General features: G+C 49.9%; 51 protein-coding genes (2 of these 51 cut by a window edge). 8 read left to right on the forward strand and 43 right to left on the reverse strand.

The annotated features are described in order from the left end of the window. The 3 genes in view from HMPREF0980_RS05905 to HMPREF0980_RS05915 are tightly spaced (at most 12 nt apart) and all read right to left on the reverse strand, a layout consistent with a single transcriptional unit that may run on beyond the window. Positions 1-1,173: the 5' portion of a [FeFe] hydrogenase, group A gene (locus tag HMPREF0980_RS05905; RefSeq protein WP_049728158.1), read on the reverse strand. It extends 510 nt beyond the left edge of the window; the window shows 1,173 of its 1,683 coding nt (coding positions 1-1,173); its start codon is at positions 1,171-1,173; its stop codon lies off the left edge, out of view. Between the two features lie 12 nt (positions 1,174-1,185). Further along, positions 1,186-3,072 carry an NADH-quinone oxidoreductase subunit NuoF gene (gene nuoF, locus HMPREF0980_RS05910; protein WP_049728159.1) on the reverse strand — a complete coding sequence of 629 codons (1,887 nt, stop codon included), beginning with the start codon at positions 3,070-3,072 and terminating at the stop codon, positions 1,186-1,188. A 2-nt stretch (positions 3,073-3,074) separates the two neighbouring features. Beyond that, on the reverse strand, positions 3,075-3,548 hold the full coding sequence (locus HMPREF0980_RS05915; protein WP_049728160.1) for a complex I 24 kDa subunit family protein: 474 nt from the start codon (positions 3,546-3,548) through the stop codon (positions 3,075-3,077). A gap of 183 nt (positions 3,549-3,731) precedes the next feature. On the opposite strand from HMPREF0980_RS05915, the gene HMPREF0980_RS05920 reads away from it, so the two are divergent. Both HMPREF0980_RS05920 and HMPREF0980_RS05925 read left to right on the forward strand, forming a co-directional pair. Further along, entirely contained in the window at positions 3,732-4,349 is a 618-nt protein-coding gene (locus HMPREF0980_RS05920; RefSeq protein ID WP_049728161.1) for a helix-turn-helix domain-containing protein, read from the forward strand. Positions 4,350-4,484: 135 nt separating this feature from the next. Further along, on the forward strand, positions 4,485-5,153 hold the full coding sequence (locus tag HMPREF0980_RS05925; RefSeq protein ID WP_049728162.1) for a phosphatase PAP2 family protein: 669 nt from the start codon (positions 4,485-4,487) through the stop codon (positions 5,151-5,153). A 64-nt stretch (positions 5,154-5,217) separates the two neighbouring features. Here the strand turns inward: HMPREF0980_RS05925 and rpsO are convergent, their stop codons facing one another. The 18 genes from rpsO to HMPREF0980_RS06015 all read right to left on the reverse strand — a co-directional run bounded on the left by rpsO (position 5,218) and on the right by HMPREF0980_RS06015 (position 25,965). Beyond that, on the reverse strand, positions 5,218-5,484 hold the full coding sequence (rpsO, locus tag HMPREF0980_RS05930; protein ID WP_006444064.1) for a 30S ribosomal protein S15: 267 nt from the start codon (positions 5,482-5,484) through the stop codon (positions 5,218-5,220). Positions 5,485-5,627: 143 nt separating this feature from the next. Beyond that, complete coding sequence (locus HMPREF0980_RS05935) at positions 5,628-7,280, reverse strand: Na/Pi cotransporter family protein (protein ID WP_049728163.1); 1,653 nt, start codon at positions 7,278-7,280, stop codon at positions 5,628-5,630. A gap of 16 nt (positions 7,281-7,296) precedes the next feature. Next, on the reverse strand, positions 7,297-8,229 hold the full coding sequence (locus HMPREF0980_RS05940) for a bifunctional riboflavin kinase/FAD synthetase (RefSeq protein WP_049728164.1): 933 nt from the start codon (positions 8,227-8,229) through the stop codon (positions 7,297-7,299). A 10-nt stretch (positions 8,230-8,239) separates the two neighbouring features. Further along, positions 8,240-9,157, reverse strand: a complete 918-nt coding sequence (gene truB / locus HMPREF0980_RS05945; protein WP_049728165.1) for a tRNA pseudouridine(55) synthase TruB — start codon at positions 9,155-9,157, stop codon at positions 8,240-8,242. A 30-nt stretch (positions 9,158-9,187) separates the two neighbouring features. Further along, positions 9,188-10,129 (reverse strand): DHH family phosphoesterase, encoded by a 942-nt coding sequence (locus HMPREF0980_RS05950; protein WP_198146173.1) that lies wholly within the window; start codon positions 10,127-10,129, stop codon positions 9,188-9,190. Next, positions 10,119-10,499 (reverse strand): 30S ribosome-binding factor RbfA, encoded by a 381-nt coding sequence (rbfA, locus tag HMPREF0980_RS05955; protein ID WP_049728167.1) that lies wholly within the window; start codon positions 10,497-10,499, stop codon positions 10,119-10,121. The genes HMPREF0980_RS05950 and rbfA overlap by 11 nt, the downstream gene beginning before the upstream one ends. Positions 10,500-10,533: 34 nt before the next feature. Further along, a complete protein-coding gene (gene infB, locus HMPREF0980_RS18520; RefSeq protein ID WP_084002659.1) occupies positions 10,534-13,347 on the reverse strand; it encodes a translation initiation factor IF-2 in 2,814 nt (937 codons plus the stop codon). Between the two features lie 14 nt (positions 13,348-13,361). Beyond that, positions 13,362-13,685 (reverse strand): L7Ae/L30e/S12e/Gadd45 family ribosomal protein, encoded by a 324-nt coding sequence (locus tag HMPREF0980_RS05965; protein ID WP_049728168.1) that lies wholly within the window; start codon positions 13,683-13,685, stop codon positions 13,362-13,364. Further along, positions 13,672-13,926: an RNase P modulator RnpM gene (gene rnpM / locus HMPREF0980_RS05970; RefSeq protein ID WP_049728169.1), complete on the reverse strand. Its 255-nt coding sequence runs from the start codon at positions 13,924-13,926 to the stop codon at positions 13,672-13,674. The genes HMPREF0980_RS05965 and rnpM overlap by 14 nt, the downstream gene beginning before the upstream one ends. A gap of 33 nt (positions 13,927-13,959) precedes the next feature. Then, on the reverse strand, positions 13,960-15,150 hold the full coding sequence (gene nusA / locus HMPREF0980_RS05975) for a transcription termination factor NusA (protein WP_049728170.1): 1,191 nt from the start codon (positions 15,148-15,150) through the stop codon (positions 13,960-13,962). A gap of 21 nt (positions 15,151-15,171) precedes the next feature. Then, the gene (gene rimP, locus HMPREF0980_RS05980; RefSeq protein ID WP_049728171.1) at positions 15,172-15,639 is read right to left on the reverse strand and encodes a ribosome maturation factor RimP; all 468 of its coding nucleotides are present in this window, start codon (positions 15,637-15,639) and stop codon (positions 15,172-15,174) included. Positions 15,640-15,779: 140 nt separating this feature from the next. Beyond that, positions 15,780-17,618 (reverse strand): amylosucrase, encoded by a 1,839-nt coding sequence (locus tag HMPREF0980_RS05985; protein WP_049728172.1) that lies wholly within the window; start codon positions 17,616-17,618, stop codon positions 15,780-15,782. Continuing rightward, positions 17,566-19,803, reverse strand: coding sequence for an alpha-galactosidase (locus HMPREF0980_RS05990; protein WP_049728173.1), 2,238 nt, complete (start codon positions 19,801-19,803; stop codon positions 17,566-17,568). The genes HMPREF0980_RS05985 and HMPREF0980_RS05990 overlap by 53 nt, the downstream gene beginning before the upstream one ends. Next, on the reverse strand, positions 19,761-21,107 hold the full coding sequence (locus tag HMPREF0980_RS05995; protein WP_049728174.1) for a glycoside hydrolase family 32 protein: 1,347 nt from the start codon (positions 21,105-21,107) through the stop codon (positions 19,761-19,763). Before HMPREF0980_RS05995 ends, HMPREF0980_RS05990 begins: the two co-directional genes overlap by 43 nt. 23 nt (positions 21,108-21,130) lie before the next feature. After that, the gene (locus HMPREF0980_RS06000; protein WP_084002675.1) at positions 21,131-21,991 is read right to left on the reverse strand and encodes a carbohydrate ABC transporter permease; all 861 of its coding nucleotides are present in this window, start codon (positions 21,989-21,991) and stop codon (positions 21,131-21,133) included. Continuing rightward, positions 21,991-22,863 carry a carbohydrate ABC transporter permease gene (locus tag HMPREF0980_RS06005; protein ID WP_049728176.1) on the reverse strand — a complete coding sequence of 291 codons (873 nt, stop codon included), beginning with the start codon at positions 22,861-22,863 and terminating at the stop codon, positions 21,991-21,993. The genes HMPREF0980_RS06000 and HMPREF0980_RS06005 overlap by 1 nt, the downstream gene beginning before the upstream one ends. Positions 22,864-22,879: 16 nt before the next feature. Further along, a complete protein-coding gene (locus HMPREF0980_RS06010) occupies positions 22,880-24,256 on the reverse strand; it encodes an ABC transporter substrate-binding protein (protein WP_049728177.1) in 1,377 nt (458 codons plus the stop codon). A gap of 47 nt (positions 24,257-24,303) precedes the next feature. Further along, a complete protein-coding gene (locus tag HMPREF0980_RS06015) occupies positions 24,304-25,965 on the reverse strand; it encodes a glycoside hydrolase family 13 protein (RefSeq protein ID WP_049728178.1) in 1,662 nt (553 codons plus the stop codon). 251 nt (positions 25,966-26,216) lie between these two features. Here HMPREF0980_RS06015 and HMPREF0980_RS06020 point away from each other — a divergent pair, with 251 nt between their 5' ends. Continuing rightward, positions 26,217-27,266 carry a LacI family DNA-binding transcriptional regulator gene (locus tag HMPREF0980_RS06020; protein ID WP_049728179.1) on the forward strand — a complete coding sequence of 350 codons (1,050 nt, stop codon included), beginning with the start codon at positions 26,217-26,219 and terminating at the stop codon, positions 27,264-27,266. Positions 27,267-27,295: 29 nt separating this feature from the next. Here HMPREF0980_RS06020 and HMPREF0980_RS06025 read toward each other — a convergent pair whose 3' ends face one another. The 4 genes from HMPREF0980_RS06025 to gpr form a co-directional block, all read right to left on the reverse strand. Beyond that, positions 27,296-29,536 (reverse strand): DNA gyrase/topoisomerase IV subunit A, encoded by a 2,241-nt coding sequence (locus HMPREF0980_RS06025; RefSeq protein ID WP_049728180.1) that lies wholly within the window; start codon positions 29,534-29,536, stop codon positions 27,296-27,298. 14 nt (positions 29,537-29,550) lie between these two features. Further along, entirely contained in the window at positions 29,551-31,473 is a 1,923-nt protein-coding gene (locus HMPREF0980_RS06030) for a DNA gyrase/topoisomerase IV subunit B (RefSeq protein ID WP_049728181.1), read from the reverse strand. Positions 31,474-31,583: 110 nt separating this feature from the next. After that, positions 31,584-32,771, reverse strand: a complete 1,188-nt coding sequence (gene spoIIP, locus HMPREF0980_RS06035) for a stage II sporulation protein P (RefSeq protein ID WP_242847346.1) — start codon at positions 32,769-32,771, stop codon at positions 31,584-31,586. Between the two features lie 151 nt (positions 32,772-32,922). Then, positions 32,923-33,876, reverse strand: coding sequence for a GPR endopeptidase (gpr, locus tag HMPREF0980_RS06040; protein WP_049728182.1), 954 nt, complete (start codon positions 33,874-33,876; stop codon positions 32,923-32,925). A gap of 183 nt (positions 33,877-34,059) precedes the next feature. Here gpr and rpsT point away from each other — a divergent pair, with 183 nt between their 5' ends. Next, positions 34,060-34,323 (forward strand): 30S ribosomal protein S20, encoded by a 264-nt coding sequence (gene rpsT / locus HMPREF0980_RS06045; protein WP_049728183.1) that lies wholly within the window; start codon positions 34,060-34,062, stop codon positions 34,321-34,323. A gap of 152 nt (positions 34,324-34,475) precedes the next feature. Here the strand turns inward: rpsT and HMPREF0980_RS06050 are convergent, their stop codons facing one another. The 4 genes from HMPREF0980_RS06050 to ilvN form a co-directional block, all read right to left on the reverse strand. After that, positions 34,476-35,117 carry a type I phosphoribosyltransferase gene (locus tag HMPREF0980_RS06050; RefSeq protein WP_049728184.1) on the reverse strand — a complete coding sequence of 214 codons (642 nt, stop codon included), beginning with the start codon at positions 35,115-35,117 and terminating at the stop codon, positions 34,476-34,478. Positions 35,118-35,157: 40 nt separating this feature from the next. After that, a complete protein-coding gene (locus HMPREF0980_RS06055) occupies positions 35,158-35,799 on the reverse strand; it encodes a phosphoribosyltransferase (RefSeq protein WP_049728185.1) in 642 nt (213 codons plus the stop codon). Positions 35,800-35,960: 161 nt separating this feature from the next. Then, positions 35,961-36,974, reverse strand: coding sequence for a ketol-acid reductoisomerase (ilvC, locus tag HMPREF0980_RS06060; RefSeq protein ID WP_049728186.1), 1,014 nt, complete (start codon positions 36,972-36,974; stop codon positions 35,961-35,963). Between the two features lie 70 nt (positions 36,975-37,044). Further along, the gene (gene ilvN / locus HMPREF0980_RS06065; protein ID WP_049728187.1) at positions 37,045-37,542 is read right to left on the reverse strand and encodes an acetolactate synthase small subunit; all 498 of its coding nucleotides are present in this window, start codon (positions 37,540-37,542) and stop codon (positions 37,045-37,047) included. Positions 37,543-37,766: 224 nt separating this feature from the next. Between ilvN and HMPREF0980_RS06070 the strand changes: the two genes are divergently transcribed. The 4 genes from HMPREF0980_RS06070 (at position 37,767) to HMPREF0980_RS06085 (ending at position 41,177) form a co-directional block, all read left to right on the forward strand. After that, complete coding sequence (locus HMPREF0980_RS06070; RefSeq protein WP_049728188.1) at positions 37,767-38,432, forward strand: response regulator transcription factor; 666 nt, start codon at positions 37,767-37,769, stop codon at positions 38,430-38,432. 91 nt (positions 38,433-38,523) lie between these two features. Continuing rightward, positions 38,524-39,438, forward strand: coding sequence for an ABC transporter ATP-binding protein (locus HMPREF0980_RS06075; RefSeq protein WP_049728189.1), 915 nt, complete (start codon positions 38,524-38,526; stop codon positions 39,436-39,438). Beyond that, positions 39,431-40,264 carry an ABC transporter permease gene (locus HMPREF0980_RS06080; protein ID WP_049728190.1) on the forward strand — a complete coding sequence of 278 codons (834 nt, stop codon included), beginning with the start codon at positions 39,431-39,433 and terminating at the stop codon, positions 40,262-40,264. The genes HMPREF0980_RS06075 and HMPREF0980_RS06080 overlap by 8 nt, the downstream gene beginning before the upstream one ends. A 10-nt stretch (positions 40,265-40,274) precedes the next feature. Then, positions 40,275-41,177, forward strand: coding sequence for a sensor histidine kinase (locus HMPREF0980_RS06085; protein ID WP_049728191.1), 903 nt, complete (start codon positions 40,275-40,277; stop codon positions 41,175-41,177). Positions 41,178-41,238: 61 nt separating this feature from the next. Here the strand turns inward: HMPREF0980_RS06085 and HMPREF0980_RS06090 are convergent, their stop codons facing one another. From HMPREF0980_RS06090 to HMPREF0980_RS06160, 14 genes are all read right to left on the reverse strand, one after another. Continuing rightward, positions 41,239-41,760, reverse strand: a complete 522-nt coding sequence (locus HMPREF0980_RS06090; RefSeq protein WP_049728192.1) for a nitroreductase family protein — start codon at positions 41,758-41,760, stop codon at positions 41,239-41,241. A 130-nt stretch (positions 41,761-41,890) separates the two neighbouring features. Beyond that, positions 41,891-42,874: an electron transfer flavoprotein subunit alpha/FixB family protein gene (locus tag HMPREF0980_RS06095; protein WP_049728193.1), complete on the reverse strand. Its 984-nt coding sequence runs from the start codon at positions 42,872-42,874 to the stop codon at positions 41,891-41,893. Continuing rightward, a complete protein-coding gene (locus tag HMPREF0980_RS06100; protein ID WP_049728194.1) occupies positions 42,875-43,669 on the reverse strand; it encodes an electron transfer flavoprotein subunit beta/FixA family protein in 795 nt (264 codons plus the stop codon). A gap of 57 nt (positions 43,670-43,726) precedes the next feature. Next, positions 43,727-44,887, reverse strand: coding sequence for an NAD(P)/FAD-dependent oxidoreductase (locus HMPREF0980_RS06105; RefSeq protein ID WP_049728355.1), 1,161 nt, complete (start codon positions 44,885-44,887; stop codon positions 43,727-43,729). 38 nt (positions 44,888-44,925) lie between these two features. After that, positions 44,926-46,173 (reverse strand): Zn-dependent hydrolase, encoded by a 1,248-nt coding sequence (locus HMPREF0980_RS06110; RefSeq protein ID WP_049728195.1) that lies wholly within the window; start codon positions 46,171-46,173, stop codon positions 44,926-44,928. Positions 46,174-46,399: 226 nt separating this feature from the next. After that, positions 46,400-48,088 (reverse strand): PucR family transcriptional regulator, encoded by a 1,689-nt coding sequence (locus HMPREF0980_RS06115; protein WP_084002676.1) that lies wholly within the window; start codon positions 48,086-48,088, stop codon positions 46,400-46,402. Between the two features lie 119 nt (positions 48,089-48,207). Beyond that, positions 48,208-49,212 (reverse strand): FadR/GntR family transcriptional regulator, encoded by a 1,005-nt coding sequence (locus HMPREF0980_RS06120; RefSeq protein WP_049728196.1) that lies wholly within the window; start codon positions 49,210-49,212, stop codon positions 48,208-48,210. A 26-nt stretch (positions 49,213-49,238) separates the two neighbouring features. Next, complete coding sequence (locus HMPREF0980_RS06125; RefSeq protein ID WP_049728197.1) at positions 49,239-50,480, reverse strand: M20 family metallo-hydrolase; 1,242 nt, start codon at positions 50,478-50,480, stop codon at positions 49,239-49,241. Positions 50,481-50,517: 37 nt separating this feature from the next. Further along, the gene (locus HMPREF0980_RS06130; protein ID WP_049728198.1) at positions 50,518-50,724 is read right to left on the reverse strand and encodes a hypothetical protein; all 207 of its coding nucleotides are present in this window, start codon (positions 50,722-50,724) and stop codon (positions 50,518-50,520) included. A gap of 19 nt (positions 50,725-50,743) precedes the next feature. Continuing rightward, on the reverse strand, positions 50,744-52,357 hold the full coding sequence (locus HMPREF0980_RS06135) for an L-lactate permease (RefSeq protein WP_049728199.1): 1,614 nt from the start codon (positions 52,355-52,357) through the stop codon (positions 50,744-50,746). 14 nt (positions 52,358-52,371) lie between these two features. Beyond that, positions 52,372-53,307: a carbamate kinase gene (gene arcC, locus HMPREF0980_RS06140; RefSeq protein ID WP_049728200.1), complete on the reverse strand. Its 936-nt coding sequence runs from the start codon at positions 53,305-53,307 to the stop codon at positions 52,372-52,374. 33 nt (positions 53,308-53,340) lie between these two features. Continuing rightward, positions 53,341-56,355, reverse strand: a complete 3,015-nt coding sequence (fdrA, locus tag HMPREF0980_RS18525; protein WP_084002661.1) for a bifunctional FdrA/YlbE family protein — start codon at positions 56,353-56,355, stop codon at positions 53,341-53,343. A gap of 14 nt (positions 56,356-56,369) precedes the next feature. After that, a complete protein-coding gene (gene allD / locus HMPREF0980_RS06155; protein WP_049728201.1) occupies positions 56,370-57,422 on the reverse strand; it encodes an ureidoglycolate dehydrogenase in 1,053 nt (350 codons plus the stop codon). A 39-nt stretch (positions 57,423-57,461) separates the two neighbouring features. After that, positions 57,462-57,671 carry the 3' portion of a Rid family detoxifying hydrolase gene (locus HMPREF0980_RS06160; protein ID WP_049728202.1) on the reverse strand. Its footprint extends 174 nt past the window's final position, so the window shows 210 of its 384 coding nt (coding positions 175-384); its start codon lies beyond the right edge, outside the window — the gene reads right to left on this strand; it ends in the stop codon at positions 57,462-57,464.

Genomic DNA, 57,671 nt, shown 5'->3' on the forward strand with positions numbered 1-57,671 from the left:
GTCGATTCCCGCTTCCTTTATCATACGTGTCACTTCCGTCGTCGTGAGGACATAATCCACATCCTGCTCTCCGTCCGTGTTATGTTCCGGGCGCCTTATCTCCGCCTTCTTCGCGGTACACGGCATGATAGATACGACTATGGTCTTCCTCCTCTCCTCTGTGTCCATACGCGCCTCCTCTTTCAGCACGGCGCCGAACATCTGCTGCGGCGACCGGCATGTGGATATATGCTCCCTCAGGCCGGGATACTTGTTCTCGCAGAATTTCACCCATCCGGGACAGCAGGAGGTGAACAGAGGCAGGTTATCTCCTGACTCGATTCGTTCCAGTAATTCCTTTGCTTCTTCCATTACCGTCAAATCGGCTCCGAAGTTCGTGTCATATATCTCGTCAAATCCCATCCTCCTAAGGGCTGCCGCCAGCTTGCCAAGCGAATTCTCACCCTTCGGTATGCCGAATTTGTCACCGACCGCCACGCGGACGGCAGGTGCAATCTGCACGACGACACGGGTATCCTTGTCGGCGACCGCTTCCCATACCGGACGTATGTTCTGCTTAATCGTGATAGCGCCGGTCGGGCAGACGGCCCTGCACTGTCCACAGCCTACACAGTCTGTCTTAGCAAGGTCTTTGTTAAAGGCAGGCATCACCTGCATCCTGGCGCCCCGGAATGCGAAGTCCAGCACGCCAAGGCCCTGTATCTCATCACACGTACGGACACAGTCGCCGCAGAGGATACATTTGTTCGGATCACGCACGATACAGTCCGAACTTTCATCAAGCGGAAGCTGCGGCTTGTTGTTCTCAAACCTGACATAGCTTACGCCAAGCTGCTGCGCCAGCTTCTGCAACGTACAGACGCCGTTCTTACGGCATGTCGTACAGTCTCTGCAGTGGGATGCGAGCAGCAGTTCCAGAATCATCTTCCGGTGGTGCTGGAGCCTTGGCGTATTCGTGTATATCACCATCCCCTCTCTCGGTGTCTCGGAGCAGGAGGCGAACACCTTCCCTCTGTCATCTTCCACTACGCACATCCTGCACGCGCCGTAAGTTGACAGTTCAGAATGATAGCAGAACGTAGGAAGATCGATTCCGGACTTCCGGATGACAGATAGTACATTCTTTTCATCGTCGAACGCCACCTTCCGGTTGTTGATTGTCATATATTTCATGTCTCTTTCCTCCTATGCTTCTATATGGATTGCACCGAATGCACACGCGCTTTCGCATGCGCCGCACTTGATACATCTCGAATCGTCGATGGCATACGGTTCTTTGATCTTGCCGCTGATTGCCCCTGCAGGACAGTTTCTGGCACATTTGGAACATCCCTTGCACCGCTCCGGGCTGATGACAAATCTGCGAAGAGCCGTACATGTGTGGGATACGCACTTTTTCTCTGCCACATGTTCCATATATTCATCACGGAACAGCTTAAGCGTACTCATGACAGGAAGCGCTGCGCTCTTCCCAAGACCGCAGAGCGCCGTCTCGGTAATCGTCCTCGCCAGTTCATCCAGCGTATCCAGATCCTCTTCCCTTCCATTGCCCTGCACGATGCGTTCCAGTATTTCCAGCATCCGCTTCGTGCCCTCGCGGCACGGAACACATTTGCCGCAGCTTTCGTTCTGGGTGAAGTTCATGAAGAAGCGTGCGACCTCTACCATACATGTATGGTCATCCATGACGACAAGCCCTCCGGAACCTATCATCGCCCCCATCTTCTTCAGCGAGTCAAAATCCAGATTGACATCAAGGTGCTGGGTAATCAGGCAGCCGCCGGAAGGCCCCCCTATCTGCACTGCCTTAAAGCCGCCGTCTCCTTTGATGCCGCCACCGATATCAAAGATGACCTCACGCAGCGTCGTCCCCATCGGTACTTCGATAAGGCCCGTATTCTTTACACTCCCCGTCAGGGCAAATGCCTTCGTTCCCGGACTGTTCTCCGGTCCGATCGTCTTGTACCAGTCCGCCCCTCTGCTTATGATCATAGGTACATTGGCAAAGGTCTCCACATTGTTCAGTACGGTCGGCTTGGCAAACAGCCCCTGTTCCACCGTGCGGGGAGGCTTCACCCTCGGCATGCCCCGGCTTCCTTCGATAGAGGCTGTAAGGGCGCTTCCCTCGCCGCACACGAATGCACCCGCCCCACGGTTGATATGGAGCCGGAAAGAGAAGCCGGAGCCAAGGATGTCATCCCCGAGCAGCCCCCGCTCTTCCGCCTGTCTGATGGCGAGCTTCAGGCGGCTGATGGCAAGCGGGTATTCCGCCCGCACATAGATATATCCTTCCTGTGCCCCTACCGCGTATGCCGCGATCATCATCCCCTCGATCATCTTGTGAGGATCTCCCTCCATGATGCTTCTGTCCATGAACGCGCCCGGATCTCCCTCATCGCCGTTACAGACGACATATCTCGTCTTTTCCTTCTGTCTGGCCACCTGGCTCCACTTATATCCGGTCTGGAAGCCGCCTCCTCCCCTCCCTCTTAGGTTAGAATCAAGTATCTCCTGCACCACTTCTTCCGGCTTCATGTCAAAGAGAACCTTTCCGAGCGCTTCATATCCTCCATGCGCTATGTATTCTTCGATGTGTTCCGCGTCGATATGTCCGCAGTGCTCCAGGACGAGCCTGGTCTGCCTCTTGTAGAACGGTATCTCTTCCTGCCGCTGGTACTCTATGCCGTCCTGCTTATAGAGCAGATGCCGGATGACATCACCGTTCCTTATGGTCCTCTCAAAGATTGCCTCACAGTCGTCCACAGACACTTTCGTATACAGGATACCCATCGGCTCGATCCGCATGAGCGGCCCCATCTCACAGAACCCGTGGCAGCCGCTTTTTTTGATGCCTATGCCGTTATCTCCATGGGCGATTTCAGGCCCGAACTCGACTTCTACATCCGGGCATTCCTGCGCAAGGCTGCACATCTTGTCATATATTTCTCCGGAACCGCCGGCCAGGCACCCGGTACCTGCACAGATCAGTATTCTGCACTTGCTCTGTGCGATGGCCGTCTTGGCATTCTCCCTGACTTGTTGCAGCTTCTCTACATTTTCTATCTTCTGCATCTTTACGCTCCTCTCAATTCATGAATCAATTCTGCGGCCGCATCCGGCGTCATGGCCGGATACACCTTGTCATTTACCGTCAGTACCGGCGCAAGCCCGCAGGCCCCAAGACAGGATACGGTCTCCAGCGTAAACAGCATGTCGTCCGTTGTCACTTTCTCTTTGGACAGCCCAAGTTCACTGTAGAGCCTCTCAAGAATCGGGATAGATTTCCTGACGTGACATGCCGTACCGTCACACACTTTAATGACATATTTTCCCTTCGGCTCAAATGAGAAATTTTCGTAGAATGTCGCCACGCTGTAGGCTTTCGCTTCTGTAATGCCGAGCTTCCCCGCCACATAGCTTAATAGCTCCGGAGGCAGATAGCGGTATTCGCTCTGTATGTCCTGGATAATAGGAATGAGCGACGCATGGCCCGCGCCATGTGAGGCAATCACTTCATCCGCCTTGTCATAATAATGTTGTTCTAACATGTCATCCTCCTCTGTTGGTTAATTTTTTATCAATCTGAGCTTATTATATTGAATATTTGTATAAATTGCAATAGAATTTTGTTATTTATTTAACAAAATATGTAGTTGATATTCTCTGCCCAGACAGGCATAATAGATGAAGTAAATCTGAATATCTGTCAGGCAAGTCTATGGAGGTCGCGAATGGAATTTAACGAAAAGCTGCAGCAGCTCAGAAAACAGAATAATATGACACAGGAACAGCTTGCAATAAAGCTGTATGTATCAAGGACGGCAGTGTCAAAATGGGAAAGCGGGAAAGGCTGGCCGAATATCGAATCTCTGAAATGTATTTCCCGGGTCTTTTCCGTCTCTATCGATGAGCTTCTTTCGAGTGATGAGCTCATAACGATTGCCGAGACGGAAAACCGTTCCGGCTTCCGAAAAATGTACCGGTGCCTCTTTGGAATCATTGACGCCGCGGCGGTATCTTTTATCTTTCTACCTCTGTATGGGCAGCCACGTGGTTCCCATATCTACGCAGTGGACCTGATGTCTTACACTGGTCAGACGAAGTATAATCTCCTGATATACTGGTCTGTATTTCTGGCCTTTATCATACTGGGGAGTGCTGAGCTTCTGCTCACCCGCATGGAGAAAGAGGCTGCGGCCGATATCGTATGCCGATGTTCTGCCGTGTTGGGCGGACTGGCCGTCTGCCTTTTTGCTGCGGCTAGGGAACCCTATGTGACGGTACTCTTGTTTTTCTTCTTTACTTCAAAGGTCTTCCTGTTGGTAAGGCAGGTACCGGAAAAGCCCTGACACGGAACGTGTCGCGGCCCTTCTTTGATGTGACGGCCCGTTTCTTGTCCGTCACGGCATGTGTGTCCATAATGAAGATACAGCCGCTTCGGCAGCTGCAATACTACAAAAGCATGCAAAGGAGACAAGTCTATCATGAAAAGAAAAAAGACAAAGATTCATCTTACCGTGACATCCATCCTCTTCCTGACGTTCGCAATCTTCACTGTCCTCGTGAGAGTAGTGGATGTCATGCCTGTGGGCCCGCAGCACACCCGGGTGGGCTTTTCGACCGTCAACCAATATGTGTCAGAGCTTACAGGCATCAATATGCTCTGGTATGACATCACCGACTGGCTCGGTGTCGCCGTAATCGCTGCTGCCCTTGGATTTTCGTTCCTTGGTCTGTACCAGCTCATCAAAAGAAGAAGCATCAAAAAGGTAGACCCAGGGCTTTTGCTTCTCGGCGTATTTTACATTCTGGTCATCACTATCTATATATTGTTCGAGTTCGTAGTTGTCAATTACAGGCCTGTCATTCTGTCTCAAAATCTGGAGCCGTCTTACCCGTCCTCCCATACGATGGCAGCCGTCTGCATCATGGCGACGGCGATGGTGCAGTACCGGCATCTGCTGCGTGGAAAAAGGCTGCTGCTCATCCTGCTGGATATATGGTCTGTCCTCATTATCGTGGTGACTGTAGTCGGACGGCTCTTATCCGGCGTCCACTGGCTTACAGATATCGCGGGCGGCCTTCTGCTCTCTTCTGCTCTCGTCATGCTGTATATCTCCGTGCTGGAATCTGTCAGCTCCGGCGGCGAATAAGAATCAAATAAGGGCGCCCTCCTCACGGAGAGCGCCCTGTTAACAGCACTTCATTGAAACCTGTTTATTTTCTCAATCCAAGTCTCTCAATCAAAGAACGGTATCTTGTGATATCTTTGTTCTTCAAGTAAGCAAGCAGACCTCTTCTCTGCCCTACCATCTTAAGAAGGCCCCTTCTTGAGTGGTGGTCCTTAGGATTTGCTTTAAAATGATCTGTAAGATCATTGATTCTTGCTGTCAGGATGGCAATCTGTACTTCCGGAGAACCTGTATCTCCCTCTCCCCTGCCATATTCAGCGATAATCTGTTCTTTCTGCTCTTTTGAAACCATCTGTTCTTCCTCCTATATTCTATATTGCACCGCCTGGCATTAAGCAATGGCTGGAGTCGTCCAATTACCGAACACCGGCTGTTCATACCTATGTAGTATACCATAGAGGACCATGGAAGTAAAGCAGTATTTTCTGCCATCCTTTAATCTTCCTCTTCGTCGTCTTCCTCATTGTCCTCTGGTTCCAGAATCGCAAACGCAATATTCGTTGCATGATCGGCCACACGTTCCAGACCGGATATCGTATCTGAAAATATCATGCCCGCCTCCGGCGTACATTTATTCTTCGTGAGACGCTTTACATGGGAACGCTGCAGCTTCTTCTCCCTGTCGTCAATCTCATCTTCCAGATCCAGTATCTCCTGCATGTGCTCCTGATTACGGTTCGTAAACATGTCGAGGGAATACTCCAGTATCTCTACAACCATGGCAGTCATATCATGGAGCTGCTTCTTCGCCTTGTCGCTGAATTCCACCCCGTCGGCGATTCGCATCCTTGCAGAATCGACGAAGTTCTCCGCATGGTCCCCGATACGCTCGATATCGTTCACCACATGGAACAGGCCTCCGATGAGCTTGGCGTCAGCCAGGGGCAGTTCTATCTCATTGACACGCACAAGGTAGTCTGTAATCTTCTTGTTCAGGAAATCTATATATTTTTCTCTGCCGTACACCGTATTGATTTCTTCCTCGTCCAGGGAACACAGGGCATCCATACCTGTCTTCAGGTTAGCGATTGCAATTCTGCCCATATGCTCAATCTCCCGTATCCCGTCCACTACGGCAGTCGCAGGTGACACGATAGACCCTTCGCCGATAAACTGCAGTTCAAATCCGTCTTCTGATGACACGTCCGTACCCGGCACAATCTTATATGTCGCCTTGACTACCCAGTTCATGAACGGGAACAGCAAGACTACCTCACAGATCTTGATCAGCGTATGTGCATTGGCAACGGCACGGGCCGCGTTGCCTCCGGAGAGCCTCAGGAGCGCCTCTGTAATCGGCGTGACACCAATGAGCAGCACGATAAGTATAAAAGCCGAGCCGATGACGTTGAACAGGAAGTGAATCATAGCAGCGCGCTTGGCATCTTTCTTTCCTCCAAGGCTGGCTATAAGCGCAGACACGCAGGAGCCTATATTGCATCCGAGAATCAGGAACGGACAGATAGCAAAGGCCAGCAATCCCTGGGATGCCATCAGGATGACGATACCAACCGTGGCAGAAGAGCTCTGCAGGATTGCCGTTATGACAAAACCGGTCAGTATCGCGGCGAACGGATTCCTCAGTGATTTTAACAGCTCTACGATGTGAGGCGACTCCCGCAGGGAAGACATTGCATCTCCCATGATGCTCAACCCCATAAACAGGATACCGAACCCCAGTATCACTTCCCCTGTCCGCTTTATATTCAGCTTCTTGCAGAACATGACCATTATGACGCCGATGATGACGAACAGCGGAGCGATATCAGACAGGTTGAACGCAATCAGCTGCCCCGTAACGGTCGTACCGATGTTGGCGCCAAGAATTACCCCGGAAGCCTGCAGCAGGTTCATAAGTCCGGAATTGACGAAGCTTACTACCATGACGGTCGTCGCGCTCGACGACTGTACGACCGCCGTAAACAGGATACCGACCAGCATCCCGACAAACCTGTTCTTCGTAAAGAATTCCAGGATTCCTCTCATCTTGGCTCCCGCTGCTTTCTCAAGCCCCTCGCTCATGAGCTTCATTCCGAAAAGGAACAGTCCCAGTCCCCCAAGCAGTAAGAAAAACGTTGTTATACTCATTTGTATTCTCCTCTATCTAATCCGCGGCTGCTATCCCGAAATACCGTCTTCCAAAGGCAATATCCCCGGCCACGCATTTCTTCATCTCTTCTACGTCTGCAAATTTCTGTTCCGGCCTACAGAACTCCAGCAGTTCTATCTTCACTTCTTTGCCGTACGCGTTACCGGAATAGTCAAAGAGATAGCTTTCCACGAGCAGTCGGTTCTCATCTGAAACGGTCGGCTTTACACCGATATTGGCGATGCCTTCATACCAGGTCCCGTCGACCCGTACCCGGTCCAGATATACGCCGTTGGGCGGCATAGCCTTTTCTTCAGCGGGAGCGACATTGAACGTAGGAAATCCGAGCGTCCTGCCAAGCTTCCGGCCATGTTCCACGACCCCCTGCAGGCCGTAAGGATATCCGAGCATTTCCCGGACGATTGGCATATTCCCTTCTTTTAACAGTTGTTTTATATATGTGCTGCTTATGACGTGTCCTTCCCGCCGTTCCTTCTCAACGACGACGAGCTCATAGTCGTATTTCCGGGCATATGCCTGGAGCATGTGGATATCTCCACGCTTTTTGTGTCCGAAATGAAAATCTGTTCCCACGACCACATATGCGGCATGAAATCTCTTCTGAATCACCTCTTCTATGAATGCCTCCGCCTCCATCTGGCTGAACGCTTCTGTAAATGGACAGTCCACAAGAGCGTCTACTTCACCATCCAGGCGGCTTCTTCTCTCATCCTTCGTCATCAGGACTTCCAGTGCGATTCCCTTCTTCTTATATAAAACACTCATGTCGAAGGCACATACGATGCTTTTTATATCGTCCTGCCTTCCATATTCTTTCACCATATCTATCAGCTTCTTATGCCCCAGGTGCAGCCCGTCGAACTTTCCAAGCGTCACCGCACTGCGGCCGTCCCCATGATATGCTTCCAGACCTTCTATATACTGCATAGCTTTTCCTCTATCTACTGCTTCTGTCAAAAAACATCTTTTTTACTTTGAACTTCTCTTCTGCCATCCGGTATTCATAGACGGCAATAAAATGTCCCTCCCTGTCATAGACCCTGACATTCTCGCCGTCCTCAAAACTATCCGCCTTCTTTGGTACCTGTCTGCCCGGAAATGCATTTCCATTGTATGCAAGAGGTTCCTGTTCCTGGTCTGCCACGACCTTCCTGTAATCCGGAAACATCTCGTCCACCGGCACGACGGCGGTGGAAAGTGTTCCGTCATCCCTCATCTTCTCTACTTCGGACAGGCGGATGCTGCCATCTATCTGGAAACGTCCCACCTGCGTACGTATCAGCTGCTCCATGCAGCCCCCGCAGCCAAGGCTCTGTCCGATATCATGGCAGAGGGTACGGATGTACGTTCCCTTTGAACAGCATATCTCCATCTTTACCCTCGGTAGCTGCATATCAAGAATGTTGATATGATGGATACGGACCTTCCTCGCCTTCCGTTCTACAACTTTCCCTTCTCTTGCCAGTTCGTACAGCTTCCTTCCGTCTATTTTCACTGCTGAATACATAGGTGGTATCTGCGCATATTCACCGGTTAATCTAAGAACAGCCTCCTGAACCGCTTCCTCTGTCAATTGTGACGTGCTCCGCTCCCTTACGATACTGCCGGAAGTGTCCTGCGTGTCCGTTTCCGTCCCAAACAGCAGCACCGCTTCATATGTCTTGTCATTATCCGTGAGCATATCGCAGAGGCGGGTTGCCTTGCCAAGGCACACGGGAAGAACGCCCTCCGCATCCGGATCAAGCGTTCCTGTATGTCCTATCTTCTTTTGTTTTAGAATCCCTCTGAGCCTGGCTACTACGTCGTGTGAAGTGAAACCTTTCTCTTTATACACATTGATTACTCCGTGTATCATATATTTTCTGACCCCTCCATTGCTGTTCCTCTACAGTTGCAGCGCAATCTGTCTTATCACGTTGTTCATCACGTCATGGGGTGTACCTGCCATGCTGAAGCCGGCTGCCTTCTTATGGCCGCCCCCGCCAAAATACTGGGCGATCCTGCTCACATCGACCGTGTCCTTGGAGCGGAGGCTGACCTTGCAGAGATTCGGCTCCAGCTCATACATGAACAGAGCCGTCTCTACCCCTTTCGTAACCCTCAGCTGGCTCACGATGCCGTCCAGGTCTTTTGCATCCACGCCATAGAACTCCATCTGCTGTTTCGTAATATATGACGCGATACACCGGCCTTCTAGGAGCAGGATGCTCTCAAGGAGTGCACGGCCAAGCACCTGGTTCTGGGCATACGTCTTTTCATAAAACGTATCTTCAATAATCTTCGGGCCGTCAATCCCTTTCCTCAGAAGATCCGCGGCAGCCTCGAAGGTGGCCGGCGATGCGCAGGAATACTGGAACACTCCCGTATCATGCACGATGCCAAGGTAGAGCGCCTCCGCTATCTGTTCTGATATCCTGTCTTTGTCGATAAGGTCATATATCAGCTCTGAAGTGGAGCTGGCATCGGGGAATATATAATTTACATCTGCAAATTCACGGTTGCTCACATGATGGTCTACGCAGAACGTCCTTTTGGCGGATTGGAACAGGGGCAGCGAAAAGCCAAGCCTGTCCTCATCCCCGCAGTCGAGGCAGATGAAAAGGTCATATGTCTTTTTGCCCACAATCTCATGCCGGATATCCTTTGTCGCCTCTATAAACTTGTGTACATCGGGAATGTCCTCCAGATATACATCCACCTCTTTATCCACATATGTTTCCCGGATATACTGGTAAAGCCCCATACAGGAGCCTACACAGTCTCCGTCAGGTCGTACGTGTCCGCCGATTGCGATAGAATCTGCCTGAGCCAATAACTTATTCAGCATCTGTCTCATCCTTTACTGTTGTTTTTGTCACTTCATCAATCTTCTTCGACATGTTTACTCCATACTCTATCGACTGATCAAGGATAAATCTTATCTCAGGAGTATTGCGCATGTTGAGGGTCCTCGCCAGTTCCCTGCGTATATATCCCTCTGCGCTCTGCAGCCCTTTTATCGTCTCCTTCTGAGCCTCTTCATCTCCAAGTACGCTTATATATGCCTTGCACGTCTTCAGGTCAGGAGCGACTTCGACCGCTACCACAGAGGTCCAGGGCGCCACTCTTGGATCTTTGATGCCGCCCCTTATGATACTGCTCAGTTCCCTCTGCACTTCTGTATTTACCCTTGTATTCTTGATACTTCTTTTTTTCATTATTTACTCCTCTTTTCCAGAGCAGTCCCATGCATTATCTCGGTATTTCAACCATCTTGAAGGATTCTACCAGATCCCCTTCTTTAATATCATTGAAATTCTGGAATACAAATCCGCATTCATATCCTGCTCTTACTTCTTTCACATCATCTTTAAAACGTTTCAGAGATGCAAGAGGCCCGTCAAAGATGACGATTCCGTCTCTGGTAATCCTTACGGAACAGTCGCGCTCGAAAGTACCGTCCAGGACATAGGAACCGGCAATGGTACCGACGCCGGACGCCTTGAATGTCTGCCGTACTTCGGCATGGCCGAGAACCTTTTCTTCAAATACCGGATCCAGCATTCCCTTCATCGCTGCCTCTACATCTTCTATCGCATTGTAAATGACACGGTAGAGCCTAAGGTCTACGCCTTCTCGTTCTGCCGTCTCTTTGGCTGTCGCGTCCGGACGTACGTTGAACCCGATGATGATGGCATTCGATGCAGACGCAAGGCTGACATCGGATTCATTGATTGCCCCTACGCCGCCATGGATGATCTTCACGACCACTTCATCATTTGACAGCTTCAGAAGGCTCTGCTTCAACGCTTCGACAGAACCTTGCACGTCCGCTTTTACTACGATGCCAAGTTCCTTCAGGTTGCCTTCCTTGATCTGCGTGAACAGGTCATCCAGCGACAGCTTTGCTTTTGTCTCATCAAGCAGCTTCACCTTGCCCTGTGAGATGAATGTCTCTGCAAAGCCTCTAGCCTCTTTATCATTCGCGCAGCCTACGAATACTTCTCCTGCATTCGGTACGTCGTTCAGTCCGAGAATTTCTACCGGCACGGACGGGCCTGCCTCTTTGACACGTCTGCCCTTGTCGTCCATCATAGCCCTCACTTTGCCATATGCACAGCCGGCTGCGATGGAATCACCTACGTGAAGCGTTCCCTTCTGTACAAGCACCGTTGCTACCGGACCTTTGCCTTTGTCGAGTTCGGCCTCGATGATGAGTCCTCTCGCACGTCTGTTTGCATTGGCTTTCAGTTCCATAACTTCTGCGGTGAGGATAAGCATCTCCATCAGATCTGCAATTCCTTCGCCCGATTTCGCGGATACCGGCACGAAGACCGTACTTCCGCCCCAGTCCTCCGGAATCAGCTCGTATTCGGCCAGTTCCTGCTTTACCCTGTCTATATTGGCGCTCGGCTTATCTATCTTGTTGACTGCAACTACAATCTCGATTCCGGCAGCTTTGGCATGGTTGATGGCCTCCACTGTCTGTGGCATTACGCCGTCATCGGCCGCAACCACGAGTATCGCGATATCCGTAGAGCTGGCACCGCGCATACGCATGGCCGTAAATGCCTCATGGCCCGGTGTGTCAAGGAATGTAATACGTTCTCCGTTCACCTCTACGACATAGGCTCCGATATGCTGCGTGATTCCCCCGGCTTCGCGGTCTATCACATTTGTGTGCCGTATGGCGTCCAGAAGGGACGTCTTGCCATGATCGACATGACCCATGACACATACGACCGGCGGACGTTTCTTCATCTTCTTCTCATCTTCGTCTTCCTCTTTCAGAAGCTCTTCGATTACATCAATCTGCTCTTCTTTTTCACAGAGTACATCAAACTCCAGCGCAATCTCTTCCGCAGTAGCGTAATCTATCTCCTGGTTCACCGTGACTATCTTTCCCTGGAGGAACAGCTTTTTCACGATGACAGAAGGAACAATCTTCATCTTATCAGCAAGCTCTTTGATCGTAAGCACTTCAGGAATGATGATTGCCTTGATCTCTTCTTCTACCTTCACTACCTTCTGCTGTGGCTTCTGGATATCTTTTTTGATGTCAGCCTTCTGCTTCTTGCCTTTATTCCTGTCATCCTCGCCGCGGCGGTAGTCTTTCTTCTTATAGTCATCTTTACCCTTGCCCTTGCTGCGCTGCGGCTTCTGGCCTTCCAGTGCCGGGGAAGGACTAGTAGTATTCTTCTTATCGCCAGGACGGTCGTATCTCTCACCCGGTCTTCTGCTCTGGTTTCTGTCGTTCTGATACGACGGCCTGTCACCGCCCTGGGGACGTCCTGTGCGGCTTCCCTGTGGCCTGTCACCCTGTGGGCGTCCGCTCTGCGGCCTGCCATTCTGCGGGCGGCCGTTCTGCGGCCTGCTGCCCTGGCGTTCTCCGCGGCCATTATTCCTGTCTGATCCCTGTGCCGGGCGTCCCCCCTGCGGCCTGTCGTAATTCTGTGGCGGGCGGCTGCCCTGTGGTCTGTCCTGTCCCTGCTGCGGACGGGAACCCTGCGGCCTGTCGTGTGACTGCTGCGGACGGGAACCCTGCGGCCTGTCTTGCGGCTGTGACGGACGCGCGTTCTGCGGCCTGTCGTGAGACGGTGCCGGACGGGAGCCCTGTGGTCTGTCCTGGTTCTGTACCGGACGCGCACCCTGCGGTCTGTCCTGGTTCTGTACCGGACGCGCACCCTGCGGTCTGTCCTGGTTCTGTGCCGGACGCGCACCCTGCGGCTGCTTCGCAGGGCGGCCATTATTCACCTGCATAGGCCTGCCCTGGGACTGCTGCCCCTGCTGCCCTTGTCTTCCGCCCTGCCGGTTCCCGTGCCTGCCGGCATTCTGTGTGTTCTGCGGACGGAATACATGCACGATATTTTTCTTTTTCGGTGCTGCTGCCTCTTTATCCTGTGGCTCCGCTTTACCCATGCCCTTCTTTACCATATCCGCGTCTGTATCCTCCAGCGTGCTCATATGGCTCTTAACTTCTATATTTTTCTTGCCCAGGAACTCGATGATATCCTTACTGTGGACATCAAGCTCCTTTGCTAATTCATATACTTTGATTTTTGACATACTAACTACCTCCTTTATGCAATCGTATTATCTTCTGTATCCATATGTTTCCTGATTCCTTTTGCAAATCCCTCGTCAAGTACCGCAAGAGACGCCCGGAATTCTTTTCCCATTGCATGCCCCAAGGTATCTTTATCTTTATAAAAATAGATTGGCACTTCATAGAAGTCACACATGTTCTGAAATTTTTTCTTCGTGTTAGCAGATGCATCCCCTGCCACAATCACCAGCGCGGCTCTCCCCGACTTTACTTCTTTCTCCGTACAGAATTCACCGCTTGCCGTCTTGCCGGCTTTCGTGGCGATTCCTATCAGAGACAATATCCTATTCTGGCCCAAGCGATTCCATCTCCTTTTCCAGTTTATCGTATACTTCTCTTGGAATAGACTGTTTAAACGAACGCTCCAGGCCTTTATTTTTAACCGCTTTTTCAAGACACTCTCTCGCCTTGCATACATAAGCGCCCCGTCCGTTCTTCTTACCGGTCGCGTCCAGAAGAAAGTCCCCTTCTTCCGTACGGATAACCCGAATCATTTCCTTTTTCCCCTTCATTTCCTGACAGCCTACGCATTTGCGCATAGGCACCTTCCTGCTGCTGCTCAAACAATCACCCTAATCCTCTGCTTCTGTAAATTCTATCTCTTCGGTGCCATCCGCATAATCCTCCGGATACTCCTCGGCGTATTCGCCGTCAAAGCCGTCCTCATACATCTCTTCTTCATAGACACCTTCACTTAGTTCCATATAATTCTCAGGCAGTTCTCCAGACTCGATTGCCTGAGTCTCGCTCTTGATATCAATCTTATAACCCGTAAGCCTGGCCGCGAGCCTCGCGTTCTGTCCTTCTTTACCGATTGCCAGAGACAGCTGGTAATCAGGGACGATGACGCTTGCCGCTTTTTCGTCCGGATCTGCCATAACGGAGATGACTTTAGCGGGGCTTAAGGCATTCTCTATCAGTATCGCCGGATTGTCGCTCCAGTTGATGATGTCTATCTTCTCACCCCGGAGCTCATTGACGATCGTATTCACTCTTGCCCCGTTCATTCCGACGCAGGCCCCTACCGGATCCACATCCGGGTCATTGGACCACACTGCTATCTTCGTCCTGCTGCCGGCTTCTCTTGCAATGCTCTTGATCTCGACCGTGCCGTCCTTCACCTCTGTCACCTCGGACTCGAAAAGGCGCTTCACAAGCTCGGGGTGTGTACGGGAGACGAGAATCTTCGGCCCCTTGGTCGTATTCTTCACTTCTACGACATACAGCTTGATGCGTTCTGTCGGCTTGAACACTTCACCTTTGACCTGCTCGTTTTCCGTAAGCATGGCATCCGCCTTGCCGAGGTTAATGCTGATATTTTTGCCTACATAGCGCTGGACGATACCTGTCACGATATCTTTTTCCTTCTCAAAGTACTGGTCATATACAACTTTTCTCTCTTCTTCCCGGATTTTCTGCAGAATCAGGTTCTTTGCATTCTGCGTGGCAATCCGCCCGAAAGACTTGGATTCGATTGGAATCTGTACGATATCGCCAAGTTCGAAGGTGCTGTCGATTTCTCTTGCCTTCTCAAGGCTTATCTGCTCCAGGTCATCCTCTACCTCTTCCACTACAGTCTTCTCAGCAAATAGTTTATAATCACATGTCTCCCTGTCCATGATGACTTTTATATTGTCCGCTTTTCCAAAATGGTTCTTACAAGCATTCAGCAATGAATTTTCAATTGCATCCAACAGTGTCTCTTTGCTGATATCCTTTTCTTTTTCCAAAATATTTAACGCTTCTAATAACTCTGTGTTCATTACTTTTTCTCCTCCTAAAATCTAAAAATCGAACGCTAAGCGAATAAGCGCGATGTCGCTTTTGGCAAATGTTTTTAAGGTCTCATCTTCCTGCAATATCGTAACTGTACTGTCGTCATAATCTTTCAGTATCCCGTAAAATTCTTTCTGCTTATCCATCATGCGGTAGGTTCTTATCTCGACTTCTTCTCCAAGGCTCCTCCTGAAATCTTTTTCTTTCTTCAGCGGACGCCCGAGCCCCGGGGAACTTACTTCCATAATATAAGCGTCATCCATATAATCCTTCTCATCCAGTATATCGGACAGCCTCCGGCTGACCTTCTCGCAGTCATCGATATTGATGCCGCCCGGCTTGTCGATGTACGCACGCAGATACCATGTACTGCCTTCCTTCACATACTCGACATCCACAAGCTCAAACCCGTATTCTTCCACGATGGGGAGAAGAATCTCTTCCGTCTTCTGTTCGTATATTTCTCTCTTTGACAAATCCCAACTTCCTTTCCTACCAACAAAGAAGAGTGAACTTCCGTTCACTCTTCTGCCGTTTTCATTATGTAACTGTTATCCAGTATAGCACCGTTTCAGCGGAAATGCAAGGAAATACCGGAAAAACTTTACCTTCTGGACTATTTCAAACATTTCGCCCAGACAAAGGAATGCCCCTCCAGTTCCAAAGCCGTCAAATCAACCTGCTCACCTGACAGCATATCCATGTAGCTTCCAGGCTCGTTCAGCCATGCGGTCCTCTTACCGTCATGGAAGTTGAACACGCCGAGCATCCTGTCCTCATCAGTCTCTCTTATCATGCACAGTATTGAGATATCCCCCGCATCCCGCGTACAGATGCAGGCAGCTTCACCAAATACCGGTTCTGTCTTTCTGAGCTCCTCTAGCTGCTTAAGCCCCTGAAATAATTTCCCTTCCACACTCGAACCGTCTGCGCGCCTCGCCGCAAGTTCCCAATGGAATTTCCCACGGTGGATATAGCGGGAATCCAGCCGCTTCATCGCGTCTTCTTTATAAGAATAATCATTGACCTGTCCAATCTCATCTCCACTGTAGAGCATCGGTATGCCAGCCTGCATCAGCATGTAAGCATGGAGCATGATATCGAAGCGGACCGCGTGCCAGAGCTTCTGCTTATCGTTTTCAAATCCTGCGCTCTCGATGCCGCACATGGAAGCAGTCGTCCCACAGAATCTCGCGTCCCGCGTAACCGGATCATCGTTGTATAGCTCGCCCCTGCTCACGCTGCCTGGGACATTTCCTGTGAAATAATCGTTCAGATACCGTTTGTGGGGTATCTCCTTCATGCCCATATATGCAAGCGAGCCATAGTCCAGCCCCCATCCGATATCGTCATGGCATCGGAGGTAATTCAGGAATGTGTACTCCTTCGGAAGAGCATTCACGATATCGAGCTGTTGCTTCAACAGCCTGATATCTCTTGTCGCCACACTGTTCCATGTCGTTGCCATCGTTGTCACATTATATAACATATGGCATTCCGGTTTGTCCACCGTCCCAAAGTATGGAACGACCTTTTCCGGCTCCATGACGACTTCTCCCAGAAGCAGCACGCCCGGACAGACGATTTCGGCTATCATGCGCATCATGCGTACAATGGTATGGACCTGGGGCAGATTCCGGCAAGCCGTTCCCAGTTCTTTCCATATGTAGGGAACCGCGTCTAACCGGAAGATATCGATTCCCTGATTCGCAAGATAGAGAAAATGATACATCATCTCATTGAATACTCTTGGATTCTTATAATTCAAATCCCACTGATAGGAATAGAATGTTGTCATGACGAAGTGATCCATCTCAGGAAAGTAGGTGAAATTCCCCGGCGCAGTAGTCGGAAACACCTGCGGCATTGCCGCCTCATATGTGCACGGGATGTCAGAATCATGAAAGAAAAAGTAACGGCTCATATATTCTCCGTCCCCTTCCCTTGCCTTTATCGCCCATTCATGCTCACTTGACGTGTGGTTCATGACAAAGTCCATGCAAAGGTCCATCCCCCTTTTGTGACATTCATCGGCCAGAACCCCTAGCTCCTCCATCGTCCCAAGATCCGGCCTTACTTTGCGGAAGTCCTGTACCGCATAGCCGCCATCGGATCTGCCCTCCGGTGTCTCAAGGAATGGCATGAGATGGATGAAACTGGCCCCGCATTCCTTCAAATATCCGATTTTCCCCCTCATATCTTTCAAGTCTTCTGCAAAATTGTCAATGTAGAGCATCATCCCCAGCATATCCTGCTTCTTGAACCAGCCGGAATCCTTTTCCCTCCTTTCATCCCGGTTCCTGAGCTTTACCCTTCTGATTTTATAATAGCGGTAGAGCTGGCCGCACAGTTCGGCAAACATATCATCATTATGGTAGAGCTCCATATAGAGCCATCTCAGCTCATCGTGATGCCTCTCCATCCTTTTCTGAAAAATATCGTCCATCTTCGCCATTTCCTTCTCTCCTTCTTAAATGAACTCTGTATGATTCGTATTCCTCAATCTTGGGAGCCAGCACAAGCCCTGCCTCCATCAATGCACTGCCAAAATACTGCTTTTTCGTCTCCATGTCCTCATAGACTCCTTCTGGACATAGCCCTCTGAGCCTTACATAAGATACTGTCATATTGCCATGGTTATTCTGGCGGACCGCGAACAGCAAGGCCTCCTCCCCATCGTCGGAAACAAACTCCCACGCACACAGCTCATCTTCAAACGGGTTCGTCAGCCTGTAATAAAGTCCTTGCCGTATCAATGCGGCATCCGCTTTATACGTTCTGATCTGTACCCGTATTTCCTCTTTCTCCTCCTCAGACAGACCGTTCATATCCAGCTCATAGCCAAAGGAGCCTGCCATCGCAGTAACCGCCCTAGCCCGCATCGGCACCGTCCGGCCTGTCTGGTGGTTCGGGACTGCGGACACGTGGGAGCCTACTGCCGATATCGGGTACCCGAAGGAAGTGCCATACTGTATCCGAAGCCTGTCAATTGCATCCGTATTATCGCTGCACCAGATCTGGGGCGTATAATAGAGCATGCCCGCGTCAAAGCGGCCTCCCCCTCCGCTGCAGCCTTCCATAAGCATATCCGGATATTTCTTACACAGACGTTCAAGGATATCATACAGGCCGAGCATATAGTCATAGAGCACCTTCCCCTCGTTCTCACCGCTTGCCGAATACACATCGCAGATGCTCCGGTTCATATCCCATTTCATATATTCGATATTCCCCTCATCCAGAACAGAACATATCTGGCTGAACATGGCATCCACGACTTCTTTTCTTGAAAAGTCGAGCACAAGCTGGTACCTGGCCCGTACCGGATTTCTGCCGGGTATCTTCAGCACCCAGTCGGGGTGCTGCCGGTAAAGCTCGCTGTCTTCAGACACCATCTCCGGCTCCATCCATATACCGAACTTAAGCCCAAGAGCGTTCACCCGCTCAATGAGCCTGCCAAGCGTCATGCCAAGTTTCTGTTCGTTCACCTTCCAGTCCCCAAGCCCGGAATAGTCGTCATCCCTCTTTCCAAACCAGCCGTCATCCATGACGATCATGTCAATGCCGGCTTCTGCCGCCTGCCTGGCAAGCCGGTATATCGTCTCTCCATCGAAGTCAAAATATGCCGCCTCCCAACTGTTGAGCAGCACCGGCCGGACCGCTTCTTTATATTTCCCTCTGCACAGGTTCGCACGCATGCAGCGGTGAAGATTATGCGACAGGCGTGACAGTCCTTCCGATGAGTAGGTCATCATGACCTCCGGTGCGGTAAATGTCCCTCCCGGATCAAGAGGATAGCAGAACCGCTCATCCGAAAGCCCCATGAGGAGCCGGGTCTGTCCATACTGGTCCAGCTCCGCCTCCGCCTTGAACCCTCCGCTGTACACAAAGGAAAGGCCAAGGCACCCGCCCGCGTCCTCAGACGCCGCGCGTTCTGCCAGAATCATCATCGGACTGTACTGGTGGCTCGACGTCCCTCTTCTGCTTCCAATCACAAAGCTTCCATGCGCCAGGGGCTCTCTCTGATAATTCCTCTCCATAGCATGACGCCCGTAAAAAGTAATGAGATCAAAATCTCCGTTCGTAAAATCGATACACGCACTCTGTACTTTGAGCAGGCTGACCTTCTGCTCTCCTGCATTTTCAATCCGTACGCTCCTCGTAATTATGTCATGTCCCGGAAGGACGCCATACAGAAGGTGCGCCTGTATTCTTGTCACATTATCTTCCAGGATGATTTCCAGCGTATCTGCTTCCTTTTCTTCTGCATAGACAGCCGGCAGTCCGGGAAGCCCATATTTCCCTTTTCTTACTTCATGACGCTTGTACCGGAAATCACAGGCGTACGCCCCGCTTTCTTCCTGCATGGCAAAAGCAGTGCCGCGGTAGTCTCCTGTCCCGTGGCACGGAAACTCCTGGGGGAGCACGTCCATGGAATAAGTCCTGTCTTTTCCTGCGTCATAAGGATTTCCCGAGAATCCCCGGTCCAGATACGTCAGCAGATAATCCACGCTTCCCTTTACGGTTTTGCCATAATACAGATGCAGAAGGAAACCATAGCGGTCCACCTGCATCTGATAGGTCGTATTGAATGTATCTAATGTAAACGTTTGTTTTCCCTCATCATACTTAATTCCCATACTTCTCCTTCTATATGCGGCTCCATATGGTACACCACGTTGCTGAGCACATACTGGCCGTTATTTACAAAGATTTCGATTACATTCGGTTCTACGAAGATATCAAGCTCATACTTGCCACCAAGCTTCGGCGTGCAGTTGACAAGGCGGGGCCTTCCCCCAGCAGGGAACACCCTGCTTCTGTCCGTCCGGAGGCAGTCATCTTCAATCCAGATCTCATAGCCGCCCACATTAAGCCGGCTGCCTTCCATAAGCGAGGCTTTCAGCCTGAATGGCTGTTGAAAGTCAAGCTTTCCCTGATCCTCCACAACATGGGAAAAGCACTGATCCACCTCTGGATGCACACGGAAGCACACATGGCCTCCCCCGCACTTTACCACCCGGGGGAGGGAGAGGATGCCATTCCATGCTCCACGGCCGTCTCCCCTGTCGCCGGCCGCTTCCGGCATCCGCATCCATCCAATTACCACCCGTCTCCCAACCGTATCGACATTCGACTGCGGCGCATAGAAATCAAGTCCGTAATCCATATACTGGTACGTATCCGGCAGCTTCAGGTCGCACGTGTCCGGTCGGAACCGGCAGGGCGCACATACCGCATGGTGTCTGTAATCAAAGCCGTCCTCCATGATATACATCGCGGAACCTACGAATATATAGCTGCCATCCACCCGGAAGATGTCCGGGCATTCCATAATCCTGCCATAATTACTGCTTCGGTACTGGTTAAGGTATTCCCATTCCAGCCCGTTTAAACTGCGGTAGAACAAGATGCGCCCTGCCTCTTCACGGTACGTGCTCCCAAGCGCCATATAATATATACCATTGTACTCCCACACTTTCGGGTCCCTCGTGTGCCTGCTGTCCGCGGTCTCGTCATCGTGGACGACCGGGATAATCTGACGCTTTTCATTCCAGTTGTCAAACTGCATCCCATCGTCCGATATGATCATGGCCTGGCTCGTTTCAAAAGCCTCGTCCACAGCAGTATGGATGTTCTCCTTGTCTGTCTTCAGATACCGGACCGCTGAATAATACACCGCCAGTCTCCCGTCTAATTCCAGCGCGCTCCCTGAGAATATTCCATTTCTGTCATAATCTTTCGTAGGAAAAAGCGCCGTCCTATGATGCTCCCAGTGAATCAGGTCACTGCTTGTGGCATGGCCCCAGTGCATCGTCCCCCACACCGGGGCATAAGGGAAGTACTGGTAGAACATGTGGTACTGCCCCTTGTAATAGATAAATCCATTGGGATCATTGATCCAATTCCCCGGAGCCTTTAAATGAAGTACATCTTTTAACATCTGCCTATCTTCCTTTTCAAGAGCTATTTCACCGCACCAGCCACGACCCCGCTGATAATCTGCTTCTGGAGTACGATGTACAATATGAGAATCGGGATCACGCAGAGCAGGAGACCTGCCATAATCGTTCCGTAATCAGCAGAGTATGTTCCATAGAAGCTGTATGTCGAAAGCGGAAGCGTCAACAGCTTCTTGTCCGTCAGCACAAGAGACGGAAGCAGGAAGTCGTTCCAGAATGCGAGCGAGTTTAATATGACCATGGTTGATATAATCGGTTTCAAAATAGGAAACACGATTTTAAAAAATGTCTGTGTCCGTGAACAGCCATCTATGTATGCCGCCTCTTCCAGCGCCACCGGAACGCTGCCTTTGATAAAACCGTGGAACATAAACACCGACATTGTCATCGAAAATCCAACATGCATGAATATGAGCGTAGCTCTGTGGTTCAATATGTTCAATGTCCCGCCATATATGCTCACAAGGGGAATCATGATTGCCTGGAACGGGATAATCATGGAAGCCACCATAAGGGAAAACGTGATTTTTGATATTCCATTGTTATGGCGCACAATATAATAGGCCAGCATAGCCGCCAGCAGTGTCACGAGCAGAGTAGCTGAAACGGTGACAATGAGCGAATTTTTAAACGCATTCAGGAAATCCATCTGCGTGAATGCCTTTACAAAGTTGTCAAAGGACAGCCCTTTGATTGTAAAGAGCCATGAAAACGGGCTTTTGATAATATCCCTTTTCTGCTTTAATGCGTTTATCACCACCATCAGGAATGGGAACATATACGCCGCAAATACGATAACCAACCCAGCCATAGCCAGCAGGTTGGCAGCCTTCCTCTTCGTTCCGCCAATCGTAGTCTTATTCATCATGCCTCGACCTCCTTCCTTTTCGTCAGATATACCTGAATTCCGCTGATGCATGCCACAATGATAAACAGCAGGAGCGCCTCCGCCTGTCCAAGGCCAAACTGGCGGGACGTAAACGCCTTTTCATACACATGCATCGCCGCCATCTCTGTCGTTCCATAAGGCGCTCCTGCAGTCAGTGAAAGGTTGACGTCATATACCATGAATGCCCGGGACAATGTGAGGAACAGGCAGATTGTCACGGAAGACATCATAAGCGGCATCACGATACTTTTCATTTTTCTCCATCCTGTAGCACCATCTATGCTTGCCGCCTCCATCACGTCCTCGCTCAGTCCCATAAAGCCTGCCACATAGATGAGAATCATATAGCCTGACAGCTGCCAGACTGACACGGCGACCAGGGCGATAAATGCTTTCGTCGGGTCTGACAGCCAGGAGACGCCGAACAGGTTCCAGCCTGTAGACTCTCCGACGCTGACGAACACCCTGGAAAACACAAACTGCCAGATATAACCGAGAACGATACCACCTATGAGATTCGGTGTGAAAAAGCCTGCACGGAAGAAATTCTGCCCCTTGATTCCTCTCGTAAGAAGGTATGCGATTATAAACGCTATAAGATTGACGAGGATAACAACTGCTATCACATATTTAAACGTGAGCAGCAGTGAGGTCCAGAACTGGGTATCCTTCATTACGCCGCCAAAGTTCTTAAGCCCGATAAAATTTTTAACCTTTGCCACTCCGTTCCAGTCCGTCAATGTAAGATATACCCCGTAGATGAATGGTACAATTACAACTGCGAAAAAACAAAACATTCCGGGCAATGCAAATATGCAGAAATCTTTTCCTCTTTTATTTGATTTCATGTCGTTTCCCCCTCTTTTATTCCTGTTCTGCCCAGTAATCCTGTACAGCTGCCGTCAGTTCCTCTCTGTCGCTTCTGTCCGCCAGATATTTCTGCATCGCAGCGCCAAGCACTGCCCAATGGTCATTCGGCACGATGGCGGATGCATTGAACACCTCGTCTTTGCGCATTTTCTCATATATATCCCTGCTGAGCGGATCCAGCGGCTCATATGGATTATTCTGGAACGGAGGAATCAGATTACACGTTTTTACAAGCATCTGCTGTCCTGTCTCTGAATACACGATCCACTTTAAAAAGTCTTTTGCCGCCGCCTGCTGCTTTGCATCTGCATATTGCCCGTCCACCATCACCTGCTTTGAAGGGGACGCCTGGATACGGCTGTTGGCAAAATCATTTTCGTCGTTATTCATGTAATACGGGAGGAACCCATACGGATCATCGCTTTCGGCTCCCGCTTCTGCTATATTCGGCCATGCCCAGTTCCCATTGAACCAGAACGCTGTCTTTCCGTCCGCCAGGTCAATTGCCATCTCATCATAATCGGCACCGAGAGGATTGCCTTTTGCAACATTGTATTGTTTCAATATATCAAACATATCAGTGAATTGATCCATGCGGCCATATGTTTCCAGGTCAAGTTTCCCGTCCTTGATCTCTTCTATCACCTGCTGCGCTCCTTCTGACGTGCCGTCATACGTCTCATATATATACTGCAGCTGATGCGCGCCTAACGACCAGTCTTCCTTGGCAAGAGATACCGGCTTTTCCATGCCGGCGTCGACCAGCCTGTCGAGCAGTTTTGCGAACGCTTCCTGCGTCTGGATGGATGCCGGGTCGAACGCCTCGCCAAGCGTCTTTTCAATCACTGACTTGTTATAGATGATTCCGCGCCCTTCAATACATAATGGAAGACTGTACACCTTTCCGTCAATCTCGGTCACATACCCCGGTGCCTCTCCTATCCACGGTTCTCCTGATAAATCCAGTGCCTTCTCCCCGGCGAGTGCCACCACGTCCGTCGTGTCAAGGATTGCCATAGTCGGCGGATTGCCGGAGTTATACAGGCTTACCACCTTCGTGTATGGTGAATCGCCGTCTGTGACAGGCATGACCTCTACGTGGACGCCTGACTTCTTCTCATATTCCGCACCCATCTTATCCAATGCAACCTGAATCTCCGCCTTGGAATTCAACAGTGTAATCTCTGTTCCCTCAAGGGAAGAGTCGTATGGATATGTATCCACCGATGTGTCAATGGGCTCTTCTTTTTTTGCCTCATTCGGATCATCCGGATCGCTTGCAAACCCGAACCTGCATCCGGTAAGCATCGACGCCGACAGTACCCCGGCGAGTCCAAGCACGATGAATCTCGCCGCTGCTTTCTTTCTCATTCTTCATTCCTCCTTGTTTTTCTGCAATCTATTGCCCATAAAGGGGCTTATATCAACACAACCCGCGCCTCATATGGCAGGAGCACGCCTGGTTCATGAGCTTCATAGTTTGATATCAGCTCTGTACCACGGTCAGCCATCCCCTCAAATATTGTACATTGCTGAATCTTTTCACTAAAATTGCACGCCGCCACAAGCTTTTCCCCTTTGAGCGTCCTCTCATATGCGTATAGATTATCGTCATCTTCCAGCAGAGGGACAAAGGTTCCATACACGATAATGTCATGTTTCTTCCTCAGCGCAATCAGCTTTTTGTAATAGTGAAATATACTGTCAGCGTCTTCCATTTCCTTTTTTGCATTCACTGTCACATAATTTGGATTCAGTTCTATCCATGGAATCCCTTCTGTAAACCCGCCGTTTCTGCTGCCGTCCCACTGCATCGGCGTTCTTGCATTGTCACGGCTCACCGCCTTCAGACACCTGAGCATCTCTTCCCCGCTCATGACACGGGCCTTCGTATAGTCTTCATACGCATGGATACTTTCAATGTCCCTATACTGCTCTAGCTTGTCAAAGTAAGCATTCGTCATGCCAAGCTCTTCTCCCTGGTAGATATACGGGGTGCCTTTCATCATATGCAGACAGGTGGCCAGCATTTTAGCCGAGATTACTCTGTATTCATCGGAATCATTGCCGAATCTTGACACGGCCCTTGGCTGGTCATGGTTGTTCCAGTACAGGCTGTTCCACGCTTTCCCCTCAAGCTCCGTCTGCCATTTGTTCAAAACCGCCCTGAGCTTTGGCATCTCTGCACGCTTATCTGTCCATTTCCCATGCTCTCCCGCCGCCACGTCCATATGCTCAAATTGAAATACCATGCCAAGCTCTGTTCCCCTGGAATCCGCATATCTTTTGGCTTCATCAACCGTAACGCCTGCCGCTTCTCCTACTGTCAGAAGATCGTATCTGGACAATACCTCCCGGTTCATTTCCTGGAGGTATGCATGGACCTTAGGCCCATTGCACACATAAGGCTGCAAGTCTGCATAGCGTCCATCCTCAACCGTACCGTCCGGGTATGCCGGGTCTTTCGAAATCATACTGATTACATCCATCCGGAAACCATCGATTCCCTTGTCGCACCACCAACTCATCATCTCGTACACTTCTTTTCTGACTCTTTCATTCTCCCAGTTCAGATCCGGCTGCTTTTTCGAAAAGCAGTGCAGGTAATACATGTTGCTGTCCTTGTCGTATTCCCAGGCTGAACCGCCGAAGGAGGCCCCCCAGTTGTTTGGCTCCCCGCCGTCCTTCGGCTCTTTCCATATGTAGTAATCCCGGTACGGATTATCGATTGACTTTCTGCTCTCCACAAACCAGCGATGCTCATCTGATGTGTGGTTGACGACAAGGTCCATGACAATCCTGATGCCTCTGCGATGTGCTTCCGCAAGCAGCCGGTCAAAATCTTCCATGGTTCCAAAATCCTTCATAATGCTCTGATAATCAGAAATATCATACCCGTTATCCTCATTTGGAGACTGGTATACCGGAGACAGCCATATCACATCAATACCGAGTTCATCCAGATAATCCAGATGCTCTGTGATTCCATTCAAGTCTCCCACGCCATCGCCGTTACTGTCCGCAAAGCTTCGTGGATAAATCTGATAGATTACAGCTTCTTTCCACCATTTCTTTTCCATGTTTAATTCCCTCCATGAGTAACCGGTAAAGTAACCGGTTACTTTTATGGTTTTATCATATCACCCGAAGATAGAAACGTCAATTATAAAATAGATTTTCGTGTATCTCACCTATTTCGGGCTGTGAATTTATACACTTTCAACAAAACCGGTTACTTAACCGTTTACTTATTGCTTCTAAATCTTTTTTTTGTTATACTGGCTCTAGAACATTATAAAAAGCAAGTTTATACAGGCAGAAAGAGGCACATATGGCAAAGAAAAAAAACATAACATTCAATGACATCGCAAAATATACAAATTTTTCTAAAACAACCATATCCAGATACTTTAACAATCCGGATTCACTTACACTTGAGAACCAGAAAATCATTTCTGACGCTCTCATAGCTCTTGACTATAAGGAAAACAAGGTGGCGCGGATCCTCGCCAACGGGAAAACAGAATTTATCGGCATAATCGTGCCGAATATTTACCTGAATTACTACTCAGAGATGCTCAGCCAGATTCTGCTGACCTATGAAGAATTTGGATATAAATTCCTCGTATTCGCCGGAAATGAAAATGAAGAGATTGAACGCCGGTATATCCAGGAGCTTCTCGCCTATAAGATAGAAGGCATGATAATACTAAGCCATACGATACCTTCCCACGAACTTGCGTCATATCAAGTCCCCATTGTCACGATTGAGCGGGAGGACAGATATGTATGCAGCGTTAATACCGATAACTATATGGGTGCGACCCAGGCTGCAAGCCTGCTTGCCCGGCACGATTGTGACGTCCTGCTGCATATCAATTCTCATGTCCCGGAGAACTGGCCTGATTATGAACGCATCAAAGGATTCCAGGACTTCTGCCTGGAGCATGATATCCAAAATGAGATCATCTATACTGAATTGGGTACTTCTTTTGAGAGATGTTCACAGAACCTTACGTCTGTGTTTGAACGGATTGAAGAAAACTATGGCGGCCAGAAGAAAGGGATCTTTGTATCCGGCGATACTTATGCCAATCTTTTTCTGAACCTGATTGTAAGAAAGTATGGTTTTCTGCCGGATGACTACCGCATAATCGGTTTTGACAACTCTCCCATCTCCCGTGAAGCCATTATTCCAATCAGCACGATCGGACAGCAGATCGACCAGCTGGCACATGAAGCGGTCAGCCTGCTCGTAGAACTGATGAACGAACGGAAGAAGCGCAAACCTGCACCGTTTGCGCAGCCAATACACAAGGTCGTCACACCGGTCCTGATCCGGCGTGAGACAACGGAGAAAGAACCGGCGATGGGCGCATAGCTTACACAAGCGCGCCCACCTCCGGCTTCTTATCCTCTGTTCTTCACTCCCTGCGTATCTCTCCTACCCGGCTTCAGCCTGTTAAGCGTCACTTCTTTTTCCCTGAATACCACTTTTGCCTCTGTTCCTTCTTCAAAGAGATAGGCATGTTCCACTTCGTCGTTCCTCTGCAGCTTGATTCCCCTGACACCGACGGCTCCCTTTTTCTTCTCAGATACTTCCGCTGCAGGAAACCGCAGGAAGTAGCCGTCCTTCGTCTGCAGGACGATATTCTGACTGTCATTTATCACCTGCACGCTTACGAGCTCATCCCCGTCCTGGAGCTTCGTGGCCGCTATCGTGCGCTTGGCGACCTGGAATTCCATACCGTCCACCTTCTTGACCATACCGGCCTTTGTCACGAACAGCAGCTTTGCAATCTGCATCTGCTGTGCGTCACACAGATAGACTATCGTTTCCTGGGTACTGTCATAGTTGCTCACATTGTCGATCGGCTGGCCTTTGTCCCGGAATTTGCCGTGAGGCAGGTCCAGCACTTTTAACTGGTGCATCCTCCCGGTATTGGTAAAGAGACAGATCTTCCCTGTATTCATGCAGGAAAGCACATACCGGTTCTCAGTATCGGCTGCTTCCTTGTTCCGCTCATATACCGCATTGTCCACTGTCTTTGCATAGCCAAAGCGGTCCATAAGGAACACGACCTCCTGTTCTTCTATCTTATTCTCTTCAAATACTGCTGCCGCGGCATTTTCCACCGCGGTGCGCCGGGGGCGTCCATATTCCTTTTTAATCCTGTCCAGATCCTCCATGATAACTTCTGACATGGAATCATAGTTATTCAGAATATCTTCGTATGAGGCAATATTCTTAAGCGTCTCTTCATGTTCTCTTTGAAGCGCTTCTATCTCCAAGCCAATCAGCTTATATAACCGCATCTCCAGTATCGCGGACGCCTGTCGTTCGGTAAAACGGAGCATGGCTGCCATCTTCCTGGAGATGGACGTCTTGAATCTGATGTTCTCTGTCACGCCCTTCGTAAGACATGCTTTCGCGTCCTTGACCGACTGGCTGCCGCGCAGTATCTCTATGATGAGGTCGATGACGTCACACGCTTTGATAAGCCCTTCCTGTATCTCTTTCCTGTCGAGCTCTTTAACGAGCAGGTTCTTATACTTGCGGGTAGCCAGCTCGAACTGGAAGTCCACGTGATGTTCGATGATCTGCTTAAGCCCCATCGTCTCCGGCCTGCCTCCGGCTACTGCCAGCATATTGACGCCAAACGTGTCTTCCAGACGTGTCTTCTTGTAGAGCATATTCGTGAGATTCTCTACATCCGCGCCCTTTTTCAGCTCGATGACGATACGTATGCCTTCTTTGGAAGACTGGTTCGAGATATCAACGATGTCATTCGTCTTCTTCGACTCCACAAGAGCGCACACGTCATTGAGGAACTTGCCGATTCCGGCCCCAATCATCGTATAAGGAATCTCCGTCACCACAAGCCGCTTCTTGCCGCCCTTCATATCCTCTGTTTCAACTTTACCCCGGACTTTGATCTTGCCCGCCCCGCTCTCGTAGATGTCCGGCAGTTCGTCCTTATTGACCACGATTCCTCCGGTCGGGAAATCCGGCCCCTTTATATATCTCATCAGCTGCTTTGTGCTGATTTCATCATTTTTCATGTATGCCTTTACAGCATCAACCACTTCTCCAAGGTTATGGGTCGGAATGCTTGTAGCCATGCCTACCGCAATCCCCTCCGCCCCATTGATGAGCAGGTTGGGGACACGCACAGGCAGCACTTCGGGTTCCTTTTCCGTCTCGTCAAAGTTTGGGACAAAATCTACGATATCCTTATCAAGATCCGCCAGATATGCATCCTGCGTAAGCTTGGCCAAACGTGCCTCCGTATACCTCATGGCGGCCGCGCCGTCTCCCTCGATCGATCCGAAGTTCCCATGGCCGTCTACAAGAATCATGCCTTTCTTAAACTCCTGCGCCATGACTACAAGCGCATCGTAAATCGAGCTGTCGCCGTGGGGATGGTATTTACCCATCGTGTCGCCCACGATACGGGCACATTTCCGGTATGGCCTGTCATAGCGGATACCGAGCTCGTGCATATCGTAGAGCGTCCGCCTCTGTACCGGCTTCAGCCCGTCCCTCACATCTGGCAGAGCTCTGGCCACGATGACGCTCATCGCATAATCGATATATGATTTCTTCATCAGATCCGAATATTCGGTTCTTATGATTTGTGAATCCTGCATTTTATCTTCTCCTCTTATATATCCAGTTCTGCCTCGGTGGCATTTTCATAGATAAATGTCCTTCTAGGAGGAACCTCTGTCCCCATGAGCATCTCGGTTACGCCGGACGCCATCCTGGCATCTTCAATCTCTATGCGCTTCAAAAGCCGCGTCTCGGGATTCAGCGTCGTCTCCCAGAGCTGCTGGGCATCCATCTCGCCAAGGCCTTTATAACGCTGCAGCGTAAACGGGCCGTCGTGTGACCTGCGGTAGCGCTCCAATGCCTTGTCATCGTACAGGTACTCTTCTTCCCCCTTCTTCGGTATGGCTTTGTAGAGCGGAGGCATGGCCACATATACATGGCCTTCATAGATCAGTTCCGGCATGAACCGGTAGAACAACGTCAGAAGAAGCGTAGAGATATGGGCCCCGTCCACGTCGGCATCTGCCATGATGATAATCTTATCATAGCGCAGGCCGCTGATATCGAAATCATTGCCATATCCTTCTGAAAATCCGCAGCCGAATGCATTGATCATCGTCTTGATCTCCGCATTGGCAAGTATCTTGTCTATGCTTGCTTTCTCCACATTGAGAATCTTTCCGCGGATTGGGAGTATGGCCTGGAACATCCGGTCCCGCGCCGTCTTTGCAGAACCTCCGGCAGAGTCTCCCTCCACGATGAAGATCTCGCACTGCGCGGCATCCCGGCTCTCGCAGTTGGCAAGCTTACCATTGCTGTCAAAGGAATATTTCTGCTTGGTCAGAAGGTTCGTCCTGGCCTTCTCTTCTGTCTTACGGATCTTGGCTGCCTTCTCCGCACATGAGATGACTTTCTTAAGGTTGTCCAGATTCCGGTCAAAGTATCTTGTTATCTCATCGTTCGTCACTTTACTGACCGCTTTGGCGGCATCAGGGTTGTCCAGCTTCGTCTTCGTCTGACCCTCAAACCTCGGATCCGGGTGCTTGATGGAGACGATAGCCGTCATACCGTTACGTATATCTGCACCGGTAAAATTGGCATCCTTCTCCTTCAGTATACCGAGCTCCCTCGCATACTGGTTCATGACAGTCGTAAATGTCGTCTTAAATCCGGTCAGGTGGGTGCCGCCCTCGGCATTGTAAATATTGTTGCAGAACCCGAGCACGTTTTCATGGAACTCATTGACATACTGGAAAGCGGCTTCCACCTCGATGCCGTCAGCGGTCCCTTTAAAATACACCGGCTCGTGGATGGCTTCGTTTTTCTGGTTCAGCTCTTTGATAAAACCAAGGATGCCGTCAGGCTCATGATACACGATATGCTCGGGAGCCTCTCCCCGCAAGTCATCAAAAATAATCGTAAGCGCCGGGTTCAGATAAGCGGTCTCATGCATCCGGCTCTTTACTTCCTCCGCGCGGAACCTCGTCTTTTCAAATATGGTATCATCCGGTAGGAAATTCACCTTCGTGCCGGTCTTCTTCGTCTTTCCGATGGTCGGTAGAAGGCCGTCCTCCAGCTCTATGACAGGCTTGCCCCGCTCGTAACGGTCATGATGGATATATCCTTCCCTGCTTATCTGCACATCCATATAAGCAGAGAGGGCGTTTACGACAGAAGAGCCCACACCATGCAGCCCCCCGCTCGTTTTGTACGATGCATCGTCAAACTTGCCTCCTGCATGAAGTGTGGTATATACGATACGTTCTGCCGATACGCCTTTCGCATGAAGCCCTACCGGAACGCCACGGCCGTTGTCAGATACGGTTGCAGAGCCGTCTTTTTCCAGCGTCACACGTATTTCATCACAGCAGCCCGCCAGATGTTCATCTACCGCATTGTCTACGATCTCGTAGATCAGGTGGTTCAGACCTTTTGTGGAAACACTTCCGATATACATGCCTGGCCTTTTCCGGACCGCCTCGAGCCCTTCCAATATAGAAATACTGTCAGCGTCATATGTATTTTTCTTTGTCATTCCTTCTGGTTCCTTTCATGTGTATCTTCATCAATTTCCGCCTTCAAAACGGCAGAAAATTCCATGCTTTCATTATAGTAGCACAAAATATAGGGTTAATCAAACACATTTTACTTCGTCAGCACATTATCTAGTGTGTCCGCCAGGACTTCCATCGCATTTCTCATCTCTTCCACCGTATTCGTCTGCGCTCCCGCCTCTATGAGCAGCGTCTTTGGCTTCAGATGCATATTATAACGATATCCCCTCAGGTATATCCGTCTCGTGAAACCGGGGTATTTGTTTGCGGCGGAAATCTGCATCTGAAGTGAAAATGCAAGATTATCCTCTATGTATGGGTTTTTCAGATAGTCTATGTTCCCGTTGGCCTTCGTTCTGCTCAAACCGTTAAAAAACATGATCTGGGCCGTCGGCTTTCCGTTCACCTCGGTCACGAGGTGCGTCCCTTCTGCCACGCCGTCCCGGTGCAGGTCGATGACAACTTCGATGCTCGGATTCTCCTCCAGAATTTTCTGCACCTCCGGCTCTGCCAGCTGGTAAGCCTTGCTCCTGTCCAGCTTGCCGTCCACGAGATCGTAGACACCTTCATGGTGCATCGTCTGGATGCCATACTTGTCGTTCAGCAGCGTGGACAGGTAGTCGCCCATGCCCATGATGGTCGTGCTTGCATCTCCATCCTTCGAGTCAGCGAATGCTTCCTGGGAATGCGTATGGTAGATGAGGACCTTTGGGCCGTCCGACTTCTCATCTATCTTCATATCTTTCGCCATCAGCTTCTCCGCATTCAGCTCATCGGCCGAGGTCATCGTTCCACCGTCGATTACATAGAAATTACCGACGAGATACTCGTAGTTCTTCAGTTTTTCTATCGATGTATCGATTTTTGTCCCCGAAGTCTGTACGGCCTCTTCGTTCTGTTCTTTTTCGTCGTTCTGGATGAGCTTGCCGTTTTCATCGACGGCATTCTCATCGTTGGCCTGCTGTGCCAGTATCATCTCGTACGTCTCTTTATCTTCTACATCAGTATGTATGCTTGACTTCCCTTCTACATATGTACCAAGCGGCATCATATTCATGGCCGCCGTCGTCACCCAGTCTCTGAAGGAACTTCCTCTGCTCCCCTGTGTATATGCGAATCCCGGGAGATAGATCTGCTGTGATTCTTCCATGAGCATCTCGCTCAGTTCATACTTTACCTTGCCCGCCGGGTCTACATGCGTATGCATTCCGGCATAGACTGCCAGAATGCATACGGGTACTGCAATGACTATTTTATTGATCCGATGTCTTACTTTCAAAATTAAACCACGCACCTAATCTGATTACATTTTTATTGCTGTTTTAACACTATATGATGCTGCCATCGTGATTATGTGCATGTCCTCTGCAATAAACCTTCCTCTTGTCTGCAGCAGCCGATGTCCTGACTTGCCGGCCCAGGTACCGCCCTTACGCAAACAGCATGTTCAGCGCCTCCGAGATGGTGAAGCTGATCCGCTTGACCGTCTCGTCTATATCCTTTGGCGTCACGAACATCCCGTTCAGATGCGGGGAAATGAGCTCTTTTACGAGCTCATACTTTTCTGCGGCATTGTACCCCTGCATCACGACTCCCACTCCCCGAAGCGTCTCTGAAGTCTCCAGCGCCGCGATAAGATTCTCCATCGTATCGTTTACGATGGTGGCTGCATCTACTACGGTCGGAACGCCGATTGCTATGACCGGGACCCCTACCGTCTCTTCTGTAATCGCGTTCCTGTGGTTCCCCACCCCGGAACCGGGATTGATGCCCGTATCCGCAATCTGAATCGTACGGTTGAGCCGCTTTGAGCTTCTTGCGGCAAGCGCGTCAATGGCGATGATAATATCCGGTTCCGTCTCTTTGACTACGCCGCGGATAATCTCTACCGTCTCCATGCCGGTCTGGGCCATGACTCCAGGTACGATGGCGCTGATAAGATGTACCTCCTCTTCCCCCATGGCATATTTCCCGTACTCTTTCACGATATGCCTCGTGATGTTAAGATTATCGGCCACATAGGGGCCAAGTGCGTCCGGCGTGACCATACGGTTTCCGAGCCCTACCACAAGGACGGAATAGTCCTTTTTGTCCTCATCGATAAACTTCCGGAGAAATTTCATGAGCTCTTCGGACACCTCCTCGTGATACCCTTCATCTGGAACGGCCAGATTCGGCGCTTCCATCGTAATATAGGTTCCGACAGGCTTGCCCATCGTCTTGGCGCCCTTCTCTGTCTCGATCTTAACCGTGGTAATCCTTATCTCACGTTCTTCATCATAACTTTCTTCTAATACAACCCCTTGTACTTCAACATTATCTGACTCGAAACGCTCTTTCTGTTCCAATGCCAGGTCTGTTCTGATGCTATACTTCTCAATCATTTCCACACCCTCGCTTTAGTCGTCATTTAAATGCTAGTTTTTACAATATTTTGAGAAATATGTATTGACATTATGTATTCCTTGGAATAAAATGAATGAGTATGTTCCGTTAGAACGTCCGTGTCCGGATCTAACGAATATGAAATCGAAAAAAGAATTTATAAGATATTGGAGGTGGACGAGTTGGCTAATATCAAATCTGCAAAGAAAAGAATTTTAGTAAACGAAACGAAAGCTGCTAGAAATAAGGCGATCAAATCTAAAGTTAAGACCTGTATTAAGAAAGTCGAGACTGCTGTAGCTAATAAAGATGCGGCTGTAGCTGCAGACGCTCTTAAGACTGCGGTCAGAGAAATCAACAAAGCGGGCAGCAAAGGCGTATATCACAAGAATACCTGCTCTAGAAAGATTTCCCGTTTAACAAAAGCTGTAAACACGATTGCTTAATTAGAATAGAGAATCTTTGAAGAACAGCCATCCCGTCAGTGGCTGTTTTTTTCATGCCTTCCATGGAAGTGATGTCCACTCCTTGCGGGACAGGGACGTCGGCTTACCCTCCGTCCCTGTCCCGTTTGTCATCCTGAACCTGTCCACGTTTCTTACAGCTTGGAATATCCGTAGCTGTTCACCAGTGCCTCAACACGCTTTCCTTCCCCGCAGAGCGGGCAGTCTCCGGCTTCATATGCACGGTAATCCGGGAGATCTTTGCTCGTGAATATGGTCTTGATCTCCATCCCTGCTATCTTGTTCACCGCACTGAATATAGAACAGATTCCGCAGACGGTTCCGCCATAGTACAAGATAGAGTCTATGGCCCTGTGTATCGTCTTTCCTGTCGTGACAGAAGCGGCCAGTATGAGCACCTGCTGATTCTGAATCATCCGCTGCTTGTTGTCCCGGAACATTATCTGCCCGAGCATATCGAATTCCGGCGTGATGACAGAGATATTATTGCCGGCGCTCAGCGACATGCTGCTTCCGTCGGCGAGCTGTTCCGCCATGAATGTACCGATAACTTCCATCTCATCGAGGCAGACAAGCGTATTCACCATCGTATTGTTGACATACTCGTTCGACAGCTCCTTTGCCGCCTCTCTCGCATTGTTATGTCTCGTCTTGATGGTTGACATGTCAATGTAGGTGTTCAGGTGGGAATTGCTCGTGGCAAAATGCCCTTTCATTATCTTGATACGCGCTTTTGGGTTCTTGGCAGAACGAAGATCTGTAAATCTTGAATCCATCGGTCATACTCCTCCTTTTTATAATTGCTGTCTAAATCAGCTATAAACCAGAATATCCATAACTGTTCACTATCGCATCGACTTTAATCCCCTTCCTGCAAAGCGGGCAGTCATGATCCGGATACACCTGGTATCCCGGGATTTCCCTCATGGTAAAGATGGCATGGATATCGATGCCGGCAACCCTCGTTGCCGCACTGAACACGGCACACACGCCGCACACGTTTCCTCCGTAATAGACGACCGTGTCTATCGCCTGAAGCATCGTCCTGCCCGTATTGATGGAACCGGCAAGAATCAGCACGTGCTGTCCGCCTATCATCCGCTTCGTATTGTCACGGAACATCATCTGCCCAAGCTGGTTCTGCTCCGGCGCAACGACTGATATGTTGCTTTTGCCGTTGACAGATATCGCACCCGGCTCCATCAGCACTTCGGCCAGAAACGCCCCGACCGTCTCCATGCCATCCAGACAGACAATCGTATCGACCCGTGTGGACGAAAGATATGGCTCCGCCAGCACCCGGGCCGCTTCCCTTGCATTGTTACACCGGCATTTGACTGTAGATATGTCTATGTAAGTATTCACATGGGAATGGCTTCTGGCGAAGTGCCCCTGCATAATCTTAATCCTTGCCTTAGGGTTTCTCTCGGAACGTAAATCCTGTAATTTAATATCCATGGCCCACTCTCCTTCCTGCCATGATCTGCAATATTCGTGATTTATTAGATAATTATATTTTAACATACTGTACAGAAAATTACAGTAAGTATTCAGAAAACGGCGGGAATTTTGAAAGGGGTCAGACCCCTGCATACGCAGGGGTCTGACCCCTTTCAAAATTAATTATTGATCAACTTGTCTTCATCGCTCCAGCTGTAGAGCTTTCTGATCTCTGCTCCTATCTTTTCTGACGGATGTTCGGTGGCCAGCTTCCTCATTGCTCTGAAATGTGGTGCGCCGCATGCGTTTTCAGTCAGCCAGTCTTTGGCGAATGTGCCGTCCTGGATATCGCTTAAGATTTTCTTCATGGCTTTCTTCGTGTCGTCCGTGATAATCTTCGGTCCTGTTATGTAATCGCCGTACTCTGCTGTATTGGAGATGGAGTATCTCATTCCTTCAAATCCTGACTGGTAGATCAGATCCACAATCAGTTTCATCTCATGAATACACTCAAAGTAAGCGTTTCTCGCGTCATATCCTGCTTCACACAATGTCTCGAAGCCTGCCTGCATCAGCGCGCACACGCCGCCACACAATACGGCCTGCTCTCCGAAGAGGTCTGTCTCCGTCTCTGTCCTGAATGTCGTCTCAAGAACACCGGCTCTTGCTCCGCCGATACCGAGCGCATATGCAAGCGCTTTGTCAAGCGCTTTGCCGGAAGCATCCTGCTCTACGGCAACGAGGCATGGAACACCTTTTCCTGCCTGATATTCGCTTCTTACCGTGTGTCCGGGTCCCTTCGGGGCAATCATCGTTACGTCTACATTCTTTGGCGCTACAATCTGTCCGAAATGAATCGCAAACCCGTGTGCGAACATGAGCATGTTACCTTCTTCCAGGTTTGGCTCGATGTCTTTTTTGTACATTGCAGCCTGCTTCTCATCGTTGATTAGAATCATGATGATGTCCGCTTTCTTTGCCGCTTCCGCCGCTGTAAACACTTCAAATCCTTGCGCCTCTGCTTTGGCCCATGACCTGCTTCCCTCATAAAGGCCGATGATTACGTTGCATCCGGATTCTTTTAAGTTAAGGGCATGTGCATGTCCCTGGCTTCCGTAACCGATGACGGCAATCGTCTTTCCTTCTAATAAGGATAAATTACAGTCTTCCTGATAATAAATTTTTGCTGACATATGTATTCCTCCTGCTTTTCATTACTTTTATCGTTAAAGGGTGATTCCTTTAGCTTCCTAATTGTTCGTGCTACTCTATGATCGTCACATCTTTTATGCCGCGTGACAGCCCGGTTATTCCAGTTCTTGCCAGTTCCAGTATCTCGTAACCGTCCAGCAGGTTCAGAAACGCTTCCAGCTTGGATTGAGTCCCGGTCAGTTCCACCATGAGAGACTCTTTCTCCACATCCACTATCTTCGCCCTGAAAATGTCAGCCAGCGACACGATTTCCGCCCGCTGCGCGGGGTCTGCAAGTATCTTAACCATGATAAGCTCCCTGTAGACAGAATCCTCCGGCTTCAAAACCTTGATTTCAATCACATCTTCAAGCTTTCTCACCTGCTTCTCAATCTGGGACAGAATCAGCTCATCCCCGCTTGCCACTATCGTAATCCTCGTAAATCTCGGATCCGCAGTCACGCCTGCCGTGATGCTGTCGATACTGTAGCCGCGGCGGCTGAACAGTCCGGCAATCCGGCTTAGCACACCTGGATTGTTGTCTACCAGCAATGAATATACTCTCTGCATACTGCACCTCTTTTCTTCCATCACCAAAACAGAGTGCGTTCTGTTTTTTAATGATATCAATTTATTATGTTTTTGTCAAGTGTCTCTTCTGGAAAAATAGTTTATGTCCCTTATCCAGTTTACTTTATTTGACCTGCCAAAACAAGTATAGTATCCTTATAAAAGAAATAATTCGCGCAGGCCGCCTTGCCTGTTGAATCACATGCCGTATGGAGGAGGCCGAAATGAAACACATACTGATTATAGACGACGATATGTATATAGGAACTATGCTCGAAGAGCTGCTGGACAGGGAGGGCTACCGCGTAACCCGCGCTTATTCCGGCACAGAGGCGCTGCTCCTTCTGTCCTCCTGCAGACCGGATCTTATTCTTCTTGACCTGATGCTGCCCGGCCTGAGTGGTGAGGAAGTGCTGCCCCGAATCAAAGATATACCTGTGATTATCATGAGCGCCAAGGCTGATGTTGAAGACAAGGTATCTCTGCTGCTCGGCGGCGCTGCTGATTATATCACAAAGCCCTTTGACACGAAGGAACTGCTGGCGAGAATCACCGTACAGCTCAGGAACACAGCCGCGGCAGGTATGTCCACGAACCTCATATATGACGATATAGACGTAGACACGGCATCACACACGGTCACTGTATGCGGACAGCCGGTCAGGATGACCCGGACGGAATATGCCATCTTAAAGTTATTGATACAGCATCCTTCACACGTGTGTACAAAATCTGCCATACTGGAACGCATAAGCGAGGACACGCCCGACTGCACCGAAAGTTCCCTCAAGGTGCATATGAGCAATATAAGGAAAAAGCTGCTGGATGCGGGCGGCAAAGATTATATCGAATCTGTATGGGGCATTGGCTTCAAAATGAAGGAAGATTAAAATCTTAACGATATCTTTACCTTTCTCTTAACCGCTTCCTTAACCATTATAAGCTAAACTGTCTGTATCAACAAAGAAGGAGGCTTCACATATGGATTATGTTCTGACTACAGATTCATTGAGCAAGCATTATAAACATTTTAAGGCGCTGGATCACCTGACCATGCACGTACCAAAAGGGGCTATATACGGATTTATAGGGAAAAATGGCGCCGGAAAGACGACCCTGATCCGGCTCATATGCGGACTGCAGCAATGCACATCCGGCGGATACCGGCTGTACGGCACCAAAGATACAGACAAAGACATTGCCAGATGCAGAAGGAGGATGGGGGCCGTCGTGGAGACGCCGTCCATCTACCCTGATATGAGTGCCGAAGATAATATAAGGGAACAGTACCGTATCCTTGGACTGCCGTCTTTTGATGACATTCCGGAGCTTTTGAAGCTGGTCGGCCTTGAAGGGACAGGGAAGAAGAAAGCAAAGAACTTCTCTCTCGGCATGCGCCAGCGGCTCGGAATCGCAGTCGCCCTTGCAGGAAACCCGGACTTTCTCGTGCTTGACGAACCGGTCAACGGACTGGATCCACAGGGAATCATCGAGATACGCGAACTCATTCTGAAGCTGAACCAGGAACGGCAGATTACCGTTCTCATATCAAGCCATATCCTCGACGAGCTGTCCCGTCTGGCAACCCATTATGGCTTCATCGACAGGGGCTGCATGGTGAAAGAGATCAGCGCTCAGGAGCTCGACGCAGCGTGCAGAAAATGTACCCGCATGGAAGTCACTGACATAAACGTACTCACACGTATGCTGGATCATATGCAGCTTGAATACCAGGTGCTGTCCGATACGTGCGCAGATGTCTTTTCCGCTGTCGATATCACGGCCCTCGTACTGGCACTTGCAGAAGAACACTGCAGCATAACTGCCATACATCAGCATGATGAAACGCTGGAGAGCTATTATATAAGCCTGCTGGGAGGTGAAAGATATGAATAGATTATTATGTGCTAACTTTGCACGGCTGAAAAAAGATAAGGTGTTCTGGCTCGGTATCCTATTTATGGCCGGATACGGGGCATTCCTCATATTTGGAAATTATATGGATGCAAAAAGATATGGCGAACGGTTTTACATCGATAATATATTCTTTTCATACTCTATAATGGTCGGAATAGTCTCAGCCGTGTTCTGCTGCTTATTTCTCGGTACGGAATACAGCGATGGCACAATCCGCAATAAGCTCATGGTCGGGCATACTCGAGGACGTATATACCTAGCCAACCTGATCGTGTGTACAGCCGCCGGGCTTCTTATGACATTGTCGTTCCTCATCACTGCCGCAGGCATAGGATTCCCTCTGTTCGGCTTTTTTGTTGCAAAAGGGGAGACCGTGCTTGCCACCCTGGCCGGAACGCTCCTCATGGTAATCGCCTTCACTTCTGTCTTCACCTTCCTCAGCATGATGATACAGAACAAGGCAGTCGCGGCCGTAACCGTAGTGATGACCGTATTTGTCCTCCTGTTTACCGCCATATATCTCAGTTCCGCTCTCAACTCTCCTGAGATGTACGAAGGCTATACTTACACGGATGATGAAGGAAATGTCGTGGAACAGGAGGCTCAGCCCAACCCATCCTACGTGTCCGGTACGAAGCGCAAAGTGTATGAAGCACTTATGGACATCCTGCCGACAGGCCAGAGCCTGCAGTATGCCACTATGTCTGCCGTTCATGTATGGCAGCTTCCCGCATACTCAGTTTTAATTGCAATCGTTACAACCGGTGCCGGAATCGTCGTGTTCCGCAAAAAAGATATCAAGTAAAGGAGCTCCTATGCCAATCCTGTTATGTGTCCTTTTCGTCACCCTGATTATCATAGTCATCCTGCTCTCGTTTAAAATACGTGTACTGCAAAAATCAGCCGTGGAAATAAAAGAAGCCTTTTCAGAGAAGCTTGAAACGGAGACGAATACGCTTATCGATATCTCAAGCCGTGACCCTTATATGAGAGAACTGGCCGAAAATATCAATTCGCAGCTTCGTCTTCTCAGAGAAGAAAGGCATCGTTTCCAACAAGGCGACGCAAATGTGAAGGATGCCATAACAAATATATCACATGACATCAGGACGCCGCTTACTGCCATACGCGGCTATCTGGATATGCTGGAACAGAAAGAGATGTCTGAGGATGTCCGTCGCTGTATTACTATTATTGAAGACCGCACGGAAGTCCTGAACGAGCTGACGCAAGAACTCTTCCACTACTCTTTCTCCACGTCCGGCTATATAGCGCGAAACAGCGAGCCCGTAAGCCTCAACCGTATTCTTGAAGAAAGCATATCGGCCTATTACGCCGTACTGAAAGGCTGTAACATCACACCATCCGTCACCATGCCCGAAAAAGCCGTTATACGTGGACTTGATAAAAATGCGCTCTATCGTATATTCGGCAATATAATAAGCAACGCAGTCAAATACAGTGACGGAGATCTGCTGATCGCCTTATATGAATCAGGTGAAATCGAATTTGCCAACCATGCCGAAGGGCTGGACGAAATACAGGCAGGAAGGCTGCTTGACCGGTATTATACGGTCAAGACAGCAAACAAATCTACAGGATTAGGCCTGTCCATAGCCAAAACGCTCACAGAACAAATGGGCGGCAGTATAAAAGTGACGTATGCAGAAGGCATGCTCCACATACAGCTGCTCTTTCCTCCTGTAATAGGAGTTTAGTGAAGTGGACGCCGATGGGAAGGCAGATGCCACCCGGCTCCCCGCACGCAGTCTAGTTTCACTAAACAACCACCCGGACTTTCTCCATCGGCAGTTCTTCCAGACTGTAAGCGGGCATTTTCACGGCAGGCATACCAAGAGACAGTATCGCCTCCAGCTTGAAGTTCTCCGGGAATCCAAGCTTCTCCCTGACGTATTCTTCTGTCGTCGTGCCCTCTTCTGACTTCCTCAGCCTGCCCTGTATCCAGCAGCTCCCAACACCGAGGCTGGAGGCCATCAGATGCATATGTGCCATGGCGACAGAGCAGTCTTCCACCCATACGTCCTGCACATCCGCATCACCGGTCACGACGATGGCGCACTGTGCCTCCTTCAGCATTTTTACTCCGCCTTCCCTGCACAGGGAAAGGTGCTCCAGCACTTCCTTATTCCGGACGACGATAAATTCCCACGGGCGCTTCGCCTTTCCTGATTCTGACAACAGGCCGGCCTGTATAATTTTCTGGAGGTCTTCTTCTTTTACCGGCTCATCCGTATAATTCCTGATACTCCGTCGTTTCCTCATGATCTCTAATAATTCCATCTAACCTACTTCCTTTCTTTGTCCATCTGACGATGAACCAGAAAAAGATATCTATAGCAAGATATCTCTCCCTGGTCTGGTATACGTCTATATTATATCTTCTGGAGGGATTCGTCAATTTGCGGGACCGTTATAGCTCCAGATAGGACTGCAACACTTCTTTCATATCACCGATGATTCCATAATCGGATACGTTGAAGATAGGTGCATTCTCATCCTCATTGATTGCGACAAACAGCTTCGTGTCCTTGATTCCTTCCGTATGCTGGATAGCCCCTGACACTCCAAGGGAGATGCAGATCCGCGGCCGTATTGTAAAGCCGGTCTGCCCAATCTGATGCTCAAACGGAATCATTCCGGTATCCGCCAGGGGCCTCGTGCCCCCGATTGCCGCTTCCAGCTTATCGGCAAACTTTTTCAGCAATTCAAAATTCTCTTCACTTTCTGCACCGCGGCCTCCCACGACTACCACTTCAGCCGAGAGGATGCTGTCCGTATCGCTGGAGGCGGGCTGAATCTCCACTATCTCTATCTTAGATTCCGGAAGGACGATATCGTCAAAATATACCACTTCGGCCCTGCCGCCAGCAGCCGCCTCATAAGGCGTATACACGCCGGGCCTTACCGTCATCATCTGGGGATAGAATCCTTCTTTTGTCACAATCGTGACAAATACATTTTCTCCGAAGGAAGGTTTGTTCTGTTTGATGTAGAAGCTTCCGTCCTCCCGTTTGTCTACGAGCAGCTCTGTACAGTCCGCCGTAAGACCGCAGCCAAGGCGGGCCGCAACTCTGGAGAATACAGAACGCCCGATTGCCGTCGCCGGAACGAGTACGCTTGACGGGTCGATTTTTTTAATCATCTCTGCAATCACCTGGCTGAGCTCGTCGTCCTGGAACGTACAGTCCCGATCGGTCCTGACCGCATATATTTCATCCACGCCGGAACCGTTAAGCTGGCTCACGAGATTCTCACAGTCGCTGGCCGCAACAACCGCCTGAATCTTCTCACCGGTCGTCTCTTTAATGAAATGTGCCGCACTGACCAGTTCTGCCACGACAGGCTCTATATTTCCATTATAATTCTCTGCGAAAACACATATTCCATCAGCCATCTATTCTTTTCCTTTCTCAGTCTCGATTAACTCTTTCAGTTTTCGTGCCAGCTCATCCGGCGTACCACTTAGCATCTGCGCTTTTCTTGTACTTTCCGGTTCAAAAGAGTCCGTCACGACGGTAGGGGAACCTTCCAGTCCAATTTCATCCGCCGCCATTCCAAGTTCGGCATTCGTGAATACTTGAAGCGGCTTGCTCTTTGCCGCCCGCTTTGTGCGCAGCGTTGCCAGACGTGGTTCATTACATCCAAAGCACACGCTCATGAGTGCAGGAAGTGCAGCTTTAATCTTAAACTCCATCCCCTGGAACTTTTTCACCGCCAGAATACTGCCGGCCGCGTGCTCGTCATAGACAATCCCCTGTATCTCTGACACATGTGGGATTCCCATATACTCAGCTGCCATCGCTCCCACTTGCCCGGTAGCGCCGTCTGCCGACAGCGCTCCGCTCAAAATCAAATCAAATGTTCCATATTTCTCAATGCTTTTTGCAAGCACCTTTGCTGTCGCGATCGTATCTCCTCCGGCAAGGCATCTGTCCGTAATGAGACAGCTCTCATCACAGCCCATCGCCATCGCGTCTCTCAGTGCCTTCTCTGCATCCGGAGGCCCCATCGTGAATACTACGACTTTGCCTTCCGTCTGCTCTTTTAATAACATAGCCGCTTCAATCGCATTCAAATCCGCAGGATTGATCATCCCCTCTGAGCTTGCACGGACAAGCGCGTGGGTTTCCGGGTCTACCGAAACGTCATTGGAAACAGGTACCTGCTTTATAAGAACTGCTATATTCATATCTTCTCCTCTCTGTTATACATCCTTATCGAACCGCTGATGTTCAATCAGGCATAGTTACTTTAACAGACGTTCAAATGCCCAGTCTTCCAGTAATGGAGTCTTCTCTCCGCGCATGATGAATTTTGCAAGGTCTCTGCTGGCCGCCGGTGCCTCGATGACACCGTTTCCGCCGTACCCTGTCGCGAGAACATATCCTTCTACCGGCGTCTCTCCAAGGATTGGCAGGAAATCTTTCGGCTCCGCCCTGTATGACAGCCAGGATGAAACGAGGCCGCTGTCCACGATGCCAGGTACCCTGCACTCGAGCTGGTCGAGCAGGAAGTCGATGAAATAGTCATCTGTCCCGCCTGTAGCCGGAAGCTTGTCTGGATCCCACTGCCCTGCATGCATAGGATTGCTCAAATCCATAGAAAGATGGGACTTGCAGATAAAGATATTGTCGCCTGCTCTAAGGGCATAGAATGCAGGATACTTCAATACAGGGAACGTATATCCTAATTTCTTTCCAGGAGGGCATAAGAAGAATGCTTCTGCCTTCGTGTGCCAGATCGGTACGTCCATGCCCACCATCTCACCTGTGAATTTGCTCCATGGCCCTGTACAGTCTACTACATAGTCAAACTCATAGTCTTCTCCGTCGCTCGTCTTGAGACCTTTGACCTTCTTGTCCTCAACCTTGACTTCTGTCACCTTGACGCCGGTCTTGACCGTTCCGCCGTTCTTCTGCATTTTCTTTGCATATGTATTCGATATCATCGTTCCGTCAAAGTAACCGTCATCCTGCGTATATCCTGCTCCGAGTATGTTCTCTGTTGAGATGTCAGGAAGAATCTCCTTGATTCTGTCCTTGTCTGTAATGTATTCTCCTGTATAGCCTGCAGCCTTTGCAAGCGCGATACCTGTCTTGATAGTCGCCTCCACCTTCTCGTCTGTGGCCACAACAAGCGTTCCTGTCTTGTCAAAGCCTGCGGAGCCTTTCTCTTCCTCTTCCATCTTGAGATAAGATTCAAATCCATACAGCCTCACATCCCAATATCTGTTTCGTAAAGAATCGTCAAAAAGGCATACTGTTCCTGCAGATTTAGCAGTGGAAGCTCCTCCTATGGTGTCTTTTTCAAATACGACCACCTCTGCATTATCATAAAGGCTCAGATGATATCCGAGACAGGTTCCTGAAATACCTCCGCCAATGATTCCGATTTTTTTCTTGTCCATAACATTACCTACCTTTCTTGTTTTTATCTTTTTATTTTTTAACATGGAGCATCCATGTCATCTAACTTGAGAATCGTTTCCAGAAGCACCCTGCATCCCTGCCGGATGTCTTCTCCTTCTGTAAATTCATATCTTGAATGGCTGATACCATCCACGCTTGGCACAAATATCATTCCCGTCGGAAATCTGGAGGTCATGATAAGAGAATCGTGAAACGCGCCGCTTGGCAGCACGGCATAGCCAATGCCCAGCTCCTGTACGGATGCCTCGATGCTGTTTTTGACCCACTGAGCCATAGGCGCGGGTTCATGGTAAGAGAATCGTTCAAAAGAACACGCTTCCTCCATCTCATTGCAGATGTGTTCCAGCCGCTCTTTTAATTTCTTTTCGATTCGCTCTATCATCGTTCCGTCCTGGTCTCTGATTTCCAGATTAAAGGTACACGTCCCCGGAATTACATTGACGGAATTGGGAACTACTTTCATCGTGCCGACCGTCGCCACCGTATATGCATTGCCGTACTCCTTCACAATCTGCGGCACGGCGGCTATGAATCTGGAAGCTGCCACGAGGGCGTCCCTGCGGTCTGCCATCACGGTGCTTCCCGCGTGGTTGGCCTCCCCCTTGATGTTGATTTCATATCGGCTTACGCCGGCGATGGATGATACGATACCAACAGGTGTCCGGCTCTTATATAGAGAAGCCCCCTGCTCTACGTGAAGTTCCAGAAAACAGTGTATGCTCTCTTTCATACGTTCCGCCCTGGGCACGTCCGCGACATTGAGTCCGCAGGCTTTCATCACTTCCCCCCTGGACATCCCGTACATGTCCTCGTCTGTTTCGCTGATAGGAAGCTCCTCCCCACACATGGCGCCGCTGCCAAGAAGCCCGCTTCCGAAGCGAAATCCTTCCTCATCCGTAAATACGACGACTTCCAGCGGATGCTTCAGCTTCGTGCCATTCTCGATAAGAGTCTCACACACTTCCAGGCCTGCAACACAGCCGAGCACCCCGTCATATTTTCCGCCGTCCGGAACCGTATCCAGATGGGAGCCTGTCACGATGGCCGGCAGATTTGGATGCTCTCCTTCCAGCCTGACAATCAGATTGCCGGCCTCATCCATGCAGGGCTCCAGCCCAAGCTTGCGGAAATATCCCTTGAATGTCTCTCTCCCTCTTACATCTTCGGGCGAATAAGCCATCCTCGTATACGTTCCGTCGTCCTGCGCACCGCACTGATACAGCTCTTCCAGACGGGAAAGGACCCTTTCCAAGTTAATGTCCATAAAATCCCTCCATACTGCTTTCCGACTTGGTAATTGTGCACACTTGCAGCCAAATACCAATCATTCATTAAGTATACATATCTGTTACTCGTTAGATGTTTTTTATCTATATTGCACATTATAGATAATTTTTTAACAGAATGCATCGGAGCATAAAGATAAAAAAAGAGAGATAATTTATCTAGTCTGGATAAACTATCTCTCTCTTCCTGTTTCTCTCCGGAAATTATATGAAATCCTTATTGTAATTCTCAATCATCTTGTATACCACAAGGCCGATACGGACTGCCAGCACTTCATTTGCATTGTCAAAATCTATGCCTGTTATCTTTGTAATCTTTTCTATCCTGTAGGCTGCGGTCTTATAATGTACATACAAGTCCTGCGCCGTCTTTGACAGGTTCTGGTTCCTGTCGAGATACGTCTTTAAAGTGACAATCAAATCGTCCCTCTGCGGCTTCTTGTAATTATACAGCTTCTGAAGCCCCTCCGGCACATATTCAAGCATCATAGACGAATCATCAAGCTGGCATAGCAGTTTGAAGATACCCAGATCCGAGAACATCATCGCCTGGGAATTTCCATCCTCAGATATCTCTCCGGCTACGTCAACGAACATAAAGGCCTCTTTCGCCTCCTTGAAGCTTTCCGGGAGGTTTATTATCCCTTCTACCATCCGCCCGACTCCTGCTTTCACTTTCAGATACTTGTTATATGCCGATACATCTGCCTGCACCTGTTCTGCCACTTCTTTTATCTCCCGGCGGTACTCTTCCTGCGTCTGCTCCTTCTGTACCTTCTGTATCACGACGATCTTGTCCAGGTCATTATGTATCCGCGCATCTGTAATGTGGGCAAATATTGCGGTGCTCAGTACGTTCGTATCCTTTACCTTGGCCTTGAAGTCGCCTTTCGCCCTGCCCTCATTCGTCATCCCGAACACGATAACCCGGTAGCATCCATCTATCTCTACACCGAGCAGGCTCGTATTCTTCTGGAGCTCTCCGATAGAATGCACCTTTCCGTTCAGTATATTGTGCATGATGTCATTCTGAAACTTCTTTTCCAGCTCTGTCACCGCATGCTGCCTGGAGAATTCAAAACGGAGCGCCGTAATGGCACTCTCGGCCGCGATGCTGTCCATCGTGTTGAACGCCTGGTTAAGTTCGGTGACAACGAGATATATCTTCTCCCGGAAGCTCATCTTGACCTGGATGATGCACTGGGCCACTTCTCCCTTTTGCTTCAGGTAATTGTAATTAGAATAGGTACCCGGCTCAAAGGCGGCTGCGTCTTTCCTGATCTTAAGTTCCGTGTCCGCCCCTTCCGTACAGGCAAGGCAGGACATATTCTGGTTGAAAACGGCAACCGGATTGCGAATGAGCTTGGCAAGCACGTCCAGTATATTGTCGATTCCTTTTCCTTTGGAATCCGGTGCAAGCGCAAGCGCTATAAAATTGTCATATGTAGTTTTAAAATACTTCAGTCTTGTCACTTCCTCATTAAACAGGCGCTCCATGATAAGGCTCATGATATCCCTGAAGGAGAATTCAAAGGGAACTTCCAGGATTGGTATTCCATGGGTCTCAGAAAACTCCATCAGAAGACCAATCTTCGTGTCCGCATTCTCCACTTTCCGCCCCCGCTTCAAGACGAGTGCGCTGACGCTCTTTCTCGTCAGTTCATTGAGATACCCTTTGAACTCGTCGACGGTACATGACCGGAACGCATACAGCCCTGTGAGAAGCACTTCGCCGCCGTCTATAAACTTGACGATATCAGGAGCTTCGATAATCGTAACTCCTTTGATCTCCCTGTCAAGCCACTTCTCTCCGCCTATTACTTTAACATCCTTTAACTCTTCTGCCTGCAGCAGCTCTTCTACACTAAATCCCATCTTCAACCTCACCGTCATCATTGATACTAGCCTCAGCCGGACATTTACAGCGTCCCAGACTAAGAATATCTTCAGTATAACACAAAAAGACACAGCCGTATAACGTAAATTGTCATACCTGTGTCTTTTTCGTCGCATTATCTGTAATTATATCTCGTGACAGACTGTTCCAGATGCTCCTCCATCGCCTGTGCAGCTCCACGGCTGTCACGGGCCAGAATGAACTGAAGCACTTTCTCATGTTCCTCACAGATAGCTTTCAGCTGTCCGTGGTCTGCCATTCCTGTACCGCTGATGTGCCTCATAAGATTGCTGATAGTCTGTATCATGCTGTGGATGACCTGGCTTCCGGAACATTGTGCGATGCACGTGTGGAATTCTATATCATGCTCCAGCAGATCCCTTTCGTTCTGCTCTACGTAAGCCGTGCGGACGAGCCCTGAGATTTCTTCCAGCTTATGGACATCTGCCTCTTCACTACAGCCGGCCGCCAGTTCCGCTGCTTTCACTTCCAATACGTTCCTGACCATAAGGATATCTTCCACCTGGCTGCCGTTCAGAAAAAGGGACCATGACAGGGGAATGATGAAAAAATCAGCTTCTGCGCTGCTGATATAAGTACCCTGTCCGGGACGGATGTCAATCATCCCAAGAACATCCAGCACTTTAAGCGCTTCCCGGATTACCGAACGTCCGACGTTCATCTTCCTTGCAAGCTCCCGGTCGGATTCTATCTGGTCTCCTTTTTTAAGCTCCTTATCCATCAGCTTTTCTGCAAAATACATCGTGAGCCTGAACAGCAGTTCATCTATCTTCCCTTTTTTGGCATTGTTTCCGCACAACTCTTCCGCGGCTCTTGTCGCAGGCAGAAGCATATCTATCTTCCGTGCAAATTCCTCCGGCTTCATGGAGAACATCATTGAGTCTATATGCAGGGCAGAGGCGGCTGACAGAACCACTTCGTCAAGCCGCTTTCCACCCCTGGACTCCACATTAGAATATGTAGCCGCGCTCATAGACGGCGCCCCTTGCGCATCAGGAAGGAACCGGCAGATAAACGCTTTCTGAGTCAATCCGAGGTACCTTCTCAATTGGCGGAGATTTTCCTTTTTATATATCGGGTTCAACATCTGGCTGTTCATACGATCCTACGCCCCAGTCCGTTCCTTTATTTGACAAGCAGCTCTTCTGCCAGCTTCTGCATGATAACAGTACCCTTCGCGAAATCGCTGTACTTCGTAAACTCAACCGGACAATGGCTTCTGCCGTCTTTGCTCGGCAGGAACAGCATGACGGTCGGGAGATTCTGCCCGATTTCCAGCGCGTCGTGTCCTGCGCCGCTGAGCATCCTTTTGTAACTGTAGCCAAGCTCTTTGCATTCCGCTTCCATGATATCCAGCATTTCACCGGAGAGCTCCACCGGAGTGATCGTCAGCTTGTTTTCTATCTCATAGCTTCCGCCGTACTCGGCTACTTCCCTCTCGAGCGCTTTCTTGATTCTGGCCGCAATGTCATTAATGTTGTCGTTGTTTCTGGATCGGATGTCTACCGTGAATTCAACTTTCTCCGCGACGATGTTCATTCCGCCCGGAACCGTATTGATGTATCCGACCGTGGCAACCGTACCGTCGGCCTTTTCTCTCGCCCAGTCTGCAATCTTTGAGATCACTTTCGCCGCCGCGTCCACTGCGTCCATCCTCATATCCATAGGCGTGGTCCCTGCATGGTCGGCACGGCCGTTGACTGTCACCATATATCTCTGTATTCCGACGATGCAGTCTACGAGGCCAAGCTCAATGCCTTCCGTATCAAGGACAGGTCCCTGCTCGATATGTACTTCCAGGAAGGAGCCTATCTTTCCGTCTCCCCATGCCGCATCGCTTATATGCTCCGGTACAAGGCCATACTCTTTCATTGCATCATAGATAGAGATTCCATCTTTGTCACAGAACTTCTTCGTATATTCTACATCACGGTGCCCGAGCATCGCTCCGGAGCCAAAGTATCCTGTCCCGAATCTCATGCCCTCTTCATCGTTAAATCCGGCGGCTACAAAGCTCCTCTTTGGTTTCAGACCTTTTTCTCTGAGCAGGCGGGCCACTTCTATCGCGCAGATGACACCAGCGATTCCGTCATAGTCTCCGCCGTTCGTTACGGAGTCATAGTGAGAGCCCATCATCACGCAGGGGGCATCCGGGTCTTCTCCCTTCAATACCCCGAACACATTGCCTGCCGCGTCCTCGGATACTTCCAGGTCAATCTCGTGCATCAGCTCTTTCAGATAATCTACGGCCTTTCTTGCTTCCTTCGTAAACGGCAGTCTCGTGCAGCCATTTCCATGTGTCGCCGTATATTGTTTTAAATGCTCCAAATCTCTTGCGATTCTGCCTGTAATCTCCTCAATAACCATATATATACCCTTTCTCGCCACAACCGGCGAATCTCATCTAACTTTTCTTTTTCATGCGGTCAAACACATATACCTTCAGCGGCGAATACAGCATTGCCGCGGCCATGAGTACGAATCCTGCCGCGCACATCCCGTCTCCCTGCATCTTAAGGCCTGCCAGGATAAGGACGAACGCTATCAGTATGACTACGAATGCAGCCGTAAGCCCGCCTTCTTTTGTCTTAAAAAAACGTTTCTTTTCCATAGTGCCACATCTCCCGATTCTACAATATCACTGACACGAATACGATGATTCCGATTACGAGCGTAGTCGTCAGCGTAATTGGTATAATCTTTTTCAGTACCTGTCCCTCGCTTCCGAGAATTCCTGCCGTCGTCGTCCCGAGTATGATCTTGCTCGGGCTGATAGCGCTCCCGATAGCCCCTCCGGCGGTCTGCGCTCCAAGGAATGCTGCCTTATCCAGATGAAGCAGGTTTGCCGTCGTCACCTGGAAGTCGCCGAACAGGATGTTGGAAGACATATTGCTTCCTGTCATAAATGATCCAATCATGCCCACCACCGGCGCCAGTATGACATAAGCTTTGCCAAGGATTCTGGCGATGCCATCTGCCAGGACCATGGTCTGCCCGGTTCCGCCCATTATCTTCGACATGATGACGAGGCCGATGACCGCTATGCCGGAAGGCATCGTCATTGCGACTGATTTGGCAAACACTCTTTTTGTGCCGCCCTCCTTGATCCAGCCATGCCTTTTAAAATATACGATGCCTGCAAGAGAGGCAAGGAACAGGAACATGCTGGCATGGGTGAACGGCGCCAGCGGCGAGAAGCATGCCTCTGCCTTGTTCACAAATCCATATCCCGTCGAAGTCTCGGGGAATGAGAACCCAAGGGACAGCTGTCCCAGGAACTTGTTCACCGGAGTCACGACGAGTACGATCATCGTAAGCGCCGTCAACAGTATATACGGCACAAATGCCTGCAGCAGGGACATATCTTCCGGCGCTTCATCGGCGGTATCCTCTGCAGATGAAGCGCGGTTCATAATCGGGCTGTCAGAAAGGCTCCATTCCTCTCTGTACATCTTCATCCTTCCTATCAGGAACAGAACGACCAGCGAGATACAGGATGGAACGAAACAGGATATCGTCGTATTCACCTGTGTCAGCAGCAATTCGCCTCCGCCCTGGATAACAGCCAGTATAAGTACTGCCGGAAGCCCTTTCTTCACCGCCCTGCCCTTGCCATAGAACCAGCATATCACAAGACCGGTAATGACATTCCACAGCCAGATGAATAAGCCTGCCCAGAATGCCGCGGCCAGATAATCAGGACTTCCCGGCTCCAGGCCGGTGGACATCACGAGCGCGTCCCACGCAGCGGCCAGTGTTCCGAACGTATTGCCCCACGCCTGACCAAGAAGCGGGATGATAACCGCGTACAGAGGGGTCACCCCTATGCCGATCAGCAGCGGCGCGCCAACCGCTACCGGTACGCCGAATCCGGTGATGCCCTGGAGGAAGCTCTCCAAGATCCAGCCAAGCGCGAGAACGACAAGGAGCTCATTGGGGAGCAGTTTTCTCATCCCGTTCCTGATGACGAGGAACGCCTTTGCCTCATCGGCAACCTGATAGAGCAGGATTGCTGTCCATACGATCAGGAGGATGATCAGTGCACTCCATATTCCCTTGGCGCTTTCACTCGCCAGAAGCCTGATATCCGCTTTGTAAAACAAGATTCCTGTGACAATCGTTATGACGAGTCCTACCGGAGCAGCTTCTGTAGCCCCCCACTGGAACTTGATCATCAGCAGTAATAAAACTATGATTGGCAGACATGCCATTATCCACATAAACAGATTTGTTGGTACGTTCATATTCTATCTCCTAATTACTTATGTATTACGGTACCCGTCCTGCCGGCAATTCCATCTGCCGCCCTGTCAAGCAGAGTGATGAGCGTGTGGCGCCCTTCTGCGGACTCTGCAAAACGGATGGCGGCTTCGATCTTCGGTAGCATGGAACCCTTTGCGAACTGATCCTGTGCTATGTATTCCCTCGCTTCATCTACCGTCAGGTCGCTGAGCCATCTCTGGTTCTCTCTGCCGAAATTGATTGCCACCTTTTCGACGGCAGTCAGTATGATCAGATAGTCTGCGTCAAGTTCCGCCGCGAGAAGGCTGCTCACATTATCTTTGTCAATCACGGCGCTGACGCCTGAGAGTCTGCCGCCGTCGTTCACTACCGGTATTCCGCCCCCGCCGCATGTAATGACGATGTGTCCGGCATCAACGAGTGTCTTAATCGTCTGAAGTTCCCGGATTCTTTTCGGCATCGGGGAGGCCACCACGATGCGGTAGCCTCTTCCTGCATCTTCCATGCACGGAATCCCGTTCTCCTCATTTTTCGCCGCCTCTTCTTTTGTCAGGAAACGGCCGATTGGCTTTGTGGGGCTCTTGAACGCCTCATCTTCCTTATCCACTTCAACCTGAGACAGGATAGTAGACACTTTCACATCCATTTCACGGCTGTAAAGCTCATATTTGATTGCGTTCTGCAAGTCTATCCCGATATATCCCTGGCTCATGGCCACGCAGGTAGGCAGCGGCGTCTCTTTATAATCTTCTGACGTACACGCAAGCTGATCCATCGCGTTCTGTATCATCCCTACCTGGGGGCCGTTGCCATGGGTGATGATGATTTCCATATCCTGCTGCACGAGATCCACGATAACCTTCGCGGTCTTTGCAACCGCTTCTTTCTGCTCTTCATAATTCTTGCCAAGAGCATTTCCTCCTAATGCAATAACAACTCTTTTCTTTTTCATATGGCTGTCCTCCCAGCTTGAAAGCTCTGTTTACTATTCTTCTGAATCGAATCCAAGCTTCCTGGCATACGCTGTGATTGCCTTTTCAAAGCATTCGACCGGCGGGTGTACCGTACCTGCCCCTATCTGCCCATATCCGGCAATTTTATGCGCGATGCCTGTATTGATAACCGGCGTGATACCTTTTTCCACTACGAGCCGTGCGTCTATTCCAAGGCATGTACCTTGGAAGTTCCAGTTCGGAATGATGAAATTCGGGTTCCGGTCTATCGTTATCTCGGTCATCTCTGTACTTGTACGCAGGGCATCTTCATATCCGCCTGCGCCTACGAACCGCGTTACTGCAGGAGCTGCAATCATAGCCATTCCGCCTACGCCAAGTGTCTCCGTAATCGCACTGTCTCCCATATCCGGGCACGCGTCCTCACCGTCATAACCTGTAAAATAGAGACCCTGAGGCGTATTGACCGGTGCCGTGAACCATTCGTCCCCCATGCCGCTGATACGGATGCCGAATTCGACGCCGTTTCTGCACATAGCTGTTACGACCGTACCTTCTGTGACGAGCCTCGCCCCGTCCATGACTGCCTTACCCGTGGCCATCATGATGTTGAGGAAGAACTGGTCTGTATCTGCCAGGAACTTGATGACATCATAGCGGTCCTTTTCATCCATATCCATCTTCGTTATGATAGGACTTACCTCTTTCAGGAAAGCCAGCGATGCTGCGATATTACGCTGATGGAACTCATCTCCCATGGCGATTGCTTTTGCAACGAGCGGATTGACATTAAGGCCGCCATCAATGGAGCGGATTGCCCTGCCAAGCGTCGGTCCCAGCACTTCCTTCATCCACAGCAGCCGGTCTACGACCTCCTGTGAATAAGCGCCGAACCGGAGCACCTTGCCGATGCCTTCATTCATCGTACAGTACGCTTCGTTGCCGTCCGTCGTGTTCTCCACTACGAATACGGGCATGTGCGCGGAAGTAATCCCGCCCATCGGTCCCACTGCCTTTACATGGTGGCACGGAATGAACGTGACTTCTCCAGACTCCAGGATTTTCCTCGCCTCTTCCTCTGTTGCGGCCCATCCTTCAAACAAGGCAGCTCCAACGCAGGAACCCTGAACCGGGTCCGGCATATCTTTATACTGGATTGGCGGGCCGGCGTGAAGGATAACCTTCCCTTCATTCAGTTCCTTGATAACAGACTTTGCAGGCACGACATCTTTTATGACCGGCTGGCTTGCCACAATTTTGGCAATCACGGACCGGTTTGCCTCATCCATATCAAAGCCTTCATAGCCACGCAGGAAGGAAAGCGTCTTGATGAGCTTCACATCTCCGCCTGCCGGAGGCATCCAGTCATACTGTACGACGTCGCAGCCAAACGATTCTACAACTTGTGCAAAGCTCTTCAGGCCTATATTTATAATCTTCGGCTTTTCGGAAAGAAGCTGAATCAGTTTCTCTGACGCCTCTGATCTTTCCATCTCCGCCACTTTTTTCGCCCGTATCTCTTTTGCCGGTTCTTCGAAGTCCATGCCGATAGCACGGATAGCTGTGTGGACTGCCAGCTTGTTGTTCTCACAGACGATGACGCCGGCATCTTTCAGCTTGCCGACTGCTTCGTCATAATTCTGGAAATCTCTTCTCGTGCCGCATACTGTGGCAACAAAGAATAGTCTCCTTCCTTCCGCTTCTGCCTTGTCTCTCAGTTCTATGATAGACGGGAGAAGTGCTCCTGCCATATCTTCGTGGGAGCCGTATCCGAGCATGATATCCAGAAGGATGACCCCTGTAGACGCATCGTCGATAGCTTCCTGCATGCACTCGATACGCTTGGCCGGGTCAATCATCGGATGAGGCTTGCCCTGGGTATATACGTCATCTCCGAGGTCCACCACGATGTGTCCGCCGGTCTTGAGCATGAAACCTTCCGCCTTCTGTGGCGGCACTTTCATGTCAAGTGCGTCTTTGATGAGCATGGCAGCCTCACCTGCAAGTGTCCCTCCGGAATAATATGCCTTGATTGTCTTCTTGTCTTCCGGTTTGAAGAAATGAGCAGAATCAACGTTCACTTCCGCCTCTTTCACCTCTTCACCTCTTACGAGCCCTACTGCCAGACGGGCAGCTTCATCCAGCGTGTACGCGTGGTAGAAGTTCTCCTCGTGGTACTCCGGCTTTTCGCCGAGGAACAAGGTGATTACCGGCTTCTTAAAGTTGCTTAAACGGTCGGAAATCCTATCCCTTACGTCTTTAGCCGGCGGCTTGGATATGATGATGAGCACTTTGACGCTCGTGTCGCTCTCCATCGCCTCAATCATATCCATCATCGTAGTACCGCCCACTTCCGAAGACAAGTCGCGTCCGCCGGTTCCGATGGCATTCTTGACGCCCTCCCCGAGACGGTCGATGATTGTCGTCAGCTCCTGGATGCCTGTTCCCGAGGCTCCGATAATGCCGATAGAGCCGGGCGTTACATTGTTCGTAAATGCAACCGGCACGCCCTGGATAATTCCAGTGCCACAGTCAGGACCCATCACTGCCAGCCCTTTGTCATGTGCTTTCTTTTTCAGCTGGATCTCGTCTTCCAGCGTCACATTATCGCTGAACATAAACACATTCATACCCTCGTCCAGCGCACGGTCAGCTTCCAATGCCGCATAGGCTCCCGGGATTGAGATAACTGCAAGGTTTGCCTCCGGCAGCTTCTCAAGCGCCTTATCCCAAGACTTTACCGCCTCGGCTCCCTTTTTGTCGCCTTCTTTGGTAGACTGCTTCTTGAAAAACGCTTCTGTCTCCTGCATAATCGTATCGAGAAGGCTCTCGTCATCCACATCCGCAACGACCACCATGTCATTTGCTGACGCGCTCTCCAGTTCTTCCGTACTCAGTCCGCTCTGTCTGTATATATCTTTATTGGCGGGTGTGGCCATCATGATCGATACCTTCTTCACACCTTTGATTGTTGAAATCTGGTTCGTCAAAAGCATGAGAACAACGGAATCATGATAGCTTCCCTTCTTCACAATTGTCTTTAACATACGTTCTCCTTCCCCTATTCGGCAAATCTGTTTTTGTGGTCGTATCTGTCGTAATGTACATCCTCACTTACGAGATAGTTATAAATCTCATCTACGATCTCCACGCCGCCTGTTTCATATGCCTTATCACGTCGCATGACCGCACGTTCGCCCGGATAGTATACTTTACCGTATCCTTCGGCCGCAGGCATCTCTCCCAGCTCATCCAGTACCTGGGACATCGACTTCTTAAATGCATCCAGTCCGACGAACCTGGACGGATCCATGACGATGAACATCTGTCCCAGATCTCTGCCCTTGGAGAGATCATGGTACATAGAACTTACATGCTTTCCAAACGGGACGCCAAGCAGCACACCTGCAAATACGTCGACCATCATCATAAGTCCGTATCCTTTTGCGCCTGCAATCGGAAGCAGCGCGTTGACAAGGCTGGAATCTGTCACGGGCTGTCCTTTTTCATCCACCGCCCAGGAATCCGGTATCGGCTCGTGTCTGGAGCGCTTATCCAGAATCTTTCCCCATGCCTGGACTGTCGTTGCCATATCGAATACAACCGTCCTGTCATCAGCCGTAGGCGCTGCAAACGAGATGGGATTCGTGCCATAGTAAGGCTCCGTTCCTCCGAACGGCACTGCCATCGGATCAGACTGGCAGAACGCGATTGCCACCAGATCCTGCTTTGCAGCCATCTCTGTATAATATCCGATGGAACCGCTGTGGGATATGTTGCGGATGCCCGTCACGGCGATACCCGACTTTTTAGCCATCTCTATCGTCTTTTCCATGGCAAGGGTAGACGCTACATATCCACAGCCGTTGTCCCCTTCATATATCGCAGAGCACGGTCCCGTCTCTTTCCATTCAAACGCAGGGGCTGTCGTAATGCCGCCTTTTGCAATCCGCTCGCTGTAATACTCCACCCGGACGGCACCATGAGAATGGTATCCCCTTTCGTCAGACCATGTGAGTATCTCTGCCGTCATATCTGCATGTTCTTCACTTAAGCCCGCTTTTATCAGTTTATTTTTCATCAGGTTTTTTAATTCATCCCGAGATAGTTTCATTTTTTCTGCTCCTCTTTGCTATTCATAATCTCTCTTTTATTACCGGCTTCTTCTCGCAGTCATTTCAACTTCTATCTTTGCGCCCCCCACAAGAGCAGTAACTCCAACCGTACTCCGCGCCGGATAAGGCTCTGTAAATTGCTCCGCATATACTGCATTCATCGCCTCGAAATCATTCATATCCGCCAGGTATACGTTGACCTTCTGCACGTCATCCGGTGTCAGTCCCGCTTCTTCCAACACATGGAA

This window comes from Dorea sp. D27, assembly GCF_001185345.1.
Classification (GTDB): Bacteria; Bacillota; Clostridia; order Lachnospirales; family Lachnospiraceae; genus Extibacter.

Bases quoted from the DNA above. Each gene is read 5' to 3' on its own strand.
- nuoF (WP_049728159.1), bottom strand. From the start codon at position 3,072: ATGCAGAAGATAGAAAATGTAGAGAAGCTGCAACAAGTCAGGGAGAAT.
- HMPREF0980_RS05915 (WP_049728160.1), bottom strand. From the start codon at position 3,548: ATGTTAGAACAACATTATTATGACAAGGCGGATGAAGTGATTGCCTCA.
- HMPREF0980_RS05920 (WP_049728161.1), top strand. From the start codon at position 3,732: ATGGAATTTAACGAAAAGCTGCAGCAGCTCAGAAAACAGAATAATATG.
- HMPREF0980_RS05925 (WP_049728162.1), top strand. From the start codon at position 4,485: ATGAAAAGAAAAAAGACAAAGATTCATCTTACCGTGACATCCATCCTC.
- rpsO (WP_006444064.1), bottom strand. From the start codon at position 5,484: ATGGTTTCAAAAGAGCAGAAAGAACAGATTATCGCTGAATATGGCAGG.
- HMPREF0980_RS05935 (WP_049728163.1), bottom strand. From the start codon at position 7,280: ATGAGTATAACAACGTTTTTCTTACTGCTTGGGGGACTGGGACTGTTC.
- HMPREF0980_RS05940 (WP_049728164.1), bottom strand. From the start codon at position 8,229: ATGCAGTATATAGAAGGTCTGGAAGCATATCATGGGGACGGCCGCAGT.
- truB (WP_049728165.1), bottom strand. From the start codon at position 9,157: ATGATACACGGAGTAATCAATGTGTATAAAGAGAAAGGTTTCACTTCA.
- HMPREF0980_RS05950 (WP_198146173.1), bottom strand. From the start codon at position 10,129: ATGCTGAATAAGTTATTGGCTCAGGCAGATTCTATCGCAATCGGCGGA.
- rbfA (WP_049728167.1), bottom strand. From the start codon at position 10,499: ATGAAAAAAAGAAGTATCAAGAATACAAGGGTAAATACAGAAGTGCAG.
- infB (WP_084002659.1), bottom strand. From the start codon at position 13,347: ATGTCAAAAATCAAAGTATATGAATTAGCAAAGGAGCTTGATGTCCAC.
- rnpM (WP_049728169.1), bottom strand. From the start codon at position 13,926: ATGCGCAAATGCGTAGGCTGTCAGGAAATGAAGGGGAAAAAGGAAATG.
- nusA (WP_049728170.1), bottom strand. From the start codon at position 15,150: ATGAACACAGAGTTATTAGAAGCGTTAAATATTTTGGAAAAAGAAAAG.
- HMPREF0980_RS05985 (WP_049728172.1), bottom strand. From the start codon at position 17,618: ATGGCGAAGATGGACGATATTTTTCAGAAAAGGATGGAGAGGCATCAC.
- HMPREF0980_RS05990 (WP_049728173.1), bottom strand. From the start codon at position 19,803: ATGGGAATTAAGTATGATGAGGGAAAACAAACGTTTACATTAGATACA.
- HMPREF0980_RS05995 (WP_049728174.1), bottom strand. From the start codon at position 21,107: ATGTTAAAAGATGTACTTCATTTAAAGGCTCCGGGGAATTGGATCAAT.
- HMPREF0980_RS06000 (WP_084002675.1), bottom strand. From the start codon at position 21,991: ATGAATAAGACTACGATTGGCGGAACGAAGAGGAAGGCTGCCAACCTG.
- HMPREF0980_RS06005 (WP_049728176.1), bottom strand. From the start codon at position 22,863: ATGAAATCAAATAAAAGAGGAAAAGATTTCTGCATATTTGCATTGCCC.
- HMPREF0980_RS06010 (WP_049728177.1), bottom strand. From the start codon at position 24,256: ATGAGAAAGAAAGCAGCGGCGAGATTCATCGTGCTTGGACTCGCCGGG.
- HMPREF0980_RS06015 (WP_049728178.1), bottom strand. From the start codon at position 25,965: ATGGAAAAGAAATGGTGGAAAGAAGCTGTAATCTATCAGATTTATCCA.
- HMPREF0980_RS06020 (WP_049728179.1), top strand. From the start codon at position 26,217: ATGGCAAAGAAAAAAAACATAACATTCAATGACATCGCAAAATATACA.
- HMPREF0980_RS06025 (WP_049728180.1), bottom strand. From the start codon at position 29,536: ATGCAGGATTCACAAATCATAAGAACCGAATATTCGGATCTGATGAAG.
- HMPREF0980_RS06030 (WP_049728181.1), bottom strand. From the start codon at position 31,473: ATGACAAAGAAAAATACATATGACGCTGACAGTATTTCTATATTGGAA.
- gpr (WP_049728182.1), bottom strand. From the start codon at position 33,876: ATGATTGAGAAGTATAGCATCAGAACAGACCTGGCATTGGAACAGAAA.
- HMPREF0980_RS06050 (WP_049728184.1), bottom strand. From the start codon at position 35,117: ATGGATTCAAGATTTACAGATCTTCGTTCTGCCAAGAACCCAAAAGCG.
- HMPREF0980_RS06055 (WP_049728185.1), bottom strand. From the start codon at position 35,799: ATGGATATTAAATTACAGGATTTACGTTCCGAGAGAAACCCTAAGGCA.
- ilvC (WP_049728186.1), bottom strand. From the start codon at position 36,974: ATGTCAGCAAAAATTTATTATCAGGAAGACTGTAATTTATCCTTATTA.
- ilvN (WP_049728187.1), bottom strand. From the start codon at position 37,542: ATGCAGAGAGTATATTCATTGCTGGTAGACAACAATCCAGGTGTGCTA.
- HMPREF0980_RS06070 (WP_049728188.1), top strand. From the start codon at position 37,767: ATGAAACACATACTGATTATAGACGACGATATGTATATAGGAACTATG.
- HMPREF0980_RS06075 (WP_049728189.1), top strand. From the start codon at position 38,524: ATGGATTATGTTCTGACTACAGATTCATTGAGCAAGCATTATAAACAT.
- HMPREF0980_RS06080 (WP_049728190.1), top strand. From the start codon at position 39,431: ATGAATAGATTATTATGTGCTAACTTTGCACGGCTGAAAAAAGATAAG.
- HMPREF0980_RS06085 (WP_049728191.1), top strand. From the start codon at position 40,275: ATGCCAATCCTGTTATGTGTCCTTTTCGTCACCCTGATTATCATAGTC.
- HMPREF0980_RS06090 (WP_049728192.1), bottom strand. From the start codon at position 41,760: ATGGAATTATTAGAGATCATGAGGAAACGACGGAGTATCAGGAATTAT.
- HMPREF0980_RS06095 (WP_049728193.1), bottom strand. From the start codon at position 42,874: ATGGCTGATGGAATATGTGTTTTCGCAGAGAATTATAATGGAAATATA.
- HMPREF0980_RS06100 (WP_049728194.1), bottom strand. From the start codon at position 43,669: ATGAATATAGCAGTTCTTATAAAGCAGGTACCTGTTTCCAATGACGTT.
- HMPREF0980_RS06105 (WP_049728355.1), bottom strand. From the start codon at position 44,887: ATGGACAAGAAAAAAATCGGAATCATTGGCGGAGGTATTTCAGGAACC.
- HMPREF0980_RS06110 (WP_049728195.1), bottom strand. From the start codon at position 46,173: ATGGACATTAACTTGGAAAGGGTCCTTTCCCGTCTGGAAGAGCTGTAT.
- HMPREF0980_RS06115 (WP_084002676.1), bottom strand. From the start codon at position 48,088: ATGACGGTGAGGTTGAAGATGGGATTTAGTGTAGAAGAGCTGCTGCAG.
- HMPREF0980_RS06120 (WP_049728196.1), bottom strand. From the start codon at position 49,212: ATGAACAGCCAGATGTTGAACCCGATATATAAAAAGGAAAATCTCCGC.
- HMPREF0980_RS06125 (WP_049728197.1), bottom strand. From the start codon at position 50,480: ATGGTTATTGAGGAGATTACAGGCAGAATCGCAAGAGATTTGGAGCAT.
- HMPREF0980_RS06130 (WP_049728198.1), bottom strand. From the start codon at position 50,724: ATGGAAAAGAAACGTTTTTTTAAGACAAAAGAAGGCGGGCTTACGGCT.
- HMPREF0980_RS06135 (WP_049728199.1), bottom strand. From the start codon at position 52,357: ATGAACGTACCAACAAATCTGTTTATGTGGATAATGGCATGTCTGCCA.
- arcC (WP_049728200.1), bottom strand. From the start codon at position 53,307: ATGAAAAAGAAAAGAGTTGTTATTGCATTAGGAGGAAATGCTCTTGGC.
- fdrA (WP_084002661.1), bottom strand. From the start codon at position 56,355: ATGTTAAAGACAATTGTGAAGAAGGGAAGCTATCATGATTCCGTTGTT.
- allD (WP_049728201.1), bottom strand. From the start codon at position 57,422: ATGAAACTATCTCGGGATGAATTAAAAAACCTGATGAAAAATAAACTG.